Annotated in this window: 48 protein-coding genes, 2 tRNA genes and 1 other RNA gene (1 of these 51 running past the window's edge); 21 read left to right on the plus strand and 30 right to left on the minus strand. The window is 35.1% G+C overall.

Annotated elements, in window-relative coordinates; genetic code table 11:
• The first annotated feature begins 626 nt into the window (after positions 1 to 626).
• Positions 627 to 698: transfer RNA gene (locus M0P98_02415), tRNA-Thr, on the plus strand.
• A gap of 213 nt (positions 699 to 911) precedes the next feature.
• Here M0P98_02415 and M0P98_02420 read toward each other — a convergent pair.
• Positions 912 to 1,535, minus strand: coding sequence for a hypothetical protein (locus M0P98_02420; protein ID MCK9265728.1), 624 nt, complete (start codon positions 1,533 to 1,535; stop codon positions 912 to 914).
• Between the two features lie 203 nt (positions 1,536 to 1,738).
• On the opposite strand from M0P98_02420, the gene M0P98_02425 reads away from it, so the two are divergent.
• The 3 genes from M0P98_02425 (at position 1,739) to M0P98_02435 (ending at position 7,059) form a co-directional block, all read left to right on the plus strand.
• Entirely contained in the window at positions 1,739 to 3,385 is a 1,647-nt protein-coding gene (locus tag M0P98_02425; protein MCK9265729.1) for a hypothetical protein, read from the plus strand.
• Between the two features lie 139 nt (positions 3,386 to 3,524).
• Positions 3,525 to 5,174 carry a hypothetical protein gene (locus tag M0P98_02430; GenBank protein ID MCK9265730.1) on the plus strand — a complete coding sequence of 550 codons (1,650 nt, stop codon included), beginning with the start codon at positions 3,525 to 3,527 and terminating at the stop codon, positions 5,172 to 5,174.
• Between the two features lie 238 nt (positions 5,175 to 5,412).
• A complete protein-coding gene (locus tag M0P98_02435) occupies positions 5,413 to 7,059 on the plus strand; it encodes a hypothetical protein (GenBank protein ID MCK9265731.1) in 1,647 nt (548 codons plus the stop codon).
• A 38-nt stretch (positions 7,060 to 7,097) separates the two neighbouring features.
• On the opposite strand, the gene M0P98_02440 is transcribed toward M0P98_02435, so the two are convergent.
• Complete coding sequence (locus M0P98_02440) at positions 7,098 to 8,603, minus strand: DUF3300 domain-containing protein (GenBank protein ID MCK9265732.1); 1,506 nt, start codon at positions 8,601 to 8,603, stop codon at positions 7,098 to 7,100.
• A gap of 115 nt (positions 8,604 to 8,718) precedes the next feature.
• On the opposite strand from M0P98_02440, the gene M0P98_02445 reads away from it, so the two are divergent.
• The gene (locus M0P98_02445; protein MCK9265733.1) at positions 8,719 to 8,898 is read left to right on the plus strand and encodes a hypothetical protein; all 180 of its coding nucleotides are present in this window, start codon (positions 8,719 to 8,721) and stop codon (positions 8,896 to 8,898) included.
• On the opposite strand, the gene M0P98_02450 is transcribed toward M0P98_02445, so the two are convergent.
• From M0P98_02450 to M0P98_02465, 4 genes are all read right to left on the minus strand, one after another.
• Positions 8,876 to 9,772: a tetratricopeptide repeat protein gene (locus M0P98_02450; protein ID MCK9265734.1), complete on the minus strand. Its 897-nt coding sequence runs from the start codon at positions 9,770 to 9,772 to the stop codon at positions 8,876 to 8,878. The genes M0P98_02445 and M0P98_02450 overlap by 23 nt on opposite strands.
• Before the next feature lie 168 nt (positions 9,773 to 9,940).
• Positions 9,941 to 11,599, minus strand: a complete 1,659-nt coding sequence (locus tag M0P98_02455; GenBank protein ID MCK9265735.1) for an NAD+ synthase — start codon at positions 11,597 to 11,599, stop codon at positions 9,941 to 9,943.
• A gap of 14 nt (positions 11,600 to 11,613) precedes the next feature.
• Positions 11,614 to 12,468 carry a lipoyl synthase gene (locus M0P98_02460; GenBank protein ID MCK9265736.1) on the minus strand — a complete coding sequence of 285 codons (855 nt, stop codon included), beginning with the start codon at positions 12,466 to 12,468 and terminating at the stop codon, positions 11,614 to 11,616.
• 9 nt (positions 12,469 to 12,477) lie between these two features.
• Entirely contained in the window at positions 12,478 to 13,524 is a 1,047-nt protein-coding gene (locus M0P98_02465) for a hypothetical protein (protein ID MCK9265737.1), read from the minus strand.
• A 639-nt stretch (positions 13,525 to 14,163) separates the two neighbouring features.
• Here M0P98_02465 and dcd point away from each other — a divergent pair.
• Positions 14,164 to 14,700, plus strand: a complete 537-nt coding sequence (gene dcd / locus M0P98_02470) for a dCTP deaminase (protein ID MCK9265738.1) — start codon at positions 14,164 to 14,166, stop codon at positions 14,698 to 14,700.
• A 114-nt stretch (positions 14,701 to 14,814) separates the two neighbouring features.
• On the opposite strand, the gene M0P98_02475 is transcribed toward dcd, so the two are convergent.
• Positions 14,815 to 15,537 carry a M48 family metallopeptidase gene (locus M0P98_02475; GenBank protein MCK9265739.1) on the minus strand — a complete coding sequence of 241 codons (723 nt, stop codon included), beginning with the start codon at positions 15,535 to 15,537 and terminating at the stop codon, positions 14,815 to 14,817.
• A gap of 10 nt (positions 15,538 to 15,547) precedes the next feature.
• On the minus strand, positions 15,548 to 16,927 hold the full coding sequence (gene mnmE / locus M0P98_02480) for a tRNA uridine-5-carboxymethylaminomethyl(34) synthesis GTPase MnmE (protein ID MCK9265740.1): 1,380 nt from the start codon (positions 16,925 to 16,927) through the stop codon (positions 15,548 to 15,550).
• 193 nt (positions 16,928 to 17,120) lie between these two features.
• Here mnmE and M0P98_02485 point away from each other — a divergent pair, with 193 nt between their 5' ends.
• From M0P98_02485 to M0P98_02495, 3 genes are read left to right on the plus strand one after another with little or no spacing between them, the layout of a single operon-like run.
• Positions 17,121 to 17,645 carry a DUF4416 family protein gene (locus tag M0P98_02485; protein ID MCK9265741.1) on the plus strand — a complete coding sequence of 175 codons (525 nt, stop codon included), beginning with the start codon at positions 17,121 to 17,123 and terminating at the stop codon, positions 17,643 to 17,645.
• A 5-nt stretch (positions 17,646 to 17,650) separates the two neighbouring features.
• On the plus strand, positions 17,651 to 18,526 hold the full coding sequence (locus M0P98_02490; protein MCK9265742.1) for an alpha/beta fold hydrolase: 876 nt from the start codon (positions 17,651 to 17,653) through the stop codon (positions 18,524 to 18,526).
• A 55-nt stretch (positions 18,527 to 18,581) separates the two neighbouring features.
• Positions 18,582 to 19,988: a hypothetical protein gene (locus tag M0P98_02495; GenBank protein ID MCK9265743.1), complete on the plus strand. Its 1,407-nt coding sequence runs from the start codon at positions 18,582 to 18,584 to the stop codon at positions 19,986 to 19,988.
• Here M0P98_02495 and M0P98_02500 read toward each other — a convergent pair.
• A complete protein-coding gene (locus tag M0P98_02500; protein MCK9265744.1) occupies positions 19,971 to 21,887 on the minus strand; it encodes a hypothetical protein in 1,917 nt (638 codons plus the stop codon). The two genes, M0P98_02495 and M0P98_02500, sit on opposite strands and share 18 nt — an antisense overlap.
• Positions 21,888 to 22,156: 269 nt before the next feature.
• On the opposite strand from M0P98_02500, the gene M0P98_02505 reads away from it, so the two are divergent.
• Both M0P98_02505 and M0P98_02510 read left to right on the plus strand, forming a co-directional pair.
• On the plus strand, positions 22,157 to 24,001 hold the full coding sequence (locus tag M0P98_02505; GenBank protein MCK9265745.1) for a CocE/NonD family hydrolase: 1,845 nt from the start codon (positions 22,157 to 22,159) through the stop codon (positions 23,999 to 24,001).
• Positions 24,002 to 24,022: 21 nt separating this feature from the next.
• Positions 24,023 to 24,850, plus strand: a complete 828-nt coding sequence (locus tag M0P98_02510; GenBank protein MCK9265746.1) for a sugar phosphate isomerase/epimerase — start codon at positions 24,023 to 24,025, stop codon at positions 24,848 to 24,850.
• A 163-nt stretch (positions 24,851 to 25,013) separates the two neighbouring features.
• Here M0P98_02510 and M0P98_02515 read toward each other — a convergent pair whose 3' ends face one another.
• Positions 25,014 to 26,378, minus strand: coding sequence for a hypothetical protein (locus tag M0P98_02515; protein MCK9265747.1), 1,365 nt, complete (start codon positions 26,376 to 26,378; stop codon positions 25,014 to 25,016).
• A 284-nt stretch (positions 26,379 to 26,662) separates the two neighbouring features.
• Here M0P98_02515 and M0P98_02520 point away from each other — a divergent pair, with 284 nt between their 5' ends.
• From M0P98_02520 to M0P98_02535, 4 genes are read left to right on the plus strand one after another with little or no spacing between them, the layout of a single operon-like run.
• A complete protein-coding gene (locus M0P98_02520) occupies positions 26,663 to 26,812 on the plus strand; it encodes a prepilin-type N-terminal cleavage/methylation domain-containing protein (GenBank protein MCK9265748.1) in 150 nt (49 codons plus the stop codon).
• Complete coding sequence (locus M0P98_02525; GenBank protein MCK9265749.1) at positions 26,794 to 27,444, plus strand: hypothetical protein; 651 nt, start codon at positions 26,794 to 26,796, stop codon at positions 27,442 to 27,444. The genes M0P98_02520 and M0P98_02525 overlap by 19 nt, the downstream gene beginning before the upstream one ends.
• 32 nt (positions 27,445 to 27,476) lie before the next feature.
• A complete protein-coding gene (locus tag M0P98_02530; protein ID MCK9265750.1) occupies positions 27,477 to 28,199 on the plus strand; it encodes a prepilin-type N-terminal cleavage/methylation domain-containing protein in 723 nt (240 codons plus the stop codon).
• A 53-nt stretch (positions 28,200 to 28,252) separates the two neighbouring features.
• A complete protein-coding gene (locus M0P98_02535; GenBank protein MCK9265751.1) occupies positions 28,253 to 31,678 on the plus strand; it encodes a right-handed parallel beta-helix repeat-containing protein in 3,426 nt (1,141 codons plus the stop codon).
• A gap of 749 nt (positions 31,679 to 32,427) precedes the next feature.
• Here the strand turns inward: M0P98_02535 and M0P98_02540 are convergent.
• The 9 genes from M0P98_02540 to smpB form a co-directional block, all read right to left on the minus strand.
• Positions 32,428 to 32,500, minus strand: a tRNA-Arg gene (locus M0P98_02540).
• 12 nt (positions 32,501 to 32,512) lie between these two features.
• Entirely contained in the window at positions 32,513 to 33,415 is a 903-nt protein-coding gene (gene argF, locus M0P98_02545; protein MCK9265752.1) for an ornithine carbamoyltransferase, read from the minus strand.
• A gap of 4 nt (positions 33,416 to 33,419) precedes the next feature.
• A complete protein-coding gene (locus tag M0P98_02550; GenBank protein ID MCK9265753.1) occupies positions 33,420 to 34,640 on the minus strand; it encodes an aspartate aminotransferase family protein in 1,221 nt (406 codons plus the stop codon).
• Between the two features lie 17 nt (positions 34,641 to 34,657).
• A complete protein-coding gene (gene argB / locus M0P98_02555) occupies positions 34,658 to 35,530 on the minus strand; it encodes an acetylglutamate kinase (protein ID MCK9265754.1) in 873 nt (290 codons plus the stop codon).
• A 125-nt stretch (positions 35,531 to 35,655) separates the two neighbouring features.
• Positions 35,656 to 36,543, minus strand: a complete 888-nt coding sequence (locus M0P98_02560; GenBank protein MCK9265755.1) for a phosphoribosylaminoimidazolesuccinocarboxamide synthase — start codon at positions 36,541 to 36,543, stop codon at positions 35,656 to 35,658.
• Position 36,544: 1 nt separating this feature from the next.
• Positions 36,545 to 36,934, minus strand: coding sequence for a 6-carboxytetrahydropterin synthase QueD (gene queD, locus M0P98_02565; protein MCK9265756.1), 390 nt, complete (start codon positions 36,932 to 36,934; stop codon positions 36,545 to 36,547).
• A gap of 39 nt (positions 36,935 to 36,973) precedes the next feature.
• Positions 36,974 to 38,101 (minus strand): N-acetylmuramoyl-L-alanine amidase, encoded by a 1,128-nt coding sequence (locus tag M0P98_02570; GenBank protein ID MCK9265757.1) that lies wholly within the window; start codon positions 38,099 to 38,101, stop codon positions 36,974 to 36,976.
• A 102-nt stretch (positions 38,102 to 38,203) separates the two neighbouring features.
• Positions 38,204 to 38,557: a transfer-messenger RNA gene (gene ssrA, locus M0P98_02575) on the minus strand.
• A gap of 84 nt (positions 38,558 to 38,641) precedes the next feature.
• Complete coding sequence (smpB, locus tag M0P98_02580; protein MCK9265758.1) at positions 38,642 to 39,079, minus strand: SsrA-binding protein SmpB; 438 nt, start codon at positions 39,077 to 39,079, stop codon at positions 38,642 to 38,644.
• Between the two features lie 130 nt (positions 39,080 to 39,209).
• Here smpB and M0P98_02585 point away from each other — a divergent pair, with 130 nt between their 5' ends.
• Positions 39,210 to 40,607, plus strand: coding sequence for an MBL fold metallo-hydrolase (locus M0P98_02585; GenBank protein ID MCK9265759.1), 1,398 nt, complete (start codon positions 39,210 to 39,212; stop codon positions 40,605 to 40,607).
• Here the strand turns inward: M0P98_02585 and M0P98_02590 are convergent.
• Positions 40,604 to 41,647: a Gfo/Idh/MocA family oxidoreductase gene (locus M0P98_02590; GenBank protein MCK9265760.1), complete on the minus strand. Its 1,044-nt coding sequence runs from the start codon at positions 41,645 to 41,647 to the stop codon at positions 40,604 to 40,606. The genes M0P98_02585 and M0P98_02590 overlap by 4 nt on opposite strands.
• A gap of 62 nt (positions 41,648 to 41,709) precedes the next feature.
• Positions 41,710 to 42,969 (minus strand): DegT/DnrJ/EryC1/StrS family aminotransferase, encoded by a 1,260-nt coding sequence (locus tag M0P98_02595; GenBank protein ID MCK9265761.1) that lies wholly within the window; start codon positions 42,967 to 42,969, stop codon positions 41,710 to 41,712.
• Between the two features lie 250 nt (positions 42,970 to 43,219).
• Here M0P98_02595 and M0P98_02600 point away from each other — a divergent pair, with 250 nt between their 5' ends.
• Positions 43,220 to 44,170 carry a glucosamine-6-phosphate isomerase gene (locus M0P98_02600; GenBank protein ID MCK9265762.1) on the plus strand — a complete coding sequence of 317 codons (951 nt, stop codon included), beginning with the start codon at positions 43,220 to 43,222 and terminating at the stop codon, positions 44,168 to 44,170.
• A 51-nt stretch (positions 44,171 to 44,221) separates the two neighbouring features.
• Positions 44,222 to 44,920: a PIG-L family deacetylase gene (locus M0P98_02605; GenBank protein ID MCK9265763.1), complete on the plus strand. Its 699-nt coding sequence runs from the start codon at positions 44,222 to 44,224 to the stop codon at positions 44,918 to 44,920.
• Between the two features lie 43 nt (positions 44,921 to 44,963).
• Here the strand turns inward: M0P98_02605 and uvrB are convergent, their stop codons facing one another.
• From uvrB to M0P98_02645, 8 genes are all read right to left on the minus strand, one after another.
• Entirely contained in the window at positions 44,964 to 46,970 is a 2,007-nt protein-coding gene (gene uvrB / locus M0P98_02610; protein ID MCK9265764.1) for an excinuclease ABC subunit UvrB, read from the minus strand.
• A 59-nt stretch (positions 46,971 to 47,029) separates the two neighbouring features.
• Positions 47,030 to 48,175, minus strand: a complete 1,146-nt coding sequence (locus tag M0P98_02615) for a rhomboid family intramembrane serine protease (GenBank protein ID MCK9265765.1) — start codon at positions 48,173 to 48,175, stop codon at positions 47,030 to 47,032.
• On the minus strand, positions 48,175 to 48,765 hold the full coding sequence (locus M0P98_02620) for an RnfABCDGE type electron transport complex subunit A (GenBank protein ID MCK9265766.1): 591 nt from the start codon (positions 48,763 to 48,765) through the stop codon (positions 48,175 to 48,177). Before M0P98_02620 ends, M0P98_02615 begins: the two co-directional genes overlap by 1 nt.
• Positions 48,759 to 49,364 carry an electron transport complex subunit E gene (locus M0P98_02625; protein ID MCK9265767.1) on the minus strand — a complete coding sequence of 202 codons (606 nt, stop codon included), beginning with the start codon at positions 49,362 to 49,364 and terminating at the stop codon, positions 48,759 to 48,761. Before M0P98_02625 ends, M0P98_02620 begins: the two co-directional genes overlap by 7 nt.
• On the minus strand, positions 49,361 to 49,912 hold the full coding sequence (locus tag M0P98_02630) for an FMN-binding protein (protein MCK9265768.1): 552 nt from the start codon (positions 49,910 to 49,912) through the stop codon (positions 49,361 to 49,363). The genes M0P98_02625 and M0P98_02630 overlap by 4 nt, the downstream gene beginning before the upstream one ends.
• Positions 49,909 to 50,844: an RnfABCDGE type electron transport complex subunit D gene (locus M0P98_02635; GenBank protein ID MCK9265769.1), complete on the minus strand. Its 936-nt coding sequence runs from the start codon at positions 50,842 to 50,844 to the stop codon at positions 49,909 to 49,911. Before M0P98_02635 ends, M0P98_02630 begins: the two co-directional genes overlap by 4 nt.
• Before the next feature lie 68 nt (positions 50,845 to 50,912).
• Positions 50,913 to 52,217 (minus strand): electron transport complex subunit RsxC, encoded by a 1,305-nt coding sequence (gene rsxC, locus M0P98_02640; GenBank protein ID MCK9265770.1) that lies wholly within the window; start codon positions 52,215 to 52,217, stop codon positions 50,913 to 50,915.
• Position 52,218: 1 nt separating this feature from the next.
• The gene (locus M0P98_02645) at positions 52,219 to 53,433 is read right to left on the minus strand and encodes a 2,3-bisphosphoglycerate-independent phosphoglycerate mutase (protein ID MCK9265771.1); all 1,215 of its coding nucleotides are present in this window, start codon (positions 53,431 to 53,433) and stop codon (positions 52,219 to 52,221) included.
• A 178-nt stretch (positions 53,434 to 53,611) separates the two neighbouring features.
• Here M0P98_02645 and rsmI point away from each other — a divergent pair, with 178 nt between their 5' ends.
• From rsmI to M0P98_02660, 3 genes are read left to right on the plus strand one after another with little or no spacing between them, the layout of a single operon-like run.
• Positions 53,612 to 54,280 (plus strand): 16S rRNA (cytidine(1402)-2'-O)-methyltransferase, encoded by a 669-nt coding sequence (rsmI, locus tag M0P98_02650; protein ID MCK9265772.1) that lies wholly within the window; start codon positions 53,612 to 53,614, stop codon positions 54,278 to 54,280.
• Between the two features lies 1 nt (position 54,281).
• A complete protein-coding gene (locus M0P98_02655; GenBank protein ID MCK9265773.1) occupies positions 54,282 to 55,058 on the plus strand; it encodes a SurA N-terminal domain-containing protein in 777 nt (258 codons plus the stop codon).
• A complete protein-coding gene (locus M0P98_02660) occupies positions 55,046 to 56,257 on the plus strand; it encodes a DUF1015 domain-containing protein (GenBank protein ID MCK9265774.1) in 1,212 nt (403 codons plus the stop codon). Before M0P98_02655 ends, M0P98_02660 begins: the two co-directional genes overlap by 13 nt.
• Before the next feature lie 551 nt (positions 56,258 to 56,808).
• Here the strand turns inward: M0P98_02660 and M0P98_02665 are convergent.
• Positions 56,809 to 57,671, minus strand: partial view of an alpha-galactosidase gene (locus M0P98_02665; protein MCK9265775.1) — the final stretch only. It continues 1,393 nt past the right edge of the window; the window shows 863 of its 2,256 coding nt (coding positions 1,394-2,256); the start codon falls outside the window, past its right edge; the stop codon is at positions 56,809 to 56,811.

The following is a 57,671-nucleotide window of genomic DNA, read 5'->3' on the forward strand; positions in this document are numbered from 1 at the left end:
AGGTCCCCTCGCTACCTTCTTTGCTACCTCTTCGCACGAACTTAATATTTCTAAATATGCTCTGTCCATTTCATACTCCTTTTTATTATAATGTGTTAAATTTGTAATCCTTACCTTTATATCCCTCTATTTTTCCAATTTTTAAAATGAGTTAGTGGTGGAGCCAAAATAATATTGTTGATTTTTATGTGACACCTTTATTGACTACTTTAATAATTGTACCTTATAAATACTTGTTTGTCAATAGATAAATAAAATGACTACTATTGATACTTTAATGTAAGTGGTCCGAAAGTGTGGAAATATTGTCACAACTGTGTGGCTAAAGCAAGAAAAGATAACAGTTAGTAGTAAAAGAATGAGTAAGGTTGTGTAAAAAATAGAATGAATATCATCTTTTATTTTTATTTTTTTATTGTTTTGACACAAAAATTTCTTAAAATAAGCTAATTTTGTATAAATTTTTAATTAGGTAATTTTGAGATGTTGAACTTTCTGTAAAAAAATAGTATAATGTTGTATAAGATTTTCGTGTTGATTTGGTTAAGAATAGTAATATTTTAGTAACATCAATTGAAATTGAAAAATTAAAAATCGTTGTAAAGATAGAATTATCAAACGTTTAAGCCACCTTAGCTCAGTGGCAGAGCAGGGCACTTGTAATGCTCAGGTCCGCGGTTCAAGTCCGCGAGGTGGCTCTCCAGTTCTTCAATACCCTCCGCAGTTTTTGTCTTTTGGCTTTTTTCATCAGGTGTCCATAAAGTGGTTATCTTGTATAAATAAAATTTGTAAGTAAAGGCGATTTTACTCTATTTGGTTGACTTTTATTAACGTTAAGATTTGTATTATTCGTCAAAAGTTGGTAAGTGCAGGGATAAATAATGCTCAATTATTTGAGAGTTTTTTATAGCTTAGTTTTCTAAACTTTTTAAGAATTCATTTAGTACTTTAATATTTTGTCGAGTTAATGAAGTTTTTTCAATCTCCCCACCAGCAGTGCAGGAGTTTAGATATACAGTACCTTTTTTAAGAATATACCGTATTGTATAGGACGCAGAGAATGATTCTAATACACGTTTACAACGAAACTTTGTTTCGAGGTTGTAGGTTTTATTTACTGCAAGTGGTATATGTGTTTGTAATCCAACCCCAGATTTACTTATGTTTGTGATATTGGCAGGTATTGTGACTACCCTAAAAAACTTTTTTATTTCTAATTTTGCGTAGACAGGTAGGATATTAAACCTCTCTTCTTTTCTACGGTCAAGCATAAGGTTTGTAGCCATCCATACTAAAGCAACATCTGAACGTTCTGAACTAATTCTTCCTTCCACGAAAAATCTTTGTTCTTTTATTCCATCGCCTATTGTCATTAATACTTGACATCTATGACCGGTTCTGCTTTTTATATAAGGATGGTCTCTCTCTAAAACCTTAAAAACAATACGGTTATCGGCTGTTTTTTCAACAAACTCAGCTTCGTGTCGCCGGTCATTTACCACTATAACGATATTTTTCGCTTTACTGATATCCATTTTAATTATGTTTTACCCATTATAAATAGATATGTCAACCTAATAATGAAATCTTATTTAGGTAAAAATTGTATTAAAGGATATGAAAAAATTGACAGTAAAAAAAGTGCAGTTTAATATATAACAAACATTAAAGAAAAAAGAAAGGTTTACAATTGTTGTTAAGCCAAAAAGTTTTGGCAAGGAAGGAAAGGAGGGTAATAATGTATGTGACTAAATTTAACCTTTTACCGGTAATTTTCTTATTTCTAACAAGTTTCGTGATTGAACATAATAATGTAGAGTGTCAGAATGTTAATCTAAAAGGAAAAATTAATGTTGTAAATCCTTACGAGAATGTTGATTGGGAAAAATTTGAGTATGTTCATTCTTTTTCTCACCAGCACGGCAACAGGCCGCCGTCATATAGTGCATCTCCAGAAACGTTTTGGAATATGGGTTACCGTCACTTACCTTTTTCTAACTACTATCCGTCAAGTCCTGCGCCTTTACCAGATGATTTTAGAAAGAAATATCCAGATGCTCTTTGGGGCCCGAATGCAGAACAGCATAATTCTACCGGAGTTGGGCATTTTAACGTGCTTGATAGTTATTATTCAACAGGTGGGGCTATCGTGGCAAAAACCAACTACAAGAGAAACAAAGTTTCTCCTTTCGAATACGAGTTTACTGGTTTAAACGCTTATGATTCGGAAAAACCTTGGTTAAGTATATACTGGTTGCAATTGATTATATCAGGAAAAGAAGGTGCAACTCTTTCTATGACATTAGAAGGAGCTCAGAAGGTAAATCCTTCAACGTATGAGTTGCCAAATGATAGCCTTATAAAAGATAGACAAATGCCTGCAAAAAGCGCTACTATCTATATTAGAACAGATTCTGATAAGGTGAAAGTAAGGTTCGATTTTAATCCAGAAGAGGTTGATGATTTGAGATTTGTTGTTAGGCAGGGCGTACATCGTCCGTGGAAAGATTCTTTTAAAGCGGCTCTCGATGGCACTCTTAAAGATGCTGACGGGAATCCTGTTGAGGGTTTACGTTTTCCTGACGGCGGTGGTATTACTCTTAATCATACTGCTGGCCCTCTTAACGCTATATTGGAGAAACTTAATTTTGATAAGAGAGTTTTAGGCATAGAGATATGGAACCAGCATGAAGGGTTTGGTCCGAGAGGAACATTGGGGTTCTACTCATTATGGGACAATGTATTAAAAACAGGAACTCGCTGTTTTGGTTTTTTTGTGAAAGACCATTTTGTTTATGAGAGTGGTCGTAATGTGCTTTTGTTACCTCCTTCCAAAGGTTTATCTATACAGGAGAGAGAACATAACGCAGCAAAAGCGTACAGAAACGGTGTTTTTTATGGTTTAATGGGAGCTCTTGCGGTGGATGAGAATCAACAGAAGGTTAATCCTTACGATTATAGTGATTTTAGGTTTACCAAGATTTCTCTCACAAAAGATAAGGAAGGTATCCCTGAATCTATTGAAGTTACTGTTGATGGGGCTGATAAAGTAAAACGACCTAATGTGCAAATACGTTTTATTACAGATAAAGGCGTTTCTCTTGTTAAAAATTTATCTGAGGTTTCATACAAACTGACAAAAGATGCCGAAGGGCAAATAACTGAAAAATATGTTAGAGTGGAAGCTTTTGCCTACCCTTCGACTCATTCACAGGGAAAACCTTTAACTGTTGAAGAGTTTACTAAAATGAATGTTATGGAGATATATAGAATTCACGATTTTATTGGGGGAGGGTATAGTGGGATATATAAGTATGACGGAAAAAATCCTGCACCTATTCCTGTGGTCGATATGATTTTTTCTCAACCTATAATGTTTCACTGAGTTTAATTTGGGTTGAGTTAGAGATTCTGAAACAAGTTCAGGATGGAAAAATTGGTAGGTGAAGGCAATAAACACTACAATTCCATCTTTGCAACCAAGGTGGACAACAATTTACCGTTAGAGAAAAAAGGGGGGAGCAATGAAAGCGTCCAAATTTAATATTTTTCCATTGACTCTTTTGTTTCTTATAAGTAGTTTTGTGTTTAAATATAATAATTTAGAGTGTCAAGAGGTTAATCCAAAAGCAAAAGTTGAAGTTTTAAATCCTTATGAGAATGTTGATTGGGAAAAATTTGAGTATGTTCATTCCTTTTCTCATCAGCACGGCAATAGACCACCATCATTTAGTGCATCTCCAGAGACGTTTTGGAATATGGGTTACCGCCATTTACCTTTTTCCAACTATCATCCATCAACTCCTGCTCCTCTACCAGAGGATTTTAGAAAGAAATATCCAGATGCTCTTTGGGGACCAAATGCAGAACAGCATAGTGCTACTGGGGCTGGCCATTTTAATGTGCTTGATAGTTATTATTCAACAGGTGCTCCTCCTATATTGGTACCGATCAACTACAAGAAAAATAAGTCTTCTCCTTTTGAATATGAGTTTACTGGTTTAAACACTTACGATTCGGAAAAACCGTGGTTAAGTATATACCGGTTGCAATTGATTATATCTGGGAAAGAAGGTGCTACTCTTTCTTTAACAGCAGAGGGAGCTCAGAGAGTTAATTCTTTAACGTATGAGTTATCACAAAACAGTCAGATAAAAGATAGACAAATACCTGCAAAAACTACTGTTATTCATATTAGAGCAGATTCAGATAAGGTGAAAATAAGGTTCGATTTTAATCCTGAAGAGATTGATAATTTGAGAGTTATTTTACGGCAGGGCGTACATCGTCCGTGGCAAGATGCTTTTAAAGCGGCTCTCGATGGCACTCTTAAAGATGCTGACGGCAACCCTATTGAGGGCTTACGTTTTCCTGATGGTGGTGGTATTACTCTTAATCATACTGTTGGTACTCTTGATTATGTATTGGAAAAACTTAATTTTGATAAAAGAGTTTTAGGTATAGAGATATGGAATTATAGGCGCACTTTTGGACCTAAGGCTTTAATGGGTTTTTATAAATTATGGGACGAAGTATTAAAAACTGGGACTCGCTGTTTCGGTTTCTTTGTGAAAGACCATTATGTTTATGCGACTGGTCGTAATGTGCTTCTGCTACCTCCTTCTGAAGGGTTGTCGATACAAGAGAGAGAACATAATGCAGCAAAGGCGTATAGAAACGGCGTTTTTTACGGTTTAATTGGGGCTCTTGCTGTGGATGAGAATCAACAGAAGGTTAACCCTTATGATTATAGTGATTTTAGGTTTACAAAAATTTCTCTCATAAAAGATAATGAAGGTATTCCAGAATCTATTGAAGTTGTTGTTGATGGGGCTGATAAAGTAAAACGACCTAATATTCAGATACGTTTTATTACAGATAAAGGTGTTTCTTTGGTAGAAAATAATAGGTCAGCTACTTATAAATTAACAAAAGATGAAAACGGTAAAATTGTTGAAAAGTATGCAAGGATAGAAGCGTTTGCTTACCCGAGCACCTACCTTCAAGGGAAACCGTTAACAACGGAATCTTTTACTTCTATGAATGTGCAAGAGATAAGTAGATTACACGATTATAGGGGTGGAGGATATACGGAAACAGATTTAGATAGAGGTCAAAAAGCTATAATAACGATTGTAGATATGATTTTTTCTCAACCTATAATGTTTCACTGATTTTGTGGTAATATATTCTTTTTTGTAAGAGGTTGATCAAAAGAAAAAATTGAAGTTTATAGTTTTATAGGTTGTGTTAAAAAACAATGAAAAATAATGCTCATAAATATAAAGGCGAAGACTTCCCTTGTATGTCATTCCGGACTTGATCCGGAATCTCGCTTTGTACATCTCCCCCATTCCGTCTTTGCAACCAAGGTGGACAACAATTTACCGTTAGACAAAAAAGGAGAGCGCCATGAAAGCGTCCAAATTTAATATTTTTCCAGTGACTCTTTTGTTTCTTATAAATAGTTTTGTGTTTAAATATAATAATTTAGAGTGTCAAGAGGTTAATCCAAAAGCAAAAATTGAAGTTTTAAATCCTTATGAGGATGTTGATTGGGAAAAATTTGAGTATGTTCATTCTTTTTCTCATCAACACGGCAATAGATCACCATCATTTGGTGCATCTCCAGAGACGTTTTGGAATATGGGTTTTCGCCATTTACCTTTTTCTAACTATTATCCATCAACTCCTGCCCCTTTATCAGAAGATTTTAGAAAGAAATATCCGGACGCTCTTTGGGGACCTAATGCAGAACGTAGTGCTACTGGGATTGGCCATTTTAACGTGCTTGAAAGTTACTATTCAACAGGTGCTGCTCCTATATTGGTACCGATCAACTACAAGAAAAACAAGGTTTCTCCTTTTGAATATGAGTTTACTGGTTTAAACGCTTACGATTCAGAACAGCCTTGGTTAAGTATATACAATTTACAATTGGTTATATCAGGAAAAAAGGCCGCAACCCTTTCTTTGACATTAGAGGGAGCTCAGAAGGTTAACCCTTCAACGTATGAACTACCAAATGATAGTTTGATAAAAGGTAGACAAATACCTGCAAAAAGTTCCACTATTTTCATTAGAACAGATTCAGATAAGATGAAAATAAGGTTCGATTTTAATCCTGAAGAGGTTGATAATTTGAGAGTTATTTTAAGGCAGACTTTACGTCGTCCCTGGCAAGATGCTTTTAAAGCAGCTCTCGATGGCACTCTTAAAGATGCTGACGGTAACCCCATTGAGGGTTTACGTTTTCCTGACGGTGGTGGTATTACTCTGAATCATACTGTCGGCCCTCTCGAGTCTATATTGGAAAAACTTAATTTTGATAAGAGAGTTTTAGGTATAGAAATATGGAATTATAGGCGTAGTTTTGGACCTAAATCTTCACTGGGTTTTTATAAATTATGGGACGATGTATTAAAAACAGGAACTCGCTGTTTCGGTTTTTTTGTAAAAGATCATTTTATTTATGAGAGTGGTCGTAATGTGCTTTTGTTACCTCCTTTCGAAGGGTTGTCGATACAAGAGAGAGAACATAATGCAGCAAAGGCTTATAGAAACGGAGTTTTTTACGGTTTAATTGGGGCTCTTGCTGTGGATGAGAATCAACAGAAGGTTAACCCTTACGATTATAGTGATTTTAGGTTTACAAAAATTTCTCTAATAAAAGATAATGTTGGTATTCCAGAATCTATTGAAGTTGCTGTTGATGGGGCTGATAAAGTAAAACGACCTAATATTCAGATACGTTTTATTACAGATAAAGGTGTTTCTTTGGTAGAAAATAATGAGTTAGCTACTTATAAATTAACAAAAGATGAAAACGGTAAAATTGTTGAAAAGTATGTAAGGGTAGAAGCGTTTGCTTACCCGAGTACCCACCTTCAAGGGCAACCGTTAACAACAGAATCTTTTACTTCTATGAATGTACAAGAGATGAGCCGGTTACACGATTATAGGGGTGGAGGATATAAGGGAACAGATTTAGATAGAGGTCAGAAAGCTATAATAACTATTGTAGATATGATTTTTTCTCAACCTATAATGTTCCGTTAGGCTTCTAATAAAAGTTTTTACGAAAATTTAACTTATACTTATCTTTTTGAACGCAAAAAATTTGTTTTTTCACTTGTATTTTTGCTAATTATCCCTGTGAAAAGATTTGTTATTCCATCCTTTAATCTGGAATTGTTAGAACTATTATATTCTTTTATGTTGTTGGTTTTTGGTGTATTAGAAATCATCAAAGATGCTCCACGAGATATTATATCTTTACTTTTCTGACTTGTTCCATTGTTCGTAAATAAATTGTTTTGATTCTTTATGGTTGTGTTATAAGAGTTTGTATTTGTTGAAGGTCTTGGTAAAGAGTAAGGAGTAGGTGTTATTTTGTTGTTAGTATTATGATTTTCATACCCAATTAGTCTTCTTTCCAAAGTTGTGTTAAGGCTTTGACGTTGTGGGTTGGATATAGGAGCCGTTTGGGTTCTACCGTCTCTTTCCCTCTCGTTTCTGTTTCTGTCTTGTCTTTCTTCCAAAGTTGTGTTCGGGCTTTGACGTTGTGGGTTGGATAAAGGAGCCGTTTGAGTTCTGCCGTCTCTTTCCCTACCAGTTCTGTTTCTGTCAGGTCTTGTCTCAAACCTACCAGAATTATCTATGTTTCTTCCTGGGGTTGGTCTTGTTGGGCTATTATATGTATTGGATGTTGGATTTTGCCTGTTTCTCCTGTTTATTGGATACGCAAAACGTTCTCTTGTTGTGTTGTTTATATAGGTTACCCCTCTTCTGTGAGAAGGGTTGTGACGCCAATAAAAAGCAGGTGCTCTCCGAGTGTAGTAATGTCTATGGTATCTTTGAGCGTTTTCTCTGGAAATGTATATGCGTAGAGTAGGCCAGTCGAACCAGGTCCAAGTGAACAATCCAACACTAATAGATATAGGGCGCCTAAAATATATATGCTTTACAACGGTAATTCTATTATATGGTCTATACCAATAGTACGGGGTGTGTGCTGGATACATCCACCTGCCATAAACATATAATGGGTCATAAATTGGAACGTAGACAATTTGGGGCTTAGCTGGTTCTATCACAATATATTCTTTTTGAACAACTACTTTCTGTTCTTTTGTTTCTTTTAACGTCCCTTTGTCATAAGCCATTCTCCTTAATTCTTGTATGATTTCCATAACTTCTTCTTCTTGAGAAAGGAAAGCATCTCCAAGTCTTCTTGTCTGTTCAAGTTCTTGACTCAAAGAAAATAGCACATCTTTGAAATGGCATAATGATTTAACACTTGTGTCCCAATCTTTTTCAAGGAGAGCCTCGCTTAAGGTATCTCCTTGTAACCCTTTATTTTTATTTAACCATCTTTCAGCTTCAACGATTTCAAGCGGGTAGGTTGAAGCCATTAAAATTTGTGAAAGTAATGAATCTGGATATAATGCAATAGGGGCAAGCATTTGTGTTAACTCTTCTTTGCTGAACCTATAATCTTCATCTGTTTCTACATATCCATATACCATAGTTGAGAAAACAAATAGTAATATAAGAGAAATTACAACTCCTGCTTTGTTAAAAATGGTGTTTTTGATTTTCATTTTTTTTGCCTCCTTTTTAATGTTTTTTATAAAGAGCGTTTTTTATTGCTTTTAATATTATGACGAGTGGCATACAATAAAGTTTAGTGGAGGCAGTCTAAAAAGAGTGCTATCAATGAAAAAAAGTTGTGGTTTAAAGAAACATCTTTTTGCTGTACGTTTGAAATGTAGGATTGGTATCAAACCATATATTAAGGTTGATTCAAAAAAGGTGGCATATTTGCCACCTTCTTTGAACATAAAAGTTTTTTTAAGCAGATTTTACCTAATGCTTATTTCTTTTCCAGTTGTTTGATCCTTGTTTCAGCAGTTCTTTTGTGGGATGCTGTTACATAAGGTGCTTCAATAAGTTTTTTGAATTCTTCGAGAGCTTTTTCACTGTTTTTCTCTGCAAAATAGGATTGGGCAGTATTAAAATGGGCATTACTTTTTGTATTATTTGAAATGCCCGCTTCTTTAGTTGCAAGGACAGTTGCAAAAGCTTCTCTACTTTTTTCGTATTCTGATTGGGCTAAGTAGATTTCGCCAGTTGCAAGGATGGCTTCTGTTTTATACCCTATCCTCTTTTCATTAGGGATAAATTTTAAGTAATTCTCTAATGCGTCTTTATAGTTCTTATCTAATTTTTGAGCCCTGGCGATGTAAAGAATGGCAAAATGTTTTGTGGCTTGTCCAGTCCCTTCAATTTCTTGAGCTTTTAATGCGGCTTTAATTGTTTCTGCTGTGTTTTTTTCTATCCAAAAAACTGTAGCTATTCCAAGCTGTCCTCTTCCTTTTAAAACAGCAGATGCTTTTTCCATAGCGACAATCTTCTCAAAAGCTTCTTTTGCACCTTCATTATTTTTCTCATATCTCCAAAAATATCCGCCTATTTCAAGTAGAGCTTGAGATTTTTGATCATCTGTTGCCTCTTCTATTTGAAGGACCTTTTCATATTCTTGTCTTGCCTCAAGAAATTTGTTTTCTCTTGCGTATGTTGAGGCAATGGTAAGTTGAATTTTTGCTGCTTCTATTCCTTTAAGCTCGGGTAATGATTTTTGGAACTCTTCTCTTGCTTCACTATATTTTTTCTGTCTTAATAGTGTTTGAGCAATAACTAGGTCAGCAAAGGTTGTGCTTGCAAAACATAAACAAATCCCTAACAATATAAGTGTATTAAATTTTCTCATTTTTTACCCTCCTTGTTAAAGTTATAAATTTTTTTTGCTTTACTATTATTAAAGTTATTATACCCGCCAAAATATTATTTGTAAAAAAAACAGTCTTTTTGTTTTTTGTCATCCTAAGGAGATAAGCAAACTAATGTTTTAGTGGGGATGTATCTAAAATAAGGTTGGTTATAGACTATAAAGATTGGTTATCGATTCTCTTACATCTTTTCTAAAAGGTTTAGGTGTTATCTTTATCCCAGGAGGAGCTTGTCTTCTCTTATATGCACTTTTTGTAACCATTCTCAAAACTTTTTTTACTATATTTTCATCAAAACCTAATTCTAAAATCTGCTTTAAATATTTCTCTTTTTCAATATATTCTATAAGAATTAAATCAAGTATTTCGTAAGGGGGGAGGGTGTCTTGGTCTTTCTGTCCAAACTTTAGTTCTGCTGTAGGTGCTTTTGTTAACACTCTTTCAGGTATAACTGGGCTAATAGAATTTCTGTATCTTGAAAGTTTATAAACGAAAGTTTTATATATATCTTTTATTATTCCGAGCCCGCCAGCCATATCACCATAAAGAGTGGAATAACCTACACTTATTTCAGATTTGTTGCCTGTGGTAAGAACAAGATGTCCAAACTTGTTTGATATAGCCAAAAGTATATTGCCTCTTATCCGAGCTTGAATGTTTTCTTCTGTGGTATCAACCTCTTTTTCTTTGAATACGGGTTTAAGTGAATCAAGGTACACACTAAACATTGGCTCTATTGAAATTTCTAACAATTCTATACCAAGGTTTTCTGCCAGAAGAAAAGAATCTTCAATTGTTTCTTTAGACGTATATCTTGACGGCATAAACACTCCAAGCACATTTTCTTTACCTAAAGCGTCAGCAGCAATTGTTGCAACGAGAGCAGAATCTATCCCACCGCTAAGCCCTAAAGTTGCCTTTTTAAAATTATTTTTTAAGGTATAATCTTTCAACCCAGTTGTTAGGGCTGTATATACCTCTGCTTCTTTTGAAGGTTGAACATATTTTTTTTCTTTTACAGAATACTTTTTCTCTGATATATTTAGAGGAATGTTTATTGTTTTTGAATTGTCCTTCTCTTTTGTCTCTCTTAAAGGTATATCAACAATAAGGAGTTCTTCTTTAAATCCTTCCGCTTTACTTACAATATTACCTTTATAATCTGATACAAAACTGTTGCCGTCAAAAACCAGTTCATCCTGCCCACCAACAAGGTTTGTGTAGCATAGATTTATATTATTCTTAATACATAACTCTTTTAATTCTTCTTCTTTTTTTAAAGTTGTACCGTACTGGTAAGGGGAAGCATTAATATTTATAACAAGTTCTGCCTTCCTATCCGGTTGTTTTAGGTGAAATATATCTTGGTTGATGGTTACTTTGAAAGTCAACCCTGAAACATTAAAAAGATAATCGTTTTCACCTGAAGTAAAATACCTTTTTTCATCAAATACGCCATATTCAGGTAAGAATACTTTGTCGTATACTCCAATTACTCTGTTCTTATATAATACTGCAAAACTGTTGTGGAGATGTTGATTCTTTTTATCAACAAAACCTACAACAACCACAATCTCGCCAGTAACTTCTTTTAACAGGTTAAGTGTACCAATATTGTCTTCAATGAATTGAGGGTTAAGAAGCAGGTCTTCAGGTGGGCATCCTGTGATAGCAAGTTCTGGGAAGGAGATAATATCTACGCTCTTTTCTTCTGCTTTTTTAATAAAAGATACAATTTTTGCACAGTTACTTTTTATATCACCCATTGATGGGTTTATCTGTCCGATACCTAAACGTATTGTTTTCATAGTGTTATTTGGGGTTAGTGGTTTATGACAAGTTTTTCAGCAAGGTATGAACTCCTATAAAAAGTACCTGCGAAAACATTTTTAAATCCTATCTGTTTACCTATTATTTCGTATTTTTTGAAAGTATCAGGGTGTATATATTCTTCTACCTTAAAAGCTACTTTAGAAGGTTTAAGATACTGTCCAATAATAAGGTAATTGCATTCTGTATCCTTGATTTGGTGCATAAGTTCTATTATTTCATCTTCTTTTTCTCCTAATCCGAGCATAAACCCTGATTTTGCTATAAATCCAAGGTTTGAAATTTCTTTTAGGATAGAGATAGATGTGTTGAAATTTGAAGTTGGTCTTATAGGACTATACAGTCGTTCAATAGTTTCTATATTATGGGATATTATGTCTGGTTGAGATTTAGCAACTATTTCAAGATATTTCTTATCTCCTTGAAAATCAGGTATAAGCACCTCAACTTTTACAGAAGGAATACCTTCTTTTAAGGTTTTTGTAACAATAGCAAATTGTGATGCTCCTTTATCTGGCAGGTCGTCTCTTGTTGGTGAGGTTATAACCACATACTTCATCCCTAAGGTTTTTACTGCTTCTAAAATTTTGAATGGCTCGTCTGTATCTATTTCACAATTTTCTGGAAAGGTATGGTCAACTCCACAGAATTTACAGTTTCTTGTACATTTGTTGCCAAGTATCATAAAGGAGGCATAATTTTTACAGAAACATTCGTATATGTTTGGACAGACAGCACTAACACAAACAGTATTGATTGAAAGATTATTTATAAGAGATAACGTATTTTTATAACTTTCATTAAAAGATACACGTTTTTTTACCCATACAGGTATCTGTTTTTTCATTTTATTTTCTTATGTAATAAGGTCTTTTATGAAATTGTCTACTTCTTGGATATTGTTTCCTGGAATTCCGCCATCAATGAAAAGTTTTTCTGGAGGTAAGTTTTTCACAAGGGTAGTTACTTCCTCTTCATTTGAAGCGTATACGTATGCTGTCCTTCCAGATTCAACTATTTTTCTTATTATAGGTAGCCACTTGTCTGAAGCACAAGGTGGGTTTCCTGCTCCTGTGGCTATCTGAAAAGATTTTATATACGGAAGTCCTAATAGTATGTCAAGGTGTCGAACTTCCTCAAAACCGTCAAGGTGCCAAATAATATACTCAAGGTAATCTTTCATACGTTCGAGTTCAAAAACTACAAGTTCTTCAAATAGGTCTGGAGATATCATTGTGGAAAAATCACACTGGCATGCATAAGTTTTGCCTGGCGCCCAAAGAAGCCAAGAACAATCTCCTGAAAGTTTTGTTTTATAAACTTCATAAAAATAGGTATGAGCTTCTATCCAAGCGTCTGTGAATTCTTTTATTTTTTCTTTTATAATATTGGGCTTTTCTATTACATCAAAAAGCATATTTTCTGTTCCTCTAAGTAGAGACATACAGGTTAGAGCGTCTCCTAAGTCAGGTAAAGATATAAGAAAATCGCCTTTACATAGTTCTGCCTGTTTTTCCATAAGTTGTCTACTTATTTGTACCCAATAGTTTTCTTTATCAAACCTAATTTTAAAATCTTGCCAATCTTTTACAACAGGTTCAACCCATACGCTGTTTTCTCTAAATAATACTTCTCCACCAAGGTATGCTGACATAGTCATAGGAGTTCCACGTTCTCCCCATAGGTGGTAGGCAGTAGGGCACGCTTCACCAAGATAAATATTATCAGGTATAGTAGGGTTTTTTATTATGGTTTCAAAGTTAGGTATATCTTTTTCGTTTTCCCATTTTAATGATGAAACTGGTAATTCTTCAGTTAACACCTTTTTAAATAAAGGTCTACCTGTGTTTTTTCCGAGCCACCATGATTCTATTGTTTTTAGTTTTGTCTCAAGTTTTTCCATATACCAATCTCCTTTGAATAATAAATATTAACATAAAACCATATATTTTCAATTTTATTATTTTCTCCCATTCCTTTTTCGCCTTCGGCGAGATTGCCACGCTACGAAACCCCACCTACGCCAAGGTATACCTGCCGAAGCTTGTATTTTAGCGTAGGTTGGCTTCGGCGGGTAAAGCTCGAAAGATAAACTACAAAAGACGGAATGGGGGGTAACGTAAACAACAAAAGCGTAAAGCAAAAGCCCCCCTCATCCTTGATCCTTCTCCCTCCAGGGGAGAAGGCAAAAAAGGGAGGGTGTCTGCGCCGTAGTACTAGAGTGAATAGACACCCCATACGCCTTTCTTTTATGTATTTATCCTTGCCTTTGTCTTTCTTTTCGTTAAAAAAGTATGTGTCTATTCACGAATTACGAGGTGCAACTACAACTCAAGCAAGAATCGGGCTGTTAACAAAAGGTTCAGCCCTTTTGTTCTTATACTATGAGCCTGTTGAACCCTTCGGAGATGTCTTCTATGCAGAAGGGTGAGTTCTCAGAGTGCCCGATTGTGGCGTAGAAGGTGTCTGCGCCGTAGTACTAGAGTGAATAGACACATACTTTTTTGTTTTATAAAGAGTTGTAATATGGTATAATTATGGTATGGTTAAAAACGATAAATGGATTATAGAAAACGGAAAAAGAGGTATGATTGACCCTTTTTCTCCTGAAAAAGTTAAGAAAGGTATATCCTTTGGGGTATCTTCTTATGGGTACGATTTTAGATTATCTGAAGAGTTTATGGTATTCAAAGGTACAGATATTGTATCTCCTAAGAGGGTTAAAGAAATTGATTTTGAATCATATAAAGGAAAATCTTGTATCATCCCAGCTGGAAGTTTTATACTTGGTAAAAGTCTTGAATCTTTTAACATTCCCAGGGATGTTCTTGGGATTTGTTTTGGCAAATCAACTTATGCAAGGTGCGGTATAGTAATTAATGTTACTCCTCTCGAACCAGAATGGGAAGGGTATCTTACAATACAGATAGCCAATCTTACTCCAGTTAAAGCGGAGGTGTACGCTGGCGAAGGGATAGGGCAGATAGTTTTCTTATGTGCAGAATCTGTATGTGAAAAATCTTATAAAGATCTTGCTGGAAAGTACCAATCTTCAAATGGTATTGTGTTACCAAAATAAAACTTTAATAATATGATAACCTCGCCCTTGTCCTTGTCGTGGTTTATCTCTCTTTCTGCAAACTTCTGAGAATTACTTCGTTTATTGCAAAGAAGGAATGGGGGGCATAATTTCTTATCTTAAAGTTTGTATGATATTTTCTACATTTTTAATTCTTTCCGAGACCACTGGATGGCTTCTTAAAAACGTTACCTGAGTGGCACTACTCTTACCTTCTAAATCTTGTAGTTTTTTGAAAAAAGAAAGCATTCCGTTAGGATTATACCCTGCCCTGTAAGCGTAAGTTACTCCGTACGTATCAGCTCTCAATTCAGCACTTCTGCTATATTTGAGCATAGTTACGTTGAATGCGGCGTTTACTGCTTCTTGTATTGCTTTGCTTCTGTTGCTAAGAAGAATCTGCGATGGTATTGAGTAGAGAATAGATTTTTGCATATTGTTAACTCCGTCTCGAGCAACTATGTGTGCAATTTCATGACCTATTATATTGGCTAACTCATCATCGGTTTCTATTTTTTTTAAAAGACCTGAATGTATATAAATAAACCCGCCAGGTAGAGCGAAAGCATTTATTTCTTCATTTTCAATTACTCTAAATGTGTATTTAAGGTTTGGCCTATCTGAGGCGGTAGCAACTCTTTCGCCCATCTGTCTTATTTTAGCAGGAGTTTCCAGAACTTTGTATTCTTCTTGCATTTTTTTGTCAGCAGCTATGCCCATATCAATCTCGTCTTGCTCAGAATATAGTGTATATTCACTTTTTTGGGTTACAGGGTTGTAATATGTTGCACAACCCGCAAATGCGAACAACATTATCAATATAAATATTCTTTTCATTTTATATCCTTTATTTTCCTACACAAAACTGTGAGAAAATATTGTTTAAAACCTCCTGGTTAATATTTTTTCCTGTAAGTTCATCAATATCTTTTATGCAACTGTTTATATACTCTGCAACAATTTCTAAGTTATCTTTTATATATACGTCTTCTTGAACTGTTTTAAGTTTTTGATATACTCCTCGTAATTGTGATTCCTGACGTATATTTAAAAATATTCTACTATCCTCAATTTTACCATATCCTTCTTGTATAAGAGAATATATTTTTTCTTCCAGGTTATGTAGCCCTTCTCCAGTTAAAGCAGATAATAAGATAATTCTTTCTTCATTAAAAGATTTTTTTAGGTTGTTGAGTTCAACTTTTAAAGGTAAATCTATTTTGTTTATAATTAAAATATAAGGTTTCTCTCTTATTTTATTTAATAATTTAAGGTCAAAATCATTTATTTTTTTTGTTCCATCGATCATAAGGAGAACTATTTCTGCTTTTTCTATCCATTCAAAAGATTTCTTTAGACCGAGTTTTTCTATTTTGCTTCTAACATTTCTTATTCCAGCTGTATCTATTATGTTTATAGGTACTCCACGTATATTTATTGTTTCTTGGATAGAATCTCTTGTTGTACCAGGGATTTCTGTAACAATAGCTTTTTCTTCTCCTGCCAACTTGTTTAGTAAACTCGATTTCCCTGCATTTGTTCTTCCCACGATAGCAACATTTATTCCTTCATAAAGAATTCGCCCTTTACCAGCCTGGTTAAGAAAACTCTCTGTTTCAGATAAAATATCGTTTATGGTCTTGCTAAGTTGTATATTATAGTTTTTTGTATCATCTTCTTCTGGAAAATTTATTTTTGCTTCAATTCCTGAAAGTAGAGATATTAGTTGTTCTTTAATATTTTCAAGAGCCTCGTATAACCTGCCTTTCAATTTGTTTAAAGACATTGATAAAGAATGTTCTGTTCGGCTATTTATTATTTCCATAACACTTTCAGCTTGAGTTAGATCTATTCTACCATTAAGAAATGCTCGTTTAGTGAATTCTCCCGGCTCTGCAAGTCTTGCTCCTTGTTTGATACATAGATTAAGAACTTCTTTTAAAGTTATAATCCCGCCATGACAACCTATCTCGGCCATATCTTCTCTTGTGTAACTTTTGGGGTTTCTCATAAAGGTAATAAGAACTTCATCTATAACTTTTCCTGTTGAGTTTATAATATGCCCATAGGTTACTGTGTGTGAAGGGATATCTTTTACGGCAGAGTTTTTTTTAGGTTTAAATATCTTTTCTATTATAGAATATGTGCTCTTCCCGCTAAGGCGTATAATTCCTATACCACTTATTCCGAAAGGCGTTGAGATAGCACATATTGTATCCTTTTCCATAATTGGTTCTTCTCCTTACGATAATTTTTTGTATTGCTTGCCTGTATAAGAGTATTTATTGTAACATATATAAAAAGGTAAAAACCAATAATGAAAAACTGTGTAAATTTTTGAATGAACACTTTTTAGTTTGTGGATAGAGAAACAATTGTTATATTGGTGGCTGAAATAAGATACGATAGTAGGGATAAAAATGGGAAAAATAAAAGAAGGGGTGTTGGTGAAGAGGTTCTGCGGAATAATATATGCTGATGAAGATACAGTTTTTTCTGTTAAAGAAAATCTTATTACGGAGTTTGGAAATATTGATATTGAGGCGGGTCCTTTTATATTTGATTTTACTGATTACTACGCTAAAGAGATGGGCGAAAACCTTAAAAGAAGGTTCTTCTCCTTTGAGCAGCCTGTTTCTCCTGACAACTGTTACAAATGGAAATATTTTTCTAATGAAATTGAAAATAGGTATATCTCATCTTCAGGTGGTAGAAAGGTAAATATAGACCCTGGGTACTTAAATCTTTCCAGAATAACTCTTCTCTCAACGAAAGACTATTATCATCGGGTCTATTTACAAAACGGTATATATGCTGAATTAACACTCTTTTATCAGGGGAACGATTTTAAGGTTTTTCTGTGGACTTATCCTGATTATCGGAGCGAAAATTATATAGATTTTTTTCGTAAGGTAAGGCTGAAGTTTAGCCAGCAGTTGAAATAAAAGATATGAAAGTTTTATTAAGAATTGTTATAGACGGTTTGATAATAATATCTGCCTTGGTTGTATTAACAGGTTGGCGTGCTCTTGCTCCAGCAAGAATGCCTACCCTATGTATTCCATCTGACTATGGGTTACCATATACCAACATTACTATGAAGACACAAGATGGGATTGAACTGAAAGGTTGGTTTATACCTTCAGATGAAAGTGAAGGGGTAATTATTTGCCTACATGGGTACCCTGCAAACAAATCGGATATTCTACTGGTTACCTCTTTTTTATATCCTAAATTTTCTTTACTTCTTTTTGATTTTAGGGCTCACGGTGAAAGCGGGGGACGGATTACCCATTTTGGTTTAAAAGAGTTTTTGGATGTTGAAGCGTTTATAAGGTTTATAAAAACTGATAAAAATTTTAAAGATAAAAAAATAGGAGTTTGGGGCTATTCACTTGGGGGAGCGGTAGGTATAAAAGCTGCTTGTGAATATAAAGAGGTATCTGCCATTGTTACAGATTCTGCTTTTGCTAACTTCCCTGAAATGGTTACCTCTTACTATAAGAATATGGGATTTTTTAAATATATTTTTTCTTCACTTGCTAGATTACTTGGGAACCTTATACTTAAAGCAGATTTTATTCAGAATAGTCCCGAATATGTGATAGATAATATATATGCGCCCATATTGATAATCCATTCTAAACAAGATGAGTTTGTACCATATTCTCATGCTGAAAGATTGTTTCTAAAGGCTCCTGAGCCTAAAATGTTATGGGCAGTGGAGGGAACTCATACAGGGCTTGATAGAACTTTTACAGATGAGTACCAAAGAAAGGTTCTCTCTTTTTTTGAGACACACCTTTTGGGTACTGTTAAAGATTAGACCTTTGTTAAGATTGTTTTATGGGATATAAACAACTTTGGTTTTGGAGATTATAATGAAAAAATTTAAGTATTACTTACCAGTTTTCTTCTTTCTTGTTATACTACTTTTATTACCTCACACACCAAGAAAAATCATAAATATTGTAACAGGGCTTCCTGCAGAAAATGTTAAACTTATATATCCATTTTTAACTCAGGTGGCTACCCCTTTTTTTGATTTTCCTTTCTATTTTGCAACCTTGGCAAACCCTAAAACACAAATAATATCTTGGGTTGTATGGCTTGCTCTTATTTGGACCATATATGCGTTTATTAAAATTAGGGGAACTTTTTTCAAACGAATATATCTGTTTTTTAGGGGAATGTTGGTAGTTTTAATTTCTTTAATTCTTATTGTTGCTTATACAATTTTATATCCCAGTTATCAGTGTAAACTAAAAGGAAGCAATCCAGATGAAATTTTTATGGATTTACATTCACATACATTGTTTTCTCATGACGGGCTTGTTACTCCTGAAAAAAGTATGAGATGGCATCTTGACGCTGGTTTTAAGGTATGGGCTATTACAGAACATAACTGGATAGGATGTAGCCCTCGTATTCAAAAAAGGCTTTTGGAAGAGAAATATCCTAATATTTTAGTTGTTTCAGGAGAAGAGGTTTCCTATAAAAAGGTTCACCTTAACTTACTTGGAATTGAAGAAGATTTTGATACATCCTCTTGTGAAAGTTTAAAAGATATTGTAAATGCAGTACATTCACAAAAGGGTGCTGTTATAGTTCCTCATTACTGGGCTGAGAGAAAAACGTCTTTTACAATGGAAGATTTAGCTGAAGCTGGGGTTGATGGTTTTGAGATAACAGGTGTTTCTTCTGTGCCATTAACCAGAGAAACTCAAGAAAAGATTATATCTTTTTGTAAACTTAAAGGGTTGGTAATGGTTAGTGGTACAAATTGGCACGGTTGGAAAAATTTCTGTTCTTGCTGGACAGTTTATAATTCACCTAACTGGGATAAACTTGATTGGACTACAAGAGAAAGAATGGTTATAAACGATTTAAGGAACAGAAACAGCGACAATTTTAAAGTTATTGGTTATAGCACCTTTTTACCATCAACAACCTCACAAATATTTGAACCTTTTACTGGTCTTTTTAGGTATTTTAGTTCTTTGGGGTTGTGTCAGAGGTTTTCTTGGTTTTTCTGGATAGGAACAATCTATTTAATTATTATTCGTACTAAAAAAAGAAGGTTATTGTCGGTCTATTTGTGGTTCTTTATAACCCTTGCACTTCTACTAAAAAGTTCTTCTCTTTTTACAATGTGGGGTCTGGTAGGCCCTACCAACGAGATTTTACCAGAGGTAGCACGGTACCTTTTAGTTGTTTCAGTTATAACGTTTTTGCTTGGTTTAAGCAATATAAAACTACAAGGTAACAGGTTACCAACCGACGACTGAAGCCGTTTGATTAAAAACAAGGTTTAATGCACTCTCTATAACTATCCAAGTTACTGTACTTAAAATCATACCAAGAAAGAAGGGTATACTCTTTCTATAAACATTATGTCCTCCAAACTTTAGAACAACGCCTTTTATTAGCCACGCAATAAATATAGCAAACCACCAATATATTAAAGGGGCAGATTCAGCTATAGGGAACCCTATATAATGTAATGGCCACCAAAGGAATTTTGATTGGAAAATTACAAGTAAACTCATCAAGAAAGCCCCTATGGCTGTAAAAAGATATCTACTTGTTAATATATCTCTTGATATAGGGGTTTCCATTTTAGGTATAACAAAGTTTGCTACAAATTGAGACATACCGCCGGCAAAAAACCAGTTTGCTCCTCCTACTCCTGACACATTAAGAGCACCGAAACGGTAAGCAGCATACATATGCATCCATGTGGAAGATATATAAGATAAGATTAAAGCCAATATAATACTTACAAAAAGCAATTTTGGAGATATACCAGCTTCCTCTTGTATTTTAAGGGTATGACCTGTTGTTGCCATAACAGAGGTTCTTATATCGGCTGCCCAACTGTATTGAAGCCCAAGTACAACGTATCCTTGCTGAGAAATAAGGTGTGGCGGTAGTAGGTATGAAGTGTATACAGTTGGAATACATTGAGCTCTGGCTGCTGGTAACCCGGCTTGGCAGACTATTCTTGCCAATCCTATGAATACTACCAGACTGAATATGATAAACATAAAAGAGGCAAACCAAGGCATTCCAAAGTACCTCATAAACCATACCATACCAAAAAAACTTAAGATAGTTCCAAAGACGGCTGTACGGTAAGATAACATTTCTTGAGAGTCATCTATTTTGCAGTTGTTAGTAAAGGCTTTTTTTACACAGTCTGTAAGATGTTTACGTGCTCTCCAGAACAGGATAATTACAAGCACAAGCATTGCTCCTGCTCCTTCAAAGGTGGTTACTGTTGATCTACCTCCAAAGGCTTCATTTACACCGGGCAGTTTGAACCCACTTATATTTAACAATCCGCTCTGTATAGTAAAAAGAACATGAAAAAGCCATAAAGATAAAGATACATTACGAGGTATCAGATAGGCAAGTCCAACAATGGGGAAAAACGGGTTTAAAGCAAAACTACTACTTTTACGAAATAGAAACATTTGACCCCTCAAAGAAAGCATTCTGGAACCAGTAGCAACAACAGATAACCAGTTTGAAATATAGAATAACAATACAAGAAAAAACGCTAACCAGAAAACCTTGTTTTTGAACAGAACGGGGATTCGGCTTCCTTTTTCTTTCTTGACCATCTCGAGAGGTAGTATTGTTAGAGGATATATTAGCCGCTCTTTTTCTATCCATTGTTTTCTAAATAATACCATTAAACAAATACTAAGAAAAGAGAAGACAAGTATAAACAAGAGTATAAAACCCATAGGTTTTAGCCAAACACCATAAGGAATACTTTCTCCACCAGGTAGCCCTTCATAAAAATATTTTATTGCGTTCTCGTCTTGTATCATTAACAGAGGACGGCTTCTGTCGATAAGCATCTCTTGCCAATTGTTTGCCGGAGATGCAAAATATTTAAGCCCAGTAACGATAGGCATAAGTGAAGAAATAAAGCCCATACTTGGTAATACGGAGGCCGTTGAAGCCATTACAAATATAAGTAAAAGTTCTGAGGTTTTTAGTTCAAAGATACGATGTACACAAGATAACAGAAGCAGAAAAAACAAAGCAAAGATAGCGGCTGGAGCCCAATATTCCCAACAGAACCTTCCAGATAACCCCTTAAGCATTAAGTAAGGGTCAATCATACCAACTATAATAGAAAAAAAGATACCGATTAACAATGTGCGTTTTCTCATTTTGTCCTCTTTTTGTGTATTTGTTTAACTTCTTCCTCATTCTGTTAAGCAAATTTTGTATATATTTAAGATATATTATTTTATTATAACTGTCAATGATTGATGAATAAATGTAACAAAAAGATGAGGGATATATGAGATTTAAAACAGTTTTTATGTAAATTTGACAAAAGATATTCTGATATGATACAGTTTTCACTACAATGTGACTGTCAAATCTGTTATTAAAATTATTTTAGACGTAAAAGAAGTTTTAGGGAGGGTTAGTTATGAGTGAAAATCGATCGAAGGAAAGAAAAGACGCGAATAAATTTGGTTATGTTTGTTCAGCACCTTTTTATGGAGTTTCGATTAAAAACAATGTAAAGATGGCTTTAAGGGACGGGGTTCAACTTGCTATGGATATCTATTTTCCTACAATAGATAATAAAATTATAGAAGAACCTTTCCCTGTTATTCTTGTAAGAACCCCTTATGATAAAGCCCATGTAAACAATTATAGATATTTTACTGAAAGAGGATATATTGTTGTAGCGCAGGATGTAAGAGGAAGATATGAATCGGAAGGTATATTTTACCCTTTTGCTAACGAAGGTCCTGATGGGTATGATGCTATTGAATGGATAGCTTCTCAACCGTGGTGTAGTGGGAAGATAGGTACAAGTGGTGGTTCGTATTGTGCTGCTGTTCAGAACGCCCTTGCCAGTCTTAATCCACCCCATCTTTCAGCAATGATACCTACCTATGGTCCTTCAAGTTATTTTCACTCTTCAATGCGTCATAACGGCACATTAGAGATGAGGTTTTTTGTATACGCTTTTTTAATGGCTTCAACAAGCCGAGAAGCGATAGCAGACCCTCTTATTAAAGTTGCTCTTGATGAGGCGTATAACAATATATGGGATTGGGTTAAGGCGTTTCCTATAAGGAAAGGAGAAACACCTTTAAGCCTTATCCCTTCTTACGAACAGTGGGCAATAGATATTTCTACACAGAGCTTATACAATGATTACTGGAAACGGCCAGGGTACGGTCCTCGAGCACATTATAATGTACATGCGGATGTTCCTACTCTCTATATTGCTGGTTGGTATGATACCTACACAAGAGCTTCTTTTGAAAATTTTATTGAACTTGGGAAAATACAAAAAGCTCCTGTTCATATACTTGCAGGTCCCTGGACACATTCTAATGGATGTGGTGCTGTGTCAGGAAAAATGTCGAGTGCTCCAGAAGGAGCTCTAACAGATTTGCGAGCAGTTAAACTACGTTGGTTTGACCATTGGCTTAAAGGGTTAGATACGGGTATTGATAAAGAAAAGAGAGCAAAATATTTTTTAATGGGTGGTGGTAAAGGATTGGAAAAAGGTAATGAAATTATATTTCACGGAGGTACGTGGAAAACTACCGACCAATGGCCACCCGAAGAAGCAGAAGAGACACCTTACTATCTACATCCAGACGGACTTCTTTCCGCTAAAACTTGCTCATCAGAAAATTGTTCTATAACATATAATTTTGACCCTTCAGACCCTGTACCTACTATTGGAGGTAATCTTTCTGCGATACCTTTACCCAATGGAGGTTTTGACCAGAAAGGTGACCCTCAATTTGTTTTCCCTAAAAACAGGTTGCCACTCTCTCATAGGGCAGATATCGTATCTTTTATGACTGAACCTTTAAAAGAAGATATAATTGTTGCCGGACCACTTGTTGCTCATCTTTGGGTTTCAACTGATGGTCTGGACACAGATTTTACTGCTAAACTTATAGATGTTTTTCCTCCTTCAATAAATTATCCTTGTGGTGCGGCTTTAAATATTACAGATAGTATTTTAAGGTTAAGGTTCAGGAATGGTTTTGAGAAGGAAGAACTTGCAGTTCCTCAAAAGGTGTACGAAATTAAGTTTGAGTTATATCCAACAGCCAACAGGTTTGTTAAAGGGCATAGGATTAGGTTGGATATTTCAAGCAGTAACCATCCAAGGTTTGATGTAAACCCTAATACTGGCGGACCTCTTGGGGTAGAAAGAAGAAAACGTATAGCTAACAACACAATATATTTTGGAGCAGATAGACCGTCTTCAATAATTTTTTATACAATAAAAGAATAAACAATTAAGGAGAATAATATTATGGGAAAAGCTAAATTTGCTTATACGGTATGGCAATGGGGTACAAAAAATAAAGAACAGTTTGTGCAAGCCCTTAAGGATATTACTGAAGCTGGATACAATTATTTTGAAAGCGTAAAAGCTGCTATAAACGTTTTTGAAAATGATGTGGCTGGTTTTAAAGCATTGTGTGATGAGTATGGGGCGCAGCCGATAGGTTTTTATTTTCATCTTAACGGGGATTGGGATAATGATGTTGAAGATGTTAAACGTAAACTGCCCTTTATGGTTGAGTGTGGAGTTAAAAGAATGAATGTGCAGGCAACTGGGCTTAAAGGTAGACCTGCTAATAAAGAAGAACTCGAGTACGACCTAAAAGCTATAAATACCATAGCAGAACTTACTAAAGAACACGGGATTATCCCTTGTTTGCATCCACATTTTAACACATCTGTTATGTATGAAAGCGAGATAGATTTTATAATGCAAAATACAGACCCATCCCTTGTTGCATTTGGTCCAGATACAGCCCATCTTGTTGCAGGCAAATGTGACCCTGTAGAAATGATAAAAAGGTATGTTGATAGAGTAAAATTTACCCATTTTAAAGATATAACAAGCGCTCGTATAGTGGCAGAAGGAACACAGGCGGGGGTAGAGGTCTATTCAGCTAATGTTTTTAGAGAGCTCGGAGAAGGTATAATAGATTTTCCTACTATTTTTAAAATATTGGATGATGCTGGATATGATGAGTTTTTTACTGTTGAACTTGATAGGAGCCGTTTTACCCATAAAGAAAGCGCTATCATTTCTATGAACTATCTTAAAAAACATTATATACAAGATTAAAAGAGTGTTGAAAGGTGTTGAACCTATATGCTAGTGAGTCCTCAATAAACGCCGTTCAGAGCAGATAGTGTGCCTCACGGGTTTGCAGAGAGGTTAATGGGGGTGAGGTTTATCCCTCATAAAGACTGTCGGGATTTGGTCCGGAATCTACTGAGTATTCACTTTAATCCTGCTGGTATTTAATATTTAGCAGTTCACAAAAAGTCTTATAATCTTTTGTTGTATCTCCGTACGAAATAATATAATGTTGACCTAATACGTTCTGAATAAAATTTTCATTTCCAAAATCAAAATCTACCTCTACACTTGGTAACTGTGGTGCTGGTTGTGCCCACCCAGCTTCTTCCCATTTTAAGGGAGCTCTACTGTTCCCTACTGTTGTGTGGAACAGGTATTCTCCTGCGCTAATATCGAGTCTTGCGATGGTCATCCTACCTGTTTTTATCTTTGACACATTCAGTAGTCCTTCTCCAAAACTACCAAAGGCATTTGGTAAAATAGTTGTTTTTCCATCAACTATATCAGCAGGGATATAATCTGGAACACCCATAAGGGCACCCTTTTTAGTAAATTCATAAAACTCAAGATAGGCTGGGATTTGCCCTGTCAAGAAATATGTTATTATTTGAGTAACAAGTCCCATTGAATCGTTTTCTGGTATTGAGCAAATTTTCATTTTATCGTGCAGTAAGGTTAGAGCACCAGCTGGCGCAAACTTCATAAGTTTTTTTATGCCGTCAACATCGTTATAAGATACTCCAACATACTTGCGTTCTTCGATTTTTCTCTTAAAAGCAAGGTATAGTTTTGCTGTATTATGCAAGGTCTCTTTTTGAGGTTCTTTTGTAAATATCCAATTATCTTTCATATAATCTATCAACTTGTGTATCTCTTGGTCAGAAACTTCTTTCATATATAAACCGAGTTCCATAGTCTCAAAATGTTCTATCTCTATTCCAACCTTTTCTTTTAAACTTATAGCGTCATATAATGTGCCATATAGCCGCATATCTCTGTATCCAGCCATCCCAACCAGAGAGGTTTTTAATTGTCTTTCTGTGTAAGCGACTCTTGCAAAAGAAAGTATCTTTTCAGAAGACATCTTTTCACCTAAAATATCTACTATATATTTGAACCTAAACTTCATATCTTTCATAGGTTTTCTTAGAGCTGTTGTTCCGGCTTGAGCTGCAGCAGTAACAAATCTATCATCTTCGTAACCGCCCGTAAGCCCCCATAGCAACATTGGTTTATCTTTAAAAGGCGATATAGTTCTAATGACTGCCCAGGTAGGTATCCATCCGACCAAACATACCACCAGAAAATCAAAATCGGCTCCACTCAACTCTTTTGATGCTCTATCTGCGCAACTTCCGTCAGGAGAATCTGTAACAGGTGTAGAACTAACAACTTCAAGCCCCAAAGATGTAAGAAAATTTTTTGCTTCATTGGTTCTATTTTCAATAATTTCCATAGGGGTATTTACTTCTCCAAATCCTATAAACCCTGCTCTGATTTTTTTATACATATTTTCCTCCATAAAAATTATATATTACTTTTGTTACAATAATAGTTGCTTTCATTATATCATATACTTCTTTGATTAAGGGAGTAGGTTAAATATTCTTTGAGGTTTATTTGTAAATGTTGACAACTAAAGAAGTTAAATAGTAGAATATAATAAGATTTTTTAAGATAGTTATGTAATTTTTGTGTTAAATAGTAGAATAATCGTAATATATTACTTCTCTGTGAAATAGTGTTTTACTTAAAACAACTAACAAGCAGGGTAGTGAAAGGGAGGTGAGAAAAATGAGAAGAAAAGAAGGTTTTACTCTTATAGAGTTGTTGGTAGTTATCGCTATAATTGCTATACTGGCAAGATACTGGCAAGCATGTTACTACCAGCCCTTGCAAGAGCGAGAGAACAGGCAAGGAGAGGTGTGTGTCTTGCTAACCTAAAACAGTTAGGTACTATTTTGTATATATATGCACAAGATTGGGGCGGATGGTTTCCTTATCACGACCACGAAACCCCAGAATCTATACCTAACGTTTCTCTTGCTTTACTTACAGGACAACTTAAACCAGATATGGACCCTGTGACCTACGAAGTAGGCAACCCAGATTTAGAAACTCCTGCGTATGTGACTGACTATAACCTTTTAGTATGCCCAAGTTCAAGAGATGAGGTCTCCCCAGAAGGGTGTCTCTGGTCTGTTCGAGCAACTGTACCTCTTGGTACTTGTTCTTATGCTTATGCGCTAAACCTTAATGTTCAGACACATCCTGATACGGCTATTATGGCAGACAAAAAATGTTATGTTGGAACAAGCACAGCTGCCGCAAATGTATGGTCTACCTCTGGGAAAGATAGCAGACGTCTGCAAGATTTTGAGAACCACGGAACTTATGGTGTGAATGTTTTGTATGTTGGTGGACACGTAAAATGGGCGCCAAGTGTTAACATTCCTATGGGAATTGGTGGTGGGCAATATAGGGATGCATATTATGTAGACCACAAAGCAGTACCTAATTCTGGTCGAGGTATTGATTACACAACTTCTTTACGGGATTTACATTCTACATATTGATATAAAAAAGATTTTTAAGAGAGGTGAAATTAATGAAAAGAAAAAAGCAAGGATTTACTCTTATAGAATTGTTGGTAGTTATCGCTATAATAGCTATACTTGCGGCTATGTTACTACCAGCATTAAGTAAAGCAAGAGCAAGAGCAAAAAGTGCTGTATGTATGAGTAATATGAAACAACTTGGGCTTGGGTTTCATATGTATACACAGGACTGGAATGGGTGGTTTTGGAGGGCGGGCTGGAAAACAAGCGCCTTTGTTCCACGTTATTATAGTACAGATATAATGGTGTGCCCAGGTTTTCCGCCTTACGAATACGACCCTGCTTTGCCCCATGCTACCTACGGGTTTAGAGTTCCAACTCCTTACTGGTTACGTGCAAGAGGGCAAAATATTTTGGACTGGTGGAAACCAGATAGAATAAAAATGCCAAACACTTTCCCTATATTATCAGATACTGTCCTTAGTCCAGAAATTGCTACTATATATACTGCTGGTAAGCCTTATGTAGGTATGCAGTACGCAATAGATGGGCAGTGGCACGGCAAAAGAGATGTCTCCAGTCGTGGCGGACTTTCTCATTTTAGGCATAACAAGATGTGTAATGTGCTCTTTTGGGACGGTCATGTAGAGTCTCTTAATATTGATGGGCTACATAATGCTTTCCTTAAAGCAGGGAATACAGGCGAGGTTCCTGGAGATGTTTGGTGGGTTGTAAAGGACGATTTTTCTCTTAAACAACTAACAGTAAAATAGAAATATTTTTTAGTATAGATAACAAAACACGCCTGCGACTATTGGGAGGTGCTATGAGGCAGTTAAAACTGCTTATTATATTTTTGTTTTTAATTTCAACATACATTCTTAACGCTCAATCGCAGACAAAAACAGTAGATGTTTCTTCTTTGGTTGAATCTATATTAAAAAAAGCAGACGTTCATCTCAAGTCTCGTGACTACAACTCAGCCAGAAAAGAGTACCTTAAAATTAAAGAATATAAAGATTTGGACTATGTTACCCAACTTTCTTTATTTAACATAGCAGAAACTTACCGGTTAGAAAAGAAGTATTCTCTTGCACACCAGACCTATAACGAAATCCTACAAACACCTAACCTATCTCTAAACTACCGAATATATTCTCTTTTTATACAAGCAAATCTTTATATTGAAGAGAATAATTATACCTCAGCACGTAAAATATACTCAGATATTATTAAAACAAAAGGTGTTTCACAAAACCAGATATTTAAAGCAGAGATGTATATAGGAGATACCTACCGATTTGAAAGAAAATACCTACAATCTCGCCGTATATACGAAAGGTTGTTACAACAAGAAGATAACAACTCTTACCCAAATGAGAACAATAGGCTAAATCTTGTTGACCGGTTGGAGAATATAGAAGGGCTAAAAGATAGAGAAAGAGAAAAGAGTATTAGAGAAAAACGGATAGAACGTGTCAATAGCCCAGAGTATTACATATATGTTTCCCAAAAAGGTAGAGATACAAATAAAGGTACAAAAACCTCTCCATTCCAGACTATCAAAAGAGCCCAAGAAGAGATAAAATCTATTAAAAAGACCACAGGTATCCCTCAAGGCGGTATTGGAGTATATTTACGTGGAGGTAAATATTTTATAACAGAAGGGTTAAAGTTTAATCAAGAAGATTCAGGTAAAGAAGGGGCACCTGTAGTATATAGAAGTTATCCAGGTGAAGAGGTACGAATAATTGGCGGTAGACAGGTTACCAATTTTAAACCTCTTAAGGACCCTAAAATAATACAACAACTTCCAAATGAATCTAAAAATAGAGTATGGGTATCAGACCTTAAAGAGTTAGGTATAAACGATTATGGGAACCTTTTGAATAGAGGGTTTGAGTATGATTATGATAGAGCAGGTGCTATGGAACTCTTTTTTAATACCAAACCTATGCAGATATCTCGTTGGCCTGACGAAGGTTTTGCACGTGTGGAAGATGTGGTATTAGATAAAAATAATAGTAGTTTAGAGAAAGAAGTGTTTTATAAAGCAAGATTCAAATATTCTGGTGATAGACCTAAAAGATGGTCAGATGAGAGTAATGTATGGATTGCAGGGTATTTTCTTCATCCTTGGAATAAGGTTCATACTCAGGTAATAGAAATAGATAACAATACACAAACGGTTTTTATGGCTCCAGATATAAGGCACGCAAAAAGTTATGGAGCTTATGATATGCCTGTAATAAAAGGTGCGCCATACTTCTTTTACAACCTATTATCTGAAATTTCTATGCTAGGCGAGTTTTATGTAGATAGAGAGAAAGGGAAACTCTACTTCTATCCACCTGATGAAATAAAGGGGAGCGAGATAATAGTCTCTACCCTTGAAGAACCTATAATTGAGTTAAAAGAGACAGAACATACTATCGTTTATGGTTTAACTTTAGAATCTGTCTGTAAAAGTGGTATATTGGTAGATGGTGGTAATGATAATCTTGTTGCTGGTTGTAAGATAAGAAATACTGGGCAGTACGGTGTTGTTTTGAGAGATGGATGGCGAAATATAGTGGTTGGTTGCGATATATATGATACTGGTGAGGGCGGGGTACATATAACCGGTGGTAACAGAAACAAACTTATACCGGCAGGTCATATTGTTGAGAATAACCATATCCACCATTTTAACCGGTTCGATGGTGGGTATAGGCCAGCTGTTAGGTTAAGCGGTATAGGTAACAGGATTTCACATAACCTTATATCAGACTGTCCTCACAACAGTATGGTGGTAGAAAACAATAATCATATCGTAGAATATAATGAGATATACGATGTGGTTCATGAAGCAAGAGATGCTGGTTCAATATACCTGTATTCTATCCCGAAATATTTAATGAATAGAGGTAATCTGTTTAGGTATAATTTTATACATAACATTACAGAACATTCCTCACCCCATAAAACACATCAGGTAACGGGTCTATATATAGATGCTATGAACGGTGGAATAACAATGGAAGGTAACGTTTTTTATCGTTGTACAGAAAGAGCAGTCTTCACTCACGGACCTGATACACGGATAGAGAACAATATCTTTACCGACTGTAACATAGGTATAGCCCAATCTAATAGGACCTATCTTCTTAGGCAAGATAAAAGTGTAAAACGGTGGGCAGGTCTTTTAAATGCAGTTTCTTACCGTCAACCGCCGTGGAGTACAAGGTACCCTCAGATAAGAGATTCTTTGAAACATACACCTTACGGTGAACCAAAAAACGTTCTTATTCAACATAACATCTTCTCTAATGTGTCTGATATGATTAGAATTAATGGTGAATTTGACCATAATAAAAATAGTGTTAGCAATAATTTGGAAACTAATGAACTCTTCTTTAAAGATAAAGAGAACCTTAATTTTGCTGTAAGAGTTGGCTCGCCTGTTTATGGAAAAACAGAACATAGTCCTGTTCCTTTTGAAGATATAGGTTTGTATGAAGACGAGTTGAGGGCAACCTGGCCAGTAAAAAAATCTCCATCAGGAAAACATTATAACCCAAATTGGAAACCGCCTGTTGAAGATGTGTCCGCAAAATTTCCACCGTTGCAACGAATTAGCAGAGAGAAGGAATATGTAGTAGCAAAAAAGGTGAACCCTATAAAAATTGACGGTATACTAAATAAAGAAGAGTGGTTTGGGTTAGAAAAAGGTCGCTCAATAATATCTCAAGAAGAACATATAAAAGGAATAAAGAGAGAAACAGCTGGTAGTTATGTATGGATAGCTTATGATGAAAAACATTTGTACCTTGGTATAGAATGTCTACCTGACCCGTGGAGGGAAGGATTACCAAAAGAAACTTCTTATGTGCCTCACGAGTTTACCATAGAAGGTACAATAGGTCAAAATACTTGGTGGTGGCAGGAAGGTATACCGACAGGTCCTTTGTTTGTGTTTAGTGGTAGACCTGATGGTAGGTTTGTTGCACACAATCTTTTTAATATACCAGCCGATGTAATAAACAAACTTCAAGAAAATATAGAGTATAAATCGGTAGTTATTGATAAAGATACCAACCATTGGACAGCAGAATGGAAGATACCTCTTGATTTATTAAATATAAATCCTCAGAACAACAAAAGAGTGAAATTTAATATAGGAAGTTGCCGAAAAGACGGATGGTATGTCTGGGTGGCGACAGGCGGTTACCTCTGGCGGGTCGACAATGCTGGAGTTCTCGAATTTAAGTAGTTCCTACCTTTCTTTGCCTTCTCCCCTTGGGGAATTATAGGTATAGCAAATTCTCAGGGGTTTGCAGAGAAGTTAATGGGATGAGGTTTATCCGCCGAAGCTTGTATTGTAGCGTCGGTGGAGGGGTAGTTGGCAGGCTAAAAAAAATGAATAGCAGAGCGATAAAATAGGAAACGCCCCTTGTATGTCATTCCGGACTTGATCCGGAATCTCCTTTTTTACTCCCCCCCCATTCCGTCTTTTGTAGTTTATCTTGCGAGCCTTACCCGCCGAAGCCATACGCTAAAATACAAGCTTCGGCAGGTATACCTTGGCGTAGGAGGGGCCTCTTAGCGTGGCAATCTCGCCGAAGGCGGAAAAGGAAATGGGGGTAAACAATAGTAGGGATAAAAACGAGGATTGCCGCAGTCACACAAAGCGTTCCTTCGCAACGATAAAAAGCGTCGGTTAGCACCTCGTAATTCGTTCCTAAACACATACTTTTTAAACGAAATAAAAGACAAAAAATAATAAGGATAAAGACGAGGGTTGCCACGTTGCAATCCCTCAAAAAGTATTCGGGCTAAAACGCTCCTCGCAATGCCATAAAACGGCAGATAAAGGCATAAAAGAGAAGCGTATGTGGTGTCACTCACTCTGGTACTACAGCGCATACACCTTAGGAATCTGTTACAAACGAAATGTCTGAACATACCACAAGGTTAAGGATTTTATATCTTTCTTATTAGAGTTCTGTTTTGTGGAGGAAGTACGCCTGGCGCGACTCGAACGCGCAACCCTCTGCTTAGAAGGCAGATGCTCTATCCTTTGAGCTACAGGCGCATTGTGTTAATACTAAGAATATAAAAAATGTAGTAAAGCTTTCTGGCAGTGTAACCTATTTTCTGCCTGGTCAAGCACAATTGAATTTGTGCTATCTATTACCTCATTAGTAACTTCTACTCCTCTGTGTGCTGGTAGGCAGTGCATAAACATAAAATCGTCTTTTGCTTTTGAGAGAAGGGTAGAATTAACTTGATATTTCTTGAAAATTTCTTCTCTTTTTTTTGTTTCTGCTTCTACTCCCATACTTGTCCAAGTATCAGTATATATTATATCAGCTTCAGGGACAAATTTTTCTGGAGAAGAACTTATTTCTAAAAACTTGTTATTTTTAACTTGTTTTATAATTTCTTCAGAAGGATAATGACCTTTTGGAGCAGATACCTTTAGGTTAAACTCAAGTATATCCGCTGCAAGAATAAGAGAATTACATATATTGTTCCCATCACCTATATAGGTAACATTAGTGCCTTCAATATACCCTTTTTTCTCGTATATAGTGAAACAATCGCTCAATATTTGGCAGGGATGTAGAAGGTCTGTAAGAGCATTTACAACCGGGAATGAAAAAAAGTTTGCAAATTCCTCAATATCTGTATGTTTATACGTCCTTATTACCATCCCTTGAAGATACCTTGATGTTACCTGCGCTGTATCTTTTATTGTTTCTCCTCTTGAAATCTGGGTAGTTTCTCCGGGCATATATATTGGATTTCCGCCAAGTTCATATATAGCAATCTCAAAAGATAGTCTTGTTCTCGTTGAAGGTTTGCTAAATAATAAGCCGATATTTTTGTTTTTAAGTAGAGAAGAGACACCATTTTGTCTTTCTTTTTTATAATGCTTAGTAAGATTGAAAATCTTATATATTTCTTCTTTAGTTAAATCACTTATTCTCAAAAAATCTCTTTCCATTTTTTTACTCGTGGCCCGTTGATACTTTATTATCAAACAAACTTTTTTCGTATATAGATAAACTATCTTTGATTATCTCGATTGCTGTTTCTATCTCCTGTTTATTCGTTGTAATTGCAGGCATTATTCTTAAAACATTTTCGTGGGTACAGTTGATAAGCAACCCTTTTTGTGTGCATATATCAACAATGCTGGCTCCTTGTCCATTTAGTTCAATTGCAAGCATAAGTCCTAACCCTTTAACATTTTTAATAAATTTGTAGTCTTTTTTTAAAGACTCAAGTTTTTTATAAAGGTATTTACCCATAACATTTACATTATTAAGTAGTTTTTCCTGCTCTATTGCATCTATTACTGCCAAACAACTTCTACACGCTAAAGGGCTACCTCCAAATGTTGAAGCATGAGTGCCTGGAACCATCATATCGGCGACCTCTTTTTTTGCAATCATTGCGCCAACAGGGAACCCTCCCCCTAATGTTTTAGCAAGAGTTATGATGTCAGGTGTAATATCAAAGTTCTGATACCCAAAAAACTTGCCTGTTCTTCCAAACCCTGTTTGAACTTCGTCAAATATAAGAAGGATATCTTTTTCTTTACATAATAAAGATACTTTAGTTAAATATTCTTTATCAGATACATTGATTCCGCCTTCTCCTTGTATAGGTTCTATTATTATCCCTGCTGTTCTGTTATCAACCGTTTTTTCAAGAGTTTCAAAATCGTTAAAAGGTACATAAGAAAACCCTGCAGGTAGAGGTTCAAAGGGTTTGCTATATTTAGGTTGACCTGTCATTGTTACTGTTGCAAGAGTTCTTCCATGGAAAGAGTTTTCCATAGATATTATTTTATATCTACCTGTTCTTCCTCCGTGCAGGCGAGTCAACTTAATAGCAGCCTCATTTGCTTCTGCACCGCTATTACAAAAAAATACTTTTCCATCAAAAGATACTTCTACAAGTTTTTTTGCAAGCAACCCTTGATATGGATGAAAATGGTTGTTCGCTATATGTATAAGAGTTTCAGCTTGTTCTTTTATAGCATCAACAACATAAGGATGGCAATGCCCAATACCTGAAACAGCCCACCCTGGAAAAAAATCAAGGTATTTTTTACCTTTATCATCCCATAGATAACTGCCACTACCTTTAACAAAAACTAAACCGCTTCTTGTGTAAGAACCGATTACATAATTTTTATAATTATCAATTATATTTTCTTTCATTTTAAAATACCAACTGGTTAGTCCATAATTTCTGTTCCAATGCCGTGTTCTGTAAAAACTTCCAGAATGACAGAGTGTTGCACATTTCCACTTACTATATGTACTTTCTTTACGCCTTTTTTTATTGCGGCTATACCTGATGAAACTTTTGGTATCATTCCATCTTTTATTACATTGCTTGAAATCAAATCTTCAACCTCAGAATGTTTCAATGCAGATATGAGAGTCTGTGGGTTTTCAGGATTACGCATAACACCCAGAACATCAGTAATATAAATGAGTTTTTCAGCTTGAAGTTCTTCCGCAAGACTTGAAGCAACAGAATCACCATTTATGTTATATAAAAGACCTTCTTCCGAAGATACCACAGGTGAAACAACCAATATTTTTTCTTTTGAAAGCCTTGTTCTTATATAGTCAGGGTTAACAGACGCAACCTGTCCAACTGACCCTAAATTAATGATTTTTTCACCTTGCTGATAATGTATTTTTCTTGCTACCATAAATTTTTCTTCAGGTGTGAGAGCACTTGCTTGAACATTAAGAGTTTCTACAAGATATTTAACTATATCATCCCGTATTCCAAAGAGAACATCTTTTACTATAAGTAAAGTCTCTTCGTCTGTTACTCGTAACCCTTCAATAAATTCAGGTTTTTTACCTCTCTTCTCTATCTCTTCGTTTATAAATGGTCCACCACCACAAACAAGTACCGTTTTTATTCCAACAACTTCAAGGAAAGCAATATCTTTAAGTATATTCTCTTTTATCTGAGGTAACTTGAATATGCTTCCTCCGAATTTTATAACAAAAACCTTATCTCTATATGCTTTTATGTACGGATAAGCCTCTGTTAAAACCTCTGCTTTTTTTATAGCCTCTTCGTCCACTTTTCCACTCCTTTATGCTACATTTTTCAAATAAAAATACTATTATGTTTCTTCAAAAAAAAAAGAACCTAAAACAAGTTATTATTATACCAGTTTTTTGTAATAAGTTAAATATTTCTTTAAGTTTAAATTGATTTACCTGAAAGTAGTGTATAAATCTGTTTGTACTTCTCTATAGTTTTAGAGATAACTTCCTGAGGAAGAACAGGGGGGGGAGAGTTTTTATCCCAGCCAGTAGTTAAAAGATAATCTCTTATATATTGTTTATCTAAACTGTTTTTAAAAAGCCCCTTTTTATAATTTTCTACTTCCCAGAATCTTGAAGAATCTGGGGTAAGCAGTTCGTCTATGATAATGAGTCGGTTCTTATATATTCCAAATTCAAATTTAGTATCGGCTATTATAATACCTTTATTTAATGCGTATTCGTATGCTCTGTTGTAAAGTTGGATAGATTTTTCCTTAAGAAGAGTTGTGAACTCTTTACCAATTATAGTTTCAGTTTCTTCTAAACTTATGCTTCTATCGTGTTTCCCTTCTTCTTCCTTTGTGGTTGGTGTAAATATTGGTTCTGTTAGTTTATCTCCTTCTTTAAGTCCTTCAGGTAATGTAACTCCACACACTTTACCAGATTCAAGATATTCTTTCCATCCACTTCCAACAATATATCCCCTAACAATAGCTTCAATGGGTAACCTGTTTGCTTTTTTTACAATGATAGCCCTATCTCTTAGGAAAGATTGTTTTTTTATTGAATCTGGGAATGTATTAAAATCAGATTTTACAATATGGTTAGGTAATATATCAGCAAGAAGGTCAAACCAGAATAGAGACATCTGTGTTAAAACTACTCCTTTGTCAGGTATGGGGGTGGGAAGAATATAATCAAACGCTGATATTCTATCAGTTGCAACCATTAAAATGGTATCATTATCCACCTCAAAAAGTTCTCTTACCTTGCCAGAGTGTATTTTTTTTAATGGGATACAAATATCAGACATTGTTTTCGACATCTTATTCTTTCTCTCCTATTGTGTCTTGGGAATATTGAGCAAACTGTTTATCGCTCTCCCAGACTTTAACATATTTAACTCTTACCGGATATTCCTTTAAAGCAACTTTAATCTTTTGGTATATATAAAAAGAGATATTTTCTGACGTAGGGTTCTTCTTTTTAAAAAACTCTATCCCATTAAGATTTTTATGGTCTAATACTTTTAATATTTCATTAAGTTCTTTTTTTAATATAGTAAAATCTACTAAAATACCCGTTTTATCAAGTGTTTCTCCTTCCACCGCTACTGCTACTTTCCAATTATGTCCGTGTAAATTTTCACATTTACCTTTATACTGTCGCAACCTATGAGCAGCTGCAAACATATCCTCAACAACTACTTGATACATATTAAATCTCCTGTGGTAAATTATAGTAAATAAAATAAATTAATTGAAAGCAGTTTTTGGAAGGACATCCTTAAATTTTAAGAAATCCATTAGGGCGTTTCCGAGAGTGATAGCAATAGCGTCACGTACTTCTATATCTTTTAAGTTTAGTTCAATATTAGGGTTACAGATAAACCCTATTTCTGTTAAAACAGAAGGCATTGGTGTGAATTTAAGTACATAAAAGTTTCTTCGTTTGGTGCCTCTGTCTGGTGTTAATAACCGCTCTGCCATCCTTTCTTGCACAAAATCTGCAAGAGTTCGGCTATCATCTATAACATTGGTGCGATTCAACTCTTCCAATATTTCAGATAAGGAAGAAGATGTATTGGTATCTTCCTCTAAACCGTCAATGTTAGACGGCGTAGGTAAGTTGTATGCTGTAGCCTTACTATTTGGATAGTATGTTTCAAACCCGCTAACGTCATACCTGTTATGTTTTGCAGAGTTTGTATGTATACTGAAAAACAGGTCTGCTTGTATACTTTTTGACATCTGAACTCGTTTTTCAAGAGAAATAAATATATCAGTATCTCTTGTTAAGTATATCTGTATATGTGGGTATTTTTTTAACCCCTTTTTAAGGTAATCAGACATTCTTAACGCAACATCAAGATTAACATCTTTCTCTTTTAAGCCATAACTTCCAACAGCTCCAGCATCGCTTCCGCCGTGACCAGGGTCAATCAAAATTACAAAATCCTTGTTTTTATTGTAAGTAACATCTGCTGACACCGTCGCTTTTTTTTCTGTTTCTGCTTTTGGTTCAGGTTTTTTTGCGTCAGAGAAGAGTTGTGAAAAATCGTTTACTGGTATAAGAATTTCTCCTTCAATCTCTTTTATGGGAGCGCTAAGATTTTGTGTGTTACCTGAAACAATTAGTCTTTTATCATTAATTCTAAAAATTATTTCTTTAGAATCGTAAACAATAAGCACCCTATCTTCAAGTTTTCCATAAGAATCTTCTGCATTTAATATTTTTAATAAACTTTTGAGAGATAGGTAAGACGTGTTTTCAATTATATAGGTAGGTAATTTTTTAACCTTGATTTCTTCTTTTAAGTTAAAAGATAAGCAGATAGACGAAAACGCAAAGATTATTGCGAATATATATTTTATATGTTTCATTAATCTATTGTTGTTATAATAAACTCAGGGAAAACTCTCTTGTTTTCCCATTCCCTTAATATGTTAATATATAGTTACCAATTTACGCTTTACTTGCTGCATAAGTGGAGGCGGCGGGTACTGCCCCCGCGTCCAGAGAGTGCAAAAAGAGAGTATCTACCTGTGTAGTCTGAGTTTTGTCATTAGGATACAATCTTGCTCAAGACACAATATTGTATCTGCATCCTTTTTAATAATTTCAGAAAAGGGGAAGGATAACCATTTCTGAAATGCTCTCAAGCCGTCCCAATTCTTTCACCCTGAGAGCCAAAATGAAAGGTGGGTGACTGCAATTTATGCAGCCAAAGCATTTGCCGTTGTGGCAGTTATAGTTTTGCCAGTTTTTTACGAGTTCCTGACAAACTCGACAGGCAACTCTAATCTCACCATCACCCTGTCGAAGCCTATTTCGCCCCCTTAAACTATATCAACATTGATAAGATTATACCATAAAACCTGAACTTTTGCAATAGAACAAATTGAGACATAAAAAAACTAATATCAACGTCCTTTAAGTCTTCGTTCAATAGATATCTTTAATTCTCGTTCTTTTATTACCCTTCTTTTATCATACAACTTTTTACCTTTTGCAACAGCAATTTGTACCTTAGCAAGACCTTTCTTATCAAAATATACAGAGACAGGTATAATGGTTAACCCTTTTTCTTCAACTTTTTTACTTATTCTTTTTATTTCTCTTTTTGTAAGTAGAAGCTTCTTTTTTCTCAGGGGATTATCTTTTTCAAAGGTATTTTCATAATTAGAAATATGAAAATTGTATAGATATACCTCTCCGTTTTCAATTTTTGCGTATGATTCTTTTATACTTCCCCTGCCGGCTCTAAGAGATTTCACCTCTGGTCCTTTTAAGACAATCCCAGCTTCAATTTTTTCAAGAAGTTCGTAATTAAAAAACGCTTTTCTATTTTCTATATGCATAATTTTTGGTGTTTTTAAAATTTTAATGATATGTTATTATAGTATTGTTAAAAGGGTGTTCTTGTCAATATATATTAAAAAAGTTGTATACTAAAACATCATAACCTATCAGTATAAATGGAGATATTGTATGAGGGTAAAAATATTAGGAGCAGCAAAAAATGTTACAGGGTCGAAGTTTCTTATCGATATAAACAATAAAAGAGTGATGGTAGACTGTGGTCTTTACCAAGAGAGAGGGTTGAAGGACAGGAACTGGGAAAAATTTCCTGTTGAACCTTCTTCAATAGACGCTATAATACTTACCCACGCTCATCTTGACCACTGTGGATATTTGCCAAGAATAGTTAGAGATGGTTTTCGTGGCGAAATATTTTGTACCGACCCAACCTTAGAAATTGTAAAGATAACTTTACTCGATTCTGGAAAAATACAGGAAGAAGATGCTATCAAAAAAAAGAAGAGACACATTAAAGCTGGTATTGTAAAAGATTATCCAATTGAACCTCTTTATACAGCACAAGATGCAGAAAAAGTGTTCCCTTTATTGAAGGGGTTTCCGTATAACCACAATATTAAATTTTCTGAGGATATATCTTTCTCTTTCCACGACGCTGGCCATATTCTTGGGGCGGCTATGGTAGAACTTGTAGTAAAAGAGAATGGCGTTATGAAGAAAATTGTATTTTCAGGAGATATGGGTAGATGGGACAAACCTATTCTTAACGACCCAACGCTTTTTGAAGAAGCTGATATAGTTTTTATTGAATCAACCTACGGTGATAGGCTACACGAAACAGAAGAAGAGGCAGAAAAAAAACTTGCAGATATTATTAACGATACAACCCAGAGAGGCGGAAACATTGTTATCCCAACATTTGCTATAGAAAGAGCTCAAGAACTTCTATATTTTTTAAGAATATTGTTAAAAGAAGATACAATACCTCATCTTCTTGTATTTGTAGATAGCCCTATGGCTATAGATGTTACTCAAGTATTTAAAAAGTTTCCTGAGTACCTTGATAAGGAAACACAAACTCTTATTAGGGAAGGAAATTCTCCATTTGATTTTACTATGCTTCAATTAACAAGAAGAACAGAAGAATCAAAAGCAATCAACCGCATAAAAGGTTCTTCTATAATAATGGCTGGTTCAGGTATGTGTACAGGTGGTAGAATTAAACACCACTTGATAACCAATATTACTCGTGCTGAATCAACAATTGCTTTTGTTGGGTACCAAGCACAAGGAACTCTTGGTAGAGAAATACTTGGTAAACCTGAACAGGTTAGAATACTTGGAAAGTATTATCCCATAAGATCTGCTATTGAAAATATTGGAGGTTTTTCAGCCCACGCTGATAGAAACGACCTGTTAAGGTGGTTGGAAGGATTTAAAAAACCTCCTCAAAAAATCTTTGTAATTCACGGTGAAGAAGAGGCTTCTATTTCTTTTAGTTCTCTTTTAAGAACTAAATTTTCAAGCAAGATCTTCACACCTTCTTACCTTGACGAATTTACGCTTTAAATAGAAAGAATTCTTTTTTCTTTATATGAAGTGTAGGCTTTTTCTGTAACATTCATTATATGGATAGCATTTTCTCCCCCGTTTGTTTCAGGGGCTATATTTTCAATGATACAGTTTGCAAAATATTCACACTCTGCAGTATAAGGGTTGATTTCTTCAAAGGGAATTTGTTTGAATGTTAAAGCGACATCTTTTCTCTGCCCAGCGTCATAACCGTTTACCCCTTTATTAAAAATACCTTCAAGGTTTCCTCCGCTACCTTGCCCAATGGTTCCTTCTGTTAGTAAACTACCTTTAGAACCATAAATCTCAAGCCGAGTCTTTGATGCTTCATCTGGGATACAGAAAAAAGAATCTATAGTAGCATGAGCCCCTGATGAAAACTCCAAAAGCGTGGTAGAAGAATCTTCTGATTTGTAATTATGTACCTGATTGCCTGTTAGTGCAACCACCTGTTCTATTTTTGTTCCAGAGATAAATTCAAGTAGGTCATAAAGATGTGTAGCCATATCTATCAACGCTCCACCACCACCTTGTTGAGGGTCTTGTCTCCACGCTCCATCAATGGGTGGATACCAGCAGGATAGTTGAGCTCTCATATATACTATTTTTCCAATATCACCTGCAGAGACAATCTCTTTCATTTTTTTATGTGCGCCGTGAAATTTCATCATATACCCTTCTTGTAAAAACACTCCATTGTCTTTACAAACTTTAATAGCCTCTTCTGTTTCTTTAAGGTTTTTTGCAAGAGGTTTTTCGCAAAGTATATGTTTACCTTTTTCAGCAGCGTATCTTATCTGTTCTAAATGGAGTTGTACAGGTGTGGCTATATATACTGCTTCAATCTCTGCGTCATCAACAAGTGCTTTTTCGTCTTTATAATATTTAGGGATACTAAACTCGTTGGCTATTTTTTCAATATTTACTACATCCATAACAGAGGTAAGGTTTATATTTTTTGCTTTCAACATTCCCGGTATAGTTCTTCTATAGGCGATACCGCCTGCCCCAATAACTCCCATATTTATTTTCTTCATTTTTTACTCCTAAAATTGCAAACCGCGGGTCACAAGCCGCTAGATCTTGTAGGGTTTTGTTTTTATTTCATATATGCATCTGCAACTTTTTTGAAAGCAGCAACACACTTTTCCATATGTTGTATCTCGTATACAGGGTGAGTGAAGAAAGAGATTGTTCTTTCAGATAACCATTTTGCTTTTTTACATTCAACCTTTGAGTAGTCAATCTGGCGCGCATTTGGGTCATTAAAAGGATATTTCAGATTACCAAACCCGTTTCTCTGTGTATATGCATTTTCTTTATACATTTCTGGCCATTGAACTCCATAAACAGGGACTCCTTCTTTTTCTAAAGCATCTACAAACTGTTTTGAGGTAACTTTAAGTTTATCAGCATCAATTACAAAAGGTGCCCACCAGTACGCATTTTCACGTTCTTCTGTGTCAAGTGGAGGAGTAATGATAAGAGGATGGTCTTTTAACGCTTCTATAAGGTATCTTCCATTTCTTCTTCTGTTAGGCAGGTTCCAGTTATCCAGACGTTCTAACTCGCATAATCCGACCAAGGACTGCATTTCTGTCATTCTATAATTGAAACCAACTCTTTTATGTACATAACTTAGTTTAGCTTCCAATTCAAGTAACCTCATTCTTTGTTGCACATCATAACCGTGGTCCCTAAAAGATTGGCAATCCCACCATAAATCTTCATCATCTGTTATTACAGCTCCACCTTCTCCTGCTGTTGTAAAGTGTTTGCTTTGACAAAAACTAAAACAACCAACATCTCCAATAGTACCTGCTTTTTTCCCTTTATATATACCTCCAAAACATTGTGCACAATCTTCAATTACATATAGGTTATGTTTTTTTGCTATTTCAAGAATTGGGTCCATATCTGCTACTATTCCATAAAGGTGGACCACTATAATTGCTTTTGTTTTTTTGTTAATTTTATCTTCTATATCCTTAGGGTCCAAAGTATGAGAGTCATCAACATCAGCAAATACTGGTAGTGCGCCTGCTTGTAGCACACAGAAAGAAGAAGCAATAAATGAATATGAAGGGCAGATTATCTCATCCCCAGGTCCTATACCTAACCCTGCTATTGCAGTATGTAGTGCACTTGTTCCGTTTGTTGTTGAAAGTCCGTATTTTGCACCGTTCCATTTTGCCCAGGCGGCTTCAAATTCTAACCCAACTTTACCAGTCCAATAGTTTACTTTTCCTGTTTTTAGAGGTTCAGATACTTTGTCAATAGATTTCTGTGAAAAAGATGGCCACATAGGAAAAGCATCCTTATTTATAGGAACACCACCGTCTATAGCTAATTTTGTCATTTCTCACTCCTTTACCCTTAAAAAAAAGGGCTATTATGCTTTTAATTTTTTATTTAAATTTTTATATTATTTAACAATACAATTTACAATATTTGGTCGTAAAAGTCAAACTTTTGTACTTAAATGTTTTTTTCTGGTTTTCTTGCCTATTTAATGTATACAGTTTTTTTTGACCTATATATTATTTAAGTTAAAATATATAAGAGAACGTTTAATCCTTTTATATTTTCTAACAAAATAAGGAGGAACTATGAATTTAATAAATACTTTAAAAGGTTCATTACTTGAAAATTTTTATCCAAAAGGATGGGACCTTAAAAAGATTGATGACTGTTGTAGTTTTAAACCAGAAGAGATTTATGATAGACAGGAATGGTGGAACAAAGATTTTACTCCAATTGCTTGTGATGCTCTCGAAGAGTTTAATGCGAAGATGGGCCACGAGATAGCCAACGAAATACGTATAACAAAAGAAGCAAACAAGAAATTGATACTTATACTTCCAGTAGGTCCAATGGGTATGTATAAATGGGTAATATATTTTTTAAAAGAGTGGGGTGTTGATTGCCAACACGTATATGGTTTTAATATGGATGAATGGAGCGAAAGTAATGGTATAACCCTTCCTTCTACAAACCCAGGTGCTTTCCAGAATGCTATGGAGAATGCTTTTTATGGTCCTCTCGGCAACTTGACAGTACCAAAAGACCAACGGTATTTTGCAACCAAAGATGTGTTACCGCAGTACCCTGTTAAAATATCAGAATTAAAGAATGAAGGTGCTAAACTTGTGGTAATTTTTGGTATTGGTAGGGTTTTTCATATAGCCTTTTGGGAACCTCATTTTGCTGCAGAATTTTCATCAGTTGAAGAATGGAAGAAAGAAAGTTTTAGGATAGGAGCAAAACTTCATCCTTTGACAATTGAGCAGAATGCAATAACAAGTTTTAAAAGTAGATCTACTCTTGTTCCAGCTTATGCTAACACAATAGGACCAGGTATTTTCTTAAAAGCAGACAAAATTATAGGCGGAGCAGACGGAACTCTCGGTAGAGGGATGATGTGGCAAGGGATGAGTTTGTGGGTAACTCTAAGATATGGACCAAATATGTGGATACCAAGCAGTTTTATGCCTGAATTACCAGGAAAACTGTTCTTCTTAAAAGAGCTTGCAGGTCCTCTTTCCCCTGAATGTAATTAATTTTATTGTAAACAGAAATGATAACTTTTGCTTAAAAGGAGAGAAAACAAAATGAGGATATTGGCTGTTGGAGCTCATCCTGATGATATAGAGATTCTTTGTGGAGGAACACTTGCAAAGTATTCAAAGGAAGGAAACGACATTATTATGGCGTATCTTTGTAGCGGTTGCCTTGGAGGGAAGGATGTTGTTCCTGAGGAACTTGCAAAAATAAGAGCCCAAGAGGCAAGAGATTCTGCAAATATTATAGGTGCAGAAGTGCTTGGACCTATTACCGGAGACCTTGATCTTTATCCTACCAAAGAGATGAGGGTGAAAGTTGTTGATATTATTAGACAAGCAAAACCAGATATTATTATCACCCATAGTACTAAAGATTATCTACCTGACCATGTTATTACTGGTCAGATTGTTTTTGATGCAGCTTTTACCGCAACCTTACCTTTGTATAAAACAGATTTTCCTGCTTATGAAAAGATTACTCCCATCTATAGTATGGATACATTAACAGGACTTCAATTTGAGCCTGATTTATTTGTTGATATCACAGATTTTTTTGAAATAAAAAGAAAAATGCTTCTTTCACATAAGAGTCAACATAAATGGCTTGAAGGTCATCACCAGTCAGATGCTGTAGGGATTATAGAGAAGATGGCAGGGTTTAGAGGGCTACAATGTGGGGTGATGTATGCGGAGGCTTTCCAAAAAATTAAGGTATGGGGAAGAATTTTTCCTGAAGACTTAAAATAATAATTATAAGAGTACTATATTGTGATATGCCAGGTAGCGATGCTTACTTCTCTTTTTTTAACTTTTTAATCTTTTCTCTGTAAAATATAGCTTCCTCAAAGTCGAGTTTTTTTGCTGCTGACATCATTTTTTTCTCTAACCTATTTAAAGTTTGAAAAAGGTTTTTACCATAAAAAAGTTCATCATTTTCAGAGATAACAGAACTTTTCTTCTCTGTTTTTCCGCTAATAATTTCTGTGACACTTTTGTATATAGGTTTTTCGATGGATTGAGGGACTATATTGTTAACAGTATTATATTCAATCTGTTTTTTTCTTCTCCTTTCTGTTTCGCTTATTGCCATACTCATAGCATCTGTTATTCTGTCTGCATACATTACTACTTCACCATCTACGCTTCTTGCAGCTCTACCTGATATTTGTATCAAAGATGTGGTTGACCTTAAAAACCCTTCTTTGTCTGCATCAAGGATAGCAACAAGACTTACTTCAGGTAAATCAAGCCCTTCTCTTAAAAGATTTATTCCTACCAGAACATCAAATTTTGCTTCTCTAAGTTTTTGAAGAATATCTACTCTTTCGAGAGTATCAATCTCGTAATGAAGGTAATGCACCTTAACATTGAAACTTTTAAGGTACTCTGATATCTCTTCTGCAAGATTTTTACTAACTGTAATAACAAGAGTTCGTTGTTTTTTTTCAGTTTTAGCTTTTATTCTTCCAAGCAAGTCTTCAATCTGGTTTTTTGTTGGTAACACAGTTATTGGTGGGTCTATAAGCCCAGTTGGTCTTATAACTTGTTCGGCTATCAGTTTTGATTGAGCACCCAATTTTTCCACTTTGCATTTTTCCAGTTCATACTTTCCTGGAGTAGCAGAAACATATATAACTTGTTTGACTATTTGCTCAAACTCGCTAAACATAAGAGGTCTATTATCTAACGCTGAGGGTAACCTAAAACCGAATTTAACAAGTGTCTCTTTTCTTGACCTATCTCCGTAGAACATACCTTTTAACTGAGGTATTGTAACGTGTGATTCATCAATAAAGATAAGATAATCGTCAGGAAAATAGTCAAGTAGAACCTCAGGTCTTTCCCCAGAGGCTCTTCCAGAGAGATGTCTGCTGTAATTTTCTATGCCGTGGCAGTACCCTAACTCTTCAAGCATATCAAGGTCGTTTAAAGTACGCATTTCAAGTCTTTCTGCTTCAAGCAACTTGCCCTCTTTTTTAAAGTAATTGAGTTGTTCTTTCAGTTCTTTTTTTATATTCTCTTTTGCTATATCCATTTTTTCTGCTGGTGTTACAAAATGTTTTGCAGGGTATATAAAAATCTCTTTGTCTGAACCAAAAAACTCTCCTGTGAAAGGGTCAAACTTTTCTAACTTAACAATTTTGTCACCTATTAGCCCTATTCTTATAGCAAACTCCTCATAAGAAGGGATAACTTCTATGGTGTTACCTCTAACTCGGAATTTTCCTCTTGTAAGTTCAAACTCATTTCTTTCGTACTGGGTCTCAACAAGTCTCCTTAAAATAGTTTTTCTTCCAATTTCCTTGCCGAGAGAAAGGTGGAGCATCATACTTTTATGGTCTTCTGGGTTGCCTATCGGGTAAATACAAGACACACTGGCAACAGTGACAACGTCTTTGGCTGAAAGGATTGAACTTGTTGCAGCAAGTCTTAACCTATCTATATCTTGGTTTATTGAAGCATCTTTTTCAATATAGGTATCGGTTGCAGGGATATATGCTTCTGGTTGATAATAATCATAATAACTTACAAAATACCGCACCCTGTTTTCTGGAAAAAACTCTCGGAATTCGCTATACAACTGTGCTGCAAGCGTTTTGTTGTGGGATATAACAAGAGCTGGACGGTTAGTCTTTCCTATTATATTAGCCATAGTGAAAGTTTTACCACTACCTGTCACTCCAAGCAGAATTTGTTCCCGTTCACCTTTATTAAGGTTATCAAGCAATTTTGCTATAGCTTGCGGTTGGTCGCCAGATGGGGCATATTTTGATACAAGTTTCAATCTATTCATAATAAATATTTTACTCTTTTTATAATTAAGTTAAAAGAAAACAGGTCAAACTAAATTATGATTTATGCTGTACCTTGAAATAGAGGAGGTAATTTCTTTTCAAGAAAATACTTAGATTCTTCGTACATATTGCTATAAGGATAAAATAATACTACCTGCAGAAAAGCGTACTTTGCTTTCTCGTATTCTTTCTGAACTATAAATAGTTTTCCAATTGTAAATAGAGCCTTGTCTGCAAATTTACTGAACGGGTAATTGAGCAGAAAATTTTTGCATGCAAGATAAGCTGCTTCTTGTTCACCTATGTTAAAAAGAGACTCTGCTACATTATACTGTATCTTTTCTGGCAGGGTTACCTCGTTATATTTTTTTACAATATTCCCATACTGTTGGGCAGCAAATGCTCTGTTCTCTTCAATATTAGTTTTAATAATACTTTTTGCGCTCTCTATTTCTCCGTATTCTTCCATTCTTCTCTGGACAAACTGTTTTGAACCAAGAATTTTAAATAACATATTTTCTCCAAGTTTAACATTCTCTTTAAATTTTGCTTCCTGATAGATTTTTGTTCCTAACCCTATTATTGCGCCGTACAAAAAACCAGCAAAATGAGCTCCAAATGCAACAGAACTGGTGGTTATTTCTTTAACAGTAAGAAGAGTAGATAATGCTTGTTCCAGAAACCAGAATGTTAACCATACAAAAGCGTATACTTTAAATTCTCCAAACCGCATTATAAATAGAAATACCCATATAAAATATTTGAAGGTTATTCTGCTTTTTGGAAAAAGGATAGCGTAAACTCCCAAAACGCCCGCAATAGCTCCAGAGGCTCCTATGGTTGGTATGTTGGCAGATTGTTCAGTTACAAGGGCAGAATATAGAAGCATAGAAAATATTCCTGCAGAAAGATAAAATAATAGAAAAGGTATTACACCCCACCTGTCTTCTATGTTGTCTCCAAGGAGCCATAGGTACCACATATTAAATCCAAGGTGTAATATTCCTCCGTGAAGAAACATTGAAGTGAAGGCTGTTTTAAGAGAAAAACTTGATGGGATAAAACCATATTTTTGAATAATCTGTTCATACTCAGGGGCAAAAGTGGTATAAAAAAAGATAAGGATATTTATCAATATAAGCGATAAAACCAGTATAGGAAATTTTTTTACTCTATATTCATCTCTTAACGGAAAGAAGAGAAACATTATAGTTTAAATAGTCCCTTAAACCCAAGGAAGACAAGACTTATCAGCCCTGTCATTATAAAAGCAATGGGAACCCCCTTAAAGGCTTCTGGCAAAGGAGCATTGTCAAGCCGTTCTCTCATAGAAGCAAAAAGTATTATCACAAAACAGTAGCCGGCAGATACTCCTACCGCAAATACAAGGTTTTGTAAAAAGGTAAACTTATAATCTATACCAAGAAAAGCAGAGGCAAGTATAACGCAGTTAGTAGTTATTAGAGGTAGGTATATACCAAAAGCTTTGTAAAGAGCTGGGGCTTTCTTTCTGATAATAATTTCTTCAAATTGAACAAAAGAAGCAATTGTTAATATAAATGTTACTGTTCTTAAGTATTCAAGATTAAAAGGTACAAGAATATAGTTGTATAAAATCCAACTTATACTGCATGCCATTACAGTGACAAATACTACTGCTATACCCATACCTATGGAGGATCTCATATTTGTAGATATTCCAATAAAAGAGCATAGCCCAAGAAATTTTATCATAACTATATTGTTTACTATAAAAGCGGAAAGAAAAATAAAGCCAATATTAAGTTCGTTCAACATTTTTTTCTTCCTCCTACACTATTTTTAATTGCCATTAAAAAACCTATTACAAGAAAAGCACCTGGTGGCATTATCATTATAAGTAAGGGGAGGTAATTTTCTCCCAGAATATTTATTCCAAAGAGTGTTCCTTGTCCGAGGAACTCTCTTATAGAGGCAATAATAAGTATTGCAATGGTAAAGCCTAACCCCATACCTAAACCATCAAGGGTTGAGTTTATAACATTGTTTTTTGAAGCAAAGGCTTCGGCTCTACCTAAAAGTATGCAATTAACAACCATGAGAGGCAGGTAGACCCCAAGATTTTTATGTAGTTGGGGAGAAAACGCTGCCAAAGAATAGTCCATTATAGTAACAAAAGTTGCAATAACAACTATAAAAACAGGTATTCTAATATGTTCTGGCACAATTTTTCTTATAATAGAAACAGTAATATTCGAACCAACCAGAACAAAAATAAAAGCAACACCCATTCCGAGTGCGTCTTTTAGAGCCGCTGAAACAGCCAAAAGAGGGCATAACCCTAACATAAGATAGAATATCGGATTATCTTTCCATAACCCGAGTGTGAAATTTTTAAAATCAACAGTCTTTTTCATTGTGTCTCTCCATTAAGAGTTTTTAGGTTTTCTTGAAGTTTTCTTATCTCTTCTGTAACAGCGCTTGAAGATACTGTTGCACCTGTAATTGAGTCTATCTCGCCTTGTGGGTTATCTTTCTTAAGGTATATAGTACCGTCTTCTTTATCTTTGAACTGTTCAAGAAAACCTGCATCTGTTATTTTGGAGCCAAGCCCAGGTGTTTCTGTATGTTCAAGAATTCTTATACCTGTTATCTTTAAATCTTTATCAACACCCGCTTTTATTAAAATTTGTCCTCCGTATCCAGTTGCTTTAAGGTCAAAAATTCTTCCCAATAGGTCCCCATCCTTATTATGTACAACTGTAAATTTAATATCTTTTATTTTTTTCTGTTCAAACGTAACGCCATCTTGAAAAATTTCTCTGTTGAGCGTCTCTTCGTCTATCTTTTTCTGTTCAGATATTTTAGGCTCTGCTATATTAAAAACCTGAGCAAGAAGAAATCCTGATAATACTGTTATAGATAATAGAACAATTATACCAACTATTATATCTTTCTTTTTCATAGTTTTACCTTTTTAATATGTCCAAATTTTTTTGGTAAAGTGAATTTATCAATGAGTGGAACAAACATATTCATAAACAGAATAGAGTACGCAACTCCTTCTGGGTATCCGCCTTTTTGTCGTATTAGAAAAGTTATTATTCCGCAACCAATTCCAAAGATGAGTTTCCCTTTATTTGTTAAAGGAGATGTTACGTAATCGGTTGCCATAAAGAAAGCACCAAGAATTAGACCGCCTGCCATTATTTGAAAAACGGGATTTTGTCCTGATATGTAAGATAGTATGCCAACTGTTAAAATGTATGAAAGAGGAATATGGAGAGTAATGATTTTTCTTGAAAGTAGAAAAATTGCACCTATCAGTAGTAGTATTACGCTTGTTTCACCAATGCAACCTGCGTGGTTCCCTATAAACATACTTAAAGAATCAGGTAGAGGTGTATTTAAACCTTCTTTCAAAATAGCAAGAGGTGTAGCGGTTGTTGTTGCATCTGTTAAATGTGAAAAAGGTTGAACGTATCTTGTCATCTGGACAGGAAAAGATGTTAATAGTAGTGCTCTTGCGGTAAGCGCAGGGTTAAATATATTAAAACCTATACCACCAAAAAGTTCTTTGGTAAGAAATATTGCAACAAAACTACCAAATGCTGCTATCCATAAAGGAATATTTGGAGGTAACGTAAAGGCAAGAAGTAGACCAGTTAACATTGCGCTACCATCGTTTATGCGTAACTCTTTCCCAAACATTTTTTTGCTTAATATTTCGCTTAAAAGACACGATATTATGCATACACCGACAACTTTTAATACACCCAGCCCAAAGAAATAAAGGCTACCAAATAGAGCAGGTAAAAGAGCAACAATAACACTAATCATTATTTTTGTTGTAGAATCTTTAGAATGTATATGTGGAGCACATCTTATCTGTTTCATTACATTTTCCTTTTCATTAACTGTGTTCTACCAATGCGGAGATTCCGAAGGTTCGACCTTCGTTTTCATTAACTGGTTTTACGTAGTTCAGCTTTTGCCCATTTGAATAAGTCTACCATAGGTCTGTTAGCAGGACATACATAACTGCAACACCCGCATTCAATACAATCAACTACATTGAGAGTTTTACAAGTATCCCACTTTTTATTTTCTGCTTGTCTCCCCATTTCTGCTGGTATTAAATTCATAGGGCATGCAGGTATACATTTACCACATCTAATACAAGGATTTATCTTTGTATCTATATATTCTTGAGGGAGCACTATTATACCTGTAGTGCTTTTTATTACTGGAACATCGGGTGAAGGTATATTAACACCCATCATAGGGCCTCCTATAATGAGTTTTCTGCTATCAGAATAATCGCTTTCACAAAATGCAAGTATATCAGAGATAGGAGTACCTACCTTAACTCGTAGATTTTTAGGATATTTAACCAGGCCTGTTACAGTAAGAACTCTTTCTGTTAACGGTTCTGTTTCGCATACGGCTTTTTTTATAGATAAAGCGGTTTGAACATTAAATACAACGCAACCCACATCAATAGGTAGCCCAAGAGAAGGAACTTCTTTTCCCGTAACAGATTTTATTAAATGTTTTTCGCTACCTTGAGGATATTTTTCAGGAAGAATTTTAATTGTAGCTTCAATAGGGATTTTCATATTTTGGAGACTTTGTTTGATAGATTTGTAAAGATTTTTTTTGTTGCTTTCAATCCCTATAAACAATTTTTTAGCACAGAGTGTTTTACATATTATCTGAAGACCTTCAACAACTCCATCGGTTTCTTCTGCCATTACTCTGTAGTCAGCTGTAAGGAAAGGTTCGCATTCACATCCGTTAAGGATAACACAATCGACTTGTTTCCCTTCAGGAATCATTAGTTTAACAAATGTTGGGAATGCAGCTCCACCCATCCCTACAATACCAGCTTGTCTTACCGATTCTATAATTTCTTGCTGGCTAAGTGTTGTCCAGTCAACCTTTTCATTATCGTTTGGGGTAGACTCTTCTTGAGGAACTTTTTCTATTACTACAGATAAAGATTTTCTTCCGTTGGGTAGGTTACTATTTTCCAGAGCAACAACTTTACCTGAAATACTGGAATGGATATAACTGCTGATAAACCCAGACGGTTCTCCTATTATCTGACCTTCTTTAACTATGTCCCCTCTTTTAACTACTGGTTTAGCAGGTAACCCTGTATGTTGAGATAATGCAATTGCAACTTTTTGAGGGGTGGGAAAAGTTTCAATATTTGAATCTTTGCTAAGTTCTTTAAACCCAGATATTTTTAAACCGCCTTTGAACATTTCAAGCTCCAAATTTGTCAAGTTTAAAAGCGCAGGCAAGAAGTATATACATTAGTTCTTTGGAATACATATTTCCAAGTATACCTTTTGCACATTCTCGCTCAGTAAAATGTTTTACTCCATCAGGGATAGAGTTTGGTGATTTGACTATAAGAGGAACAGGGTGCCAAGAATGACCTTTCATCATTGAAGGGGTAGAGTGGTCACCTGTTATTGCTATACTTTCAAATTTTAAATTCCTTAACTGCCATATTTTTGAGTCTATATCTTCTATGGTTTTTACTTTTGCTTCAAAATTACCGTCTTCTCCGTAACTGTCTGTCTTTTTAATGTGGAAAAAGAAAAAATCATATTTATCATAAAGTTCAAATAGAGTTTCAAACTCTTCTTCTACAGTTTCTCCAGCGTCTGCTACATCCATCCCTAAAACTTTTGAGATACCTTTATACATAGGGTAGGCAGCTATACATACTCCATTAAGTTTATACTTGTCATTGAAACTATGTATGTTCGGGAGTTGAGAGATACCTCTTAAAAGCAAGGTTTTAGCTTTAGTATCAACATTTTTTAGAACCTCAATTACTTTCTCTTGGAGTTCCTTCAATACAAGAGCAGTCTTCTCAGAGGCAGTATCTAATGCTTTTAAAGGTTTAAGAGGCAATCCTTCTTTTTGAGGGTCGTTTTCTGATACGTTAGGACCTAATCCTTCCCCTTGTAGAACAATAGCGCACCGGTGTTCTTTAACTGTCTGAATAAATATTTTTACACCAGAAATTTCTTTAATTTTTTCTGACAATATAGAAACAATCTTACTGTTTTCTTCTGTAGGTATTCTACCTGCTCTCCTATCTGTAACAATATTGTTTTCATCGATTGTTGCAAAATTACCTCTTATAGCAACATCATTTTTTCCAAGGTTTATACCTATTCCAAGACATTCGAGAGTGCCTCTGCCAATCAGTGTCTCTAATGGGTCGTAACCAAACAATCCTACGTGCCCTGGACCGCTTCCAGGAGTTATTCCTTTAAGTACAGGTGTTAATGTTCCGCAAGAACCTTCAGTTGCGAATCTGTCTAAATTAGGTTTCTTTGCTGTTTCAAGTTCTGTTTTACCTGTTACAGAATGTGGGAAACCACCAATTCCATCAAGAACAACCAACAGGATTTTGTTATCATTCTTTTTTATTATATCGGGTAGAATTTTTTCGTATTCCATTATGACCTTCTCCTCTTTTTGAAAAATTTCTTAATTATGATATAATTTTTAAAATTGGTTGTCAATTTTTTGTAAAATATAAAATAAAAATAAAGAGAAAGGACTAATATTTGGGGTGGGTATATGTGCAAAAGTAGTTATTATCCCTCCATTAAAACTTTTTTGTTAATATTAAAATATGTTATATATAGTAGCAACTCCTATCGGAAACCTTGAAGATATAACTTTACGAGCAATAAATACCTTAAAAAGTGTTGACTTAATATTTTGTGAGGATACAAGAGAAACCTTAAAATTACTCAACTATTTGGATATCAAGAAACCTCTTGTTAGTTACTATAAAGATAATGAATCAAAACGATTGAAGAAAGCATTACAACTTCTTTTGGACGGAAAAGAGGTTGCTCTTGTGTCAGATAGAGGTACTCCAGGTATCTCTGACCCTGCCTATCTTCTTGTTAGAGAAGCATATAGATATAACATAAAAGTTGTTCCTATACCAGGCTCTTCTGCTTTACTTGCGGCTCTATCAGTAAGCGGTCTTCCTTCAGATAGATTTTCGTTTTATGGATTTATTCCGAGAAAAGAGGGTAAAAAAAAAGAGTTTTTTGCTTCCCTTATGGAAAAAGAAGAGACCCTTGTTTTTTTTGAATCGGTCCATAGAGTTGAGGGTACTCTTAAAATGTTAAACACCTTTTTCCCTGAAAGGGAGATGGCTATATGTAGAGAATTAACAAAAAAATTTGAAGAAATAAAGGTTGGCAAAGTCTCCGACATAACCAGAGAATATATGGAGAGAGAAAATATAAAAGGAGAATTTGTCTTTATAATAAAAGGGAGAGATTAAAATGGTTATGAAGATTTTACGTAAAAGAAAAAATATGAAACTCATCTTGTGGGTAGTTGCTATTTTTATCATACCTGGTTTTCTTATTTGGGGGGTAGGTCTTGGTAGTTCCAGTAAGAACTCTAATTATGCAGCAACAATAAACAGAGAACCAATAACTTTAAGGGATTTTTATAAAAACCTTCATGAGATGGAACAAAGATATAGAGAGATTTTTGGTGATGGTGCTTCAGAAATCTTAAAGAGTATGAATTTGGAAAGAATGGTACTCGAAAATATGGTAAGAGAAAAACTTCTTTTGCAACAGGCAAAGAAAAGAAGAGTGAAGGTTTTTAATAGTGAAATAATTGAAGTAATAAAAGCTGACCGTGCCTTTTTAAATGAAAAGGGAGTATTTGACCAGAATCGGTATAAAGAGATTATTGCATCTATGCCAAACGAAGAGTTGAGAAAGATAGAGGATGAGATAAGAAAAAACTTAATGTTGAACAAATTACGAGAAGAGATAATCTTAGAGGCAAGTTCAAATATATCTGAAGCAGAGGTAGATGAGTATATAAAAAACAATCAGATAACAGATGTTGATAAGGCGTCTATAAGAGAATCTTTAATTAGACAGAAAGGCGATGAAGCATACGGGCAATGGTACGAAAGTGTTAAGAGCCGTTCTAAAATCAATATATATCTTGCTTCAGCTAAACCTGTTGAATTACCAGATGAACAGATAGAAGATAACAAACCAAAAACAAAGGGAAGGTTAAAATTATGGCGAAAATAAAACCATTTAAAGGGCTGATTTATAACACCGAAATAGTAGAAAACATTAGTAACGTCATTTCACCTCCGTGGGATATTATTGATGATGAGGAAGAAAAAAGGTTGTATTCGTCTTCCAAATGGAATGTCATAAACCTTATATCCAAAAAAAATGCACCTTCTGACGTTAATAAGTTTTTTACAGATTTCATTAAAGAGAAAGTTTTAACGCAAGACAATGTAGAATCTTTCTACTGTTTAAGACATACATTCTCTTACCTTGGAAAAAGTTATGAACGGTCTGGGATTTTTGCTCTTATTAAGATAGAAGATTTTAAAGAAGGGAACATAATTCCTCATGAGCACGTATTTGAAAAGCATTATACTAATAGATACAGGTTGATAGATGAGTGTCGTGCAAATTTTTCACCTGTCTTCATGCTGTATAGAGATAAAGAGAATAGGGTAGAAGATGTAATAGAAGAAACACCTGTTATATTTGAAGGAAATATAGGAGATGATTCGTTAAAATTTGGAAGGATTGATAATCAGAAAGATATCCAACTGATAGTAGATACAATTACTCCTGAAAAACTTTTTATAGCAGATGGGCATCACAGATATCAAGCTGCTTTTAAGTTTTTTCAGGATAACCCTGACGAGAAAAACGGGTATGTGTTGGTATTTCTTGCTAACTTAGATTCTTCAGGATTGGTGATACTACCTACACACCGTTATCTGCCATACAATATATCTTTTTTAGAGAATATGCCTTCTTTTGAGGAGAAATTTGATGTAGTTAAGACAGAGAACTGGGATAAGACCTATGAAAAAATGTCTAAAGATGTAGACAAACATATTTTTGGGGTATATGAAAAAGGAAGTTTTTATACAATCACTTTAAAAAATGAAGATACTATTCTTGAACTATCTTCTTCTCAGGAGCATTCAAAAGAATGGTTATCTCTTGACAACGTAATCCTGAAAAATATTATTTTTGATGGTATTTTAAACTTGAAAGATAGAGAGGTTTTTTATAGCGCATCATCAGAATATATATTAAATGAGTATACAAAAAAACAAGAAGGAATCATCTTTTTTGTAAACCCTGTAAGTAAGAAGTCTTTCTTGAATATATCTCTTAATAATGAAAAGATGCCTCAAAAGAGCACCTATTTCTACCCCAAGGTCCCTACTGGACTTGTGATACATAAGTTTTAAGGTGAGTTTTCAGTAAACCATCCCCACACTCTCCTCCCTCGGGGGGACTCTGGACAAGACCCTAAGGGTAGAAGGCAAAAATGGGAGGGTGTATGCACCGTAGTACTAGAGTGAGTAGACACCACATACGCCTTTCTTTTATGTCTTTATCTGCCGTTTTATGGCATTGCGAGGAGCGTTTTATTCCATAGTTTTCATAGGAATTGCGACGTGGCAACCCTCGTATTTATCCTTATTATTTTTTTGTCTTTTCTTCGTTAAAAAAGTATGTGTCTATGAACGAATTACGAGGTGCTACTACACTTCAAGCAAGAATCGGGCTGTTAACAAAAGGTTCAAGCCTTTTGTTCCCCTACTCTGAGCCTGTTAAGCCCTTCGGAGATGTTTTATATGCAGAAGGGTGAGTTCTCAGAGTGCCCGATTGTTGAGTAGAAGGTGTATGCGCCGTAGTACCAGAGTGAATAGACACCACATACTTTTTTATTCCTTATTTCTACAAACCGATCGGTGTTCACTAAGAGCATACAGAGTGGTAGTATCTACCACCAAACTTAAAAAGAGACTACCATAGTATCTGGTGTTCTTGTTTCCCCTTCTATAAGCCAGTTTCCATCACCTTGAACAATCTTTGTTTTGCCAGATTTTGATGGAAGACTTGCTCTTTTAGGTTTTTGGGAAAAGATGATTTTAAACTGACCGCTATATGCAAACTTAATAGAAAGTTTATTTTTCTCATAAAACACCTCTTCTAACTTTATATCTGAGTCAAGAATTTGAGGTGTTGAACTTACTTTTGAAACAGAAAAAAGTAGGCTGTTTCGAGAGTCTATTTTAATATTGTTATAAGCTTGCAGAGGGGTTGTTTTGAGTGACCAAACATCTGTTGCAAGATATTTACCAGCAGGCAAACCGAGTTTGCGGTTATCAATTTTAAATGTTTTAGGTGTATCTCCAGTATTAAAAAAAGCAACCGTTCTTACAGGTAAGTGTGAGTTGTCTTTTAAAAGTGAAAAATGGGCACCTTCAAAGTACCATTTATCAGGATGCTTATCTGTTGTTCTATAATTATAATCGGAAAAATATATATCCTGCCCATTATTAAGGCAGGTGAAAGCTTTCTTAACAAATTTGTATCTTGGATGCTTATAATTCTTATGGTGCCATCCACCTGTTTCTACAATAGATCTTGAAATAATACAATAGTTAAGCCACAATAGATACTCATTATCTTTTAACCCAGGTAATATCCCTATAGCATCGCTGTTTGGAATAAACAAATCTCCGCATTGAGTAGCAAAACAAGCCGCACCCCAAAGCATATTTGCTTCTACGTTATCCCAACTACCTTCACATACATCAATTCCGTATCTATAATTGTTAAAGAACTCCCCAAGAAAAGGGTTGGCCATCACAA

This window comes from bacterium (assembly GCA_023230585.1).
Taxonomy (GTDB): Bacteria; Ratteibacteria; UBA8468; order B48-G9; family JAFGKM01; genus JALNXB01.

What these genes read in the sequence shown, in the direction of transcription:
- M0P98_02430 (MCK9265730.1), top strand. Translation starts at nt 3,525, where the DNA reads ATGAAAGCGTCCAAATTTAATATTTTTCCATTGACTCTTTTGTTTCTT.
- M0P98_02445 (MCK9265733.1), top strand. Translation starts at nt 8,719, where the DNA reads ATGAAAAAAAGTTGTGGTTTAAAGAAACATCTTTTTGCTGTACGTTTG.
- M0P98_02590 (MCK9265760.1), bottom strand. Translation starts at nt 41,647, where the DNA reads ATGAAGAAAATAAATATGGGAGTTATTGGGGCAGGCGGTATCGCCTAT.
- M0P98_02425 (MCK9265729.1), top strand. Translation starts at nt 1,739, where the DNA reads ATGTATGTGACTAAATTTAACCTTTTACCGGTAATTTTCTTATTTCTA.
- M0P98_02520 (MCK9265748.1), top strand. Translation starts at nt 26,663, where the DNA reads ATGAGAAGAAAAGAAGGTTTTACTCTTATAGAGTTGTTGGTAGTTATC.
- M0P98_02645 (MCK9265771.1), bottom strand. Translation starts at nt 53,433, where the DNA reads ATGGAATACGAAAAAATTCTACCCGATATAATAAAAAAGAATGATAAC.
- M0P98_02630 (MCK9265768.1), bottom strand. Translation starts at nt 49,912, where the DNA reads ATGAAAAAGAAAGATATAATAGTTGGTATAATTGTTCTATTATCTATA.
- M0P98_02450 (MCK9265734.1), bottom strand. Translation starts at nt 9,772, where the DNA reads ATGAGAAAATTTAATACACTTATATTGTTAGGGATTTGTTTATGTTTT.
- M0P98_02595 (MCK9265761.1), bottom strand. Translation starts at nt 42,969, where the DNA reads ATGACAAAATTAGCTATAGACGGTGGTGTTCCTATAAATAAGGATGCT.
- M0P98_02530 (MCK9265750.1), top strand. Translation starts at nt 27,477, where the DNA reads ATGAAAAGAAAAAAGCAAGGATTTACTCTTATAGAATTGTTGGTAGTT.
- M0P98_02660 (MCK9265774.1), top strand. Translation starts at nt 55,046, where the DNA reads ATGGCGAAAATAAAACCATTTAAAGGGCTGATTTATAACACCGAAATA.
- M0P98_02600 (MCK9265762.1), top strand. Translation starts at nt 43,220, where the DNA reads ATGAATTTAATAAATACTTTAAAAGGTTCATTACTTGAAAATTTTTAT.
- M0P98_02475 (MCK9265739.1), bottom strand. Translation starts at nt 15,537, where the DNA reads ATGAAAAGAATATTTATATTGATAATGTTGTTCGCATTTGCGGGTTGT.
- queD (MCK9265756.1), bottom strand. Translation starts at nt 36,934, where the DNA reads ATGTATCAAGTAGTTGTTGAGGATATGTTTGCAGCTGCTCATAGGTTG.
- M0P98_02465 (MCK9265737.1), bottom strand. Translation starts at nt 13,524, where the DNA reads ATGGAAAAACTTGAGACAAAACTAAAAACAATAGAATCATGGTGGCTC.
- M0P98_02635 (MCK9265769.1), bottom strand. Translation starts at nt 50,844, where the DNA reads ATGAAACAGATAAGATGTGCTCCACATATACATTCTAAAGATTCTACA.
- argF (MCK9265752.1), bottom strand. Translation starts at nt 33,415, where the DNA reads ATGGAAAGAGATTTTTTGAGAATAAGTGATTTAACTAAAGAAGAAATA.
- M0P98_02655 (MCK9265773.1), top strand. Translation starts at nt 54,282, where the DNA reads ATGGTTATGAAGATTTTACGTAAAAGAAAAAATATGAAACTCATCTTG.
- M0P98_02620 (MCK9265766.1), bottom strand. Translation starts at nt 48,765, where the DNA reads ATGTTGAACGAACTTAATATTGGCTTTATTTTTCTTTCCGCTTTTATA.
- M0P98_02515 (MCK9265747.1), bottom strand. Translation starts at nt 26,378, where the DNA reads ATGTATAAAAAAATCAGAGCAGGGTTTATAGGATTTGGAGAAGTAAAT.
- M0P98_02490 (MCK9265742.1), top strand. Translation starts at nt 17,651, where the DNA reads ATGAAAGTTTTATTAAGAATTGTTATAGACGGTTTGATAATAATATCT.
- M0P98_02495 (MCK9265743.1), top strand. Translation starts at nt 18,582, where the DNA reads ATGAAAAAATTTAAGTATTACTTACCAGTTTTCTTCTTTCTTGTTATA.
- M0P98_02500 (MCK9265744.1), bottom strand. Translation starts at nt 21,887, where the DNA reads ATGAGAAAACGCACATTGTTAATCGGTATCTTTTTTTCTATTATAGTT.
- M0P98_02570 (MCK9265757.1), bottom strand. Translation starts at nt 38,101, where the DNA reads ATGAAACATATAAAATATATATTCGCAATAATCTTTGCGTTTTCGTCT.
- M0P98_02435 (MCK9265731.1), top strand. Translation starts at nt 5,413, where the DNA reads ATGAAAGCGTCCAAATTTAATATTTTTCCAGTGACTCTTTTGTTTCTT.
- M0P98_02440 (MCK9265732.1), bottom strand. Translation starts at nt 8,603, where the DNA reads ATGAAAATCAAAAACACCATTTTTAACAAAGCAGGAGTTGTAATTTCT.
- M0P98_02460 (MCK9265736.1), bottom strand. Translation starts at nt 12,468, where the DNA reads ATGAAAAAACAGATACCTGTATGGGTAAAAAAACGTGTATCTTTTAAT.
- M0P98_02535 (MCK9265751.1), top strand. Translation starts at nt 28,253, where the DNA reads ATGAGGCAGTTAAAACTGCTTATTATATTTTTGTTTTTAATTTCAACA.
- rsxC (MCK9265770.1), bottom strand. Translation starts at nt 52,217, where the DNA reads ATGTTCAAAGGCGGTTTAAAAATATCTGGGTTTAAAGAACTTAGCAAA.
- M0P98_02615 (MCK9265765.1), bottom strand. Translation starts at nt 48,175, where the DNA reads ATGTTTCTCTTCTTTCCGTTAAGAGATGAATATAGAGTAAAAAAATTT.
- M0P98_02505 (MCK9265745.1), top strand. Translation starts at nt 22,157, where the DNA reads ATGAGTGAAAATCGATCGAAGGAAAGAAAAGACGCGAATAAATTTGGT.
- M0P98_02585 (MCK9265759.1), top strand. Translation starts at nt 39,210, where the DNA reads ATGAGGGTAAAAATATTAGGAGCAGCAAAAAATGTTACAGGGTCGAAG.
- M0P98_02510 (MCK9265746.1), top strand. Translation starts at nt 24,023, where the DNA reads ATGGGAAAAGCTAAATTTGCTTATACGGTATGGCAATGGGGTACAAAA.
- M0P98_02455 (MCK9265735.1), bottom strand. Translation starts at nt 11,599, where the DNA reads ATGAAAACAATACGTTTAGGTATCGGACAGATAAACCCATCAATGGGT.
- mnmE (MCK9265740.1), bottom strand. Translation starts at nt 16,927, where the DNA reads ATGGAAAAGGATACAATATGTGCTATCTCAACGCCTTTCGGAATAAGT.
- M0P98_02420 (MCK9265728.1), bottom strand. Translation starts at nt 1,535, where the DNA reads ATGGATATCAGTAAAGCGAAAAATATCGTTATAGTGGTAAATGACCGG.
- M0P98_02485 (MCK9265741.1), top strand. Translation starts at nt 17,121, where the DNA reads ATGGGAAAAATAAAAGAAGGGGTGTTGGTGAAGAGGTTCTGCGGAATA.
- M0P98_02625 (MCK9265767.1), bottom strand. Translation starts at nt 49,364, where the DNA reads ATGAAAAAGACTGTTGATTTTAAAAATTTCACACTCGGGTTATGGAAA.
- dcd (MCK9265738.1), top strand. Translation starts at nt 14,164, where the DNA reads ATGGTTAAAAACGATAAATGGATTATAGAAAACGGAAAAAGAGGTATG.
- M0P98_02605 (MCK9265763.1), top strand. Translation starts at nt 44,222, where the DNA reads ATGAGGATATTGGCTGTTGGAGCTCATCCTGATGATATAGAGATTCTT.
- rsmI (MCK9265772.1), top strand. Translation starts at nt 53,612, where the DNA reads ATGTTATATATAGTAGCAACTCCTATCGGAAACCTTGAAGATATAACT.
- M0P98_02560 (MCK9265755.1), bottom strand. Translation starts at nt 36,543, where the DNA reads ATGTCGAAAACAATGTCTGATATTTGTATCCCATTAAAAAAAATACAC.
- smpB (MCK9265758.1), bottom strand. Translation starts at nt 39,079, where the DNA reads ATGCATATAGAAAATAGAAAAGCGTTTTTTAATTACGAACTTCTTGAA.
- M0P98_02550 (MCK9265753.1), bottom strand. Translation starts at nt 34,640, where the DNA reads ATGAAAGAAAATATAATTGATAATTATAAAAATTATGTAATCGGTTCT.